We start from the raw sequence: 57,671 nt of genomic DNA on the forward strand, positions 1-57,671 counted from the left end.
CGACCGACTTCATCCTCAAGCCGATCGATCCCGCCGAGTTCAAGGCGCGTGTCCGCAACCTCATGCACCTCGCCGACGCGCAGACCAAGCTGAGGGATCAGGCTGCCTGGTTGTCGCTCGAGGTGGAGAAGGCCCTGGCTATGGCGCGGGGCCGCGAGGCCGAGATCGTCGCGCGCCTCGCCCGCGCCGCCGAATTGCGCGACCCCGAGACCGGGGAGCATCTCGAGCGCATGTCGCGCTATTCCGAGAAGATCGCACGGGCCATGGGGCTGGACGACGAATTCTGCCAGCGGTTGCGCATCGCCGCGCCCATGCACGACATCGGCAAGATCGGCGTCCCCGATTCCATTCTCCTGAAACCGGGGCCGCTCACCCCGGATGAGCGGAGTGAGATGGAGAAGCATGCCCAGCAGGGCGGTGAAATCCTCGAGCGCTCGTCGTCGGAGCTCATCCGGCTCGCTGGCGAGATCGCCATCTCGCATCACGAGCGCTATGATGGCTCCGGCTATCCCTTCCGCCTATCCGGAGAAGCCATTCCGATATCGGGTCGGATCACTGCGCTCGCCGACGTTTTCGATGCGCTCACCTCGGTGCGGCCCTACAAGGCGGCATGGCCGACCGAACAGGCACGCGCCTATATTCTCGCCGAGCGCGGCCGCCATTTCGATCCTCGATGCGTCGATGCCATGATCGCAGTCTGGCCGGACATCCTCGCCATTCACTCCGATCGTTGCGACATCGTGGCGGCAACGCGAGTCTGAGCGACACGTCGCGGCCGAGCGGCACATCACCCCTGCGGCGCGACGGTCGAACGCCAAGTCTCCTTGGCCGGGTGAGGCCACTGATGACCGTCATCGAGGTCGATGATCAGCCTGTCACGGCGTCTGCAAAAGGCTTGGCCTGAATAGCCCCTAGTTTTCTAGACGCCCTCGGTTAGCGTCTTGTGCTGCCGTTCGAACTCGACGGGCGACAGCATCCCGTTGCGAGCGTGTTTGCGCGTGGGGTTGTAGAACATCTCGATGTAGTCGAACACGTCCTGCCGTGCCTCGGCTCTTGTCTGATAGACCTTTTTGCGGATCCGTTCACGCTTGAGCAGATTGAAGAAGCTCTCCGCCACTGCGTTGTCATGGCATTTGCCGCGGCGGCTCATCGCCGCCGCGCGCTCGGTGTCTCGCCATAGGCCCTCTCGATGCCGGCCTCGGAATCCTTGTTTCGCGTCATCCGGCCAAAGGTCCCATTCTGTTGCCTTTTCGGAACGCATGTGGTCGCCCCCTGTTCAATAGCGACCAACGCCGATAAGGCTGTGTGTCAGCCGACGGGCCTTCCGGCATCGCCATCAGCCTCAGAAGTTTCCAGCATGAGCAACGCCGATCATGATGTCGTCGTCATCGGCGGGGGGCAGGCGGGCCTTGCGGTCGCCTATTACCTGCGGCGGGCCGCGATCGACTTCCTCGTCCTCGACGCAGCCGAGCACGCTGGCGGCGCCTGGCTTCATGCGTGGGATTCGCTGCGCCTGTTTTCGCCTGCCGGCTATAGCGGGCTTCCCGGTTGGCCTATGCCTCCGAGCGAGACGGAGGGGTTTCCCACCCGCAACGAGGTGGTCGACTATCTGACGCGCTACGAGCAGCGCTACCAGTTTCCGATCGAGCGGCCCTGCCTCGTCGAAGCGGTGGAGCGCGACGGTGACAGGCTCGTGGTCCGTCTGAAAGATCACCGGACCATCACGGCCCGCGCCGTGGTCAGTGCCACCGGCACCTGGGGCGTGCCGTTCATCCCCGCCTACCCGGGCGGCGACCTGTTCGGCGGTGTTCAAGTCCACTCCGCTGACTACCGCAATCCGGACCCTTTCGAAGGCAAACGCGTTCTGATCGTCGGCGGCGGCAATTCCGGGGCTCAGATCCTCGCAGAGGTCAGCAGGGTCGCGGAGACCATCTGGGTCACAATCAGTGATCCTGTCCTTCTGCCCGACGAGGTCGACGGGCGCGTCCTCTTCGCGCGCGCGAGCGCGCGTGTGCGAGGGGACTTCGACGGGGCCGCGACGACGACGCTCGGCGACATCGTGGTGGTGCCACCCGTGAAGGAGGCCAGAGACCGCGGCGTGCTCACGTCCGTTCGCCCCTTCGCCCGCTTTACGAACGTCGGCGTTGTCTGGCAGGACGGATCGGAGACCGAAGTTGATGCAGTTCTATGGTGCACCGGCTTCCGGCCTGCGACGGCGCATCTCCGGTCGCTCGACATCGTCGAACCCGACGGCCGCGTCGAGGTCGTTGATCAGCGGGCTGTCAAAGAGCCGCTGCTATGGCTGGCGGGCTATGGAAACTGGACCGGTGCGGCTTCGGCTACGCTGATCGGTGCAGGTCGCACGGCGCGGGAACTGGTTCCAAGGATGCTTGAGGCGCTGGGGCTGGCGACGCCGAACCAATGAAGCCTATGTCGGGTTCCGTCGCGCCTACGACGTCGTCCGGTGCGCCGCCGGCTCCGCGTCATCCCGCCGTGCCACGGAGTGGCGAGGAGACGCGTAACCCTAGCAGCGCCTAGAACGACAAAATTTCAGCACGGGTTTGCAGGTGATCGCCTCGCCCCGGTCCAGACAGCACATTGAAACCGGACAGCCTGCCGAAGGTGACCGGGCCTTCCTCGCCTTCGACCACGATGTTGCGTCCGATCGCCATGGCGTAGCGGACGCCCGGTTTCGGGTTGAGCACGGGACGGGTGGGTCCAAGCCCGTACTTGAGGAAATGCGAAACGTCCCAATGATGGGGGGCACCATCCGCCTGCACCGCCATCCAGCAGTGACCCGGCATCGAGATCCGCGCCCCTTCTTCGAAAAAAAGGCCGCTGACGTAGGCCGCTGATATCCCCGCAGCGCGGAAGGCCGCCACGCCGTAGCTGTGCGTGTCGATGCAGGTTCCCAGGTGCACGCCGCAGGTGAGGGGCGGCATGGCCTCCAGATCGTCCGCAAGCCCGATGTCGCGGACGCCATAGGTGAACCGCTCCTCGATGTGGCGGATGATGTGCTCGACCCGCTCCGGCGGGGGCAGGGTTGACGGCGCCACGTCTTCGATCAGCGTCGTGAGTTCGGCGGAGGGCGTTTCGTGCGGCCCTCCGTTCGGGGCGAAGGTCCAGTCCGGAAAGGCAGTGCCAGGCTCCTCGAAGACCAGCCTGACTTCGCCCGGTTCGCCGGCGCGCGGGCGCAGGCGCACCACCTCTTGGCCGCTGTTCAGGGCCCGGGCGTGCTGGACATCGAAGCCTGTGATGTCGATGTCGCGCAGAACTTGCTCGGGTGTACCGATCGGGATCGCCAGCACGATTTCTGCGCCCTCGTCGACGGGCTGTCCGAGTGTGAGCCTGATCACGGCCATTGTGTCTTCCCGGGCGGATGCGCAGTCAATTCACAGGAGGTCCCAGCGCGCCTCGAGGGTCCCGATCGAGGCCGGTGACAGCCTGACGTGACATGCCGATGACGGAAGCAGGGCGCAGCTGGCGGCATCAGACATGCATCATCGGTCCTTTGCCGAGGAGCGCTGGCTGACGCCTGCGTCCTGCAACGCCAACGTCACCGCAAGCCACGTTCGGTGCGCAACCCGACCTTCTCTTCGGACGACCCGTGGCTCCGCCACGCCATCCAGCGTAACGCGCGCCTCCAGTCGCCGTGGGAGCGATGCAGAAAGCCGGATTTTGCTCGTCGCCAAACCTGCTGAAACCGAATGTTTATTCTCCGCGCGATAGCATCTGCCATCATCTGGAGCGTGATTCGATGGGGCAGTTCAGGACGGGTGCTGCCCGACTTTCGGCCGGGCATCATTGCCTTGCTGCCGTGTTCATCACTCTCTACGGCTATCATGTCTGCAGCATCATCAGCGCCCTGGACCTGATCACCTGGGCGGTGACGCTGGTGCCGGTGCTCCTGATGCAATGGACAATGCGCTGGCTTGCGGTTTCCGTCGCGCCCTCGACAAGATCCGCTAGTTCACCGAATTGGGCATTCTCGCTCGAATTGCTGGCTTTTGCTCTTGGCGGCATCCTGATTGGGGTGATCAACACCAAAGTTCACGGTGTGCCGGTAACGAACGGTGTCAAGGTGGCTTTATCGTTCCTGGCGCTCGGCCTGTTCGCGGCATTGGACCAAGCCATTCTCGGCACGCGCGAGCGCCTGAAGCAAGGCGGTCTCTCAGAGCCGGTCGAAACCGTACGCCTGTCTTTGGCCACCCAATTGGCATGGCTGCTCGGGTCGATGATTGCCCTTGTTGTTGCCATCGCGGGCGCCTTGATGCTCCGCCTGCTCGACGAACCCGGGCCAGACACCGGACAGACGCTGGCGATCGAGCTTGCCGTGCTGTTCGCCAGCTTTAGTGCCTATTCGGCTTACGTGTTGTCGCGTGCGCATCAGGTATTTTCTCTTGCATTGGCTGAACAGCTTTCCGCGCTCGGTGGCATGACGTCCGGAGGCGCCAGTCGCCGCGCGCGCATCGCGATGCGCGACGAGATCGGGATGATTTCGACGCGCGTCAATTGGATGCTCGACGCGCTTCAAACGGCGGAGCAGCAACGGATCATCGCCCACGCCGCGATGTTGCGCGGCCTGATTGGTCTCGCCGGGACACGAGACAACGAAACGGGCCAACATCTGGCGAGGACGCAGAAATATGTGGAGACGATTGCCGCCGAACTGGCGAAGCAGCCACATTATCTGGCGGTCCTGACGCCTGAGGTAATCAAGCTCTGTGTCGCGGCAGCGCCACTCCATGACATCGGAAAGGTGGCAATTCCCGACGCCATCCTGCTGAAGTCGGGTAAACTGACGCACGAAGAGTTCGCCATGATGCAAACGCATGTCGGCGAGGGCGTGCGTGTGATCGACGCGATCATCGCCGAGGCCGGGGAATCGCCGTTTCTTCTGACGGCTCGAGAGATGGTCGGAGGCCACCATGAAAAATTCGATGGCTCGGGCTATCCTCTTGGTTTGAAGGCAGAAAGCATTCCGCTATCTGCGCGTCTAATGGCCGTTGCCGACGTCTATGACGCACTGCGTACGCAGCGCGTCTATAAGCCCGCTGTCGATCGAAACACCGCGCGGCAGATCATCATCGACGGTGCAGGCAAGCATTTCGATCCGGACATCGTCAGTGCGTTTCTGGTTGTTGAGCCTGTGATCGCCCGACTGTCCGAGACGATGGCTGATGCAGCTCAAATCCGCGCACCGGAGAAGGCAAATTTTTCGATCATTCATTGAGCTTGGTTGAGGCCGACAGAGGGCACCAAGCTCGTTGTCGAAATGCGCGATCAGCCGGTGTTTTTCACAGGCGGGCTCTTGCTGCGCGAGAGGTAGTTCGCCGTTGCGTAAGTCTCGATCCCCGAAACCACGCTGACCGCGATTACAGCGCGCCGGTCTTGCGGGACCCCTCATAGCCGGCCTCACACCCTGTGACGCCCGCTCGGCAAGCGTTCGACGGCTTCTGACGCTGAAGGGCAAGCCTCGTGGGCTCAGCATGACCCCGCCCGAACGGGCAGCACCAACGAAGCCGACGCAAAATTCTGGCGTGGCGATCGCAGCGGCTGAACCGGTCCGATGCGCCAAATCAATGTGGTGGCGTCGCTTCTCTGTAGGGTTCGCAGATCGCCTGCCGAGGTCGGTCCATGCCCGTCGCATCGTCTTCACGCCGCACGTTTCTGATAGCCTTCGCGTCGAGTGCCGTCATGACGGCTGCTGCCGCCGCCGGTGAACGCGTAGCCGATTCAACCGCGGTCGCGGAGCGGGTGCGGCGCCTCCTGAACACGGCCAGCAAGGGCCGCGAATGGACGACCGGCCGCGGCGTCAGGCGCTGGCCGATCATCATCGCCGGGGAACAGCAGGGTACGCTCTGGGAGGACGTGGACCCGCGGACGCTCGGGATCGGCGATCACTGGGAAGCCGGGTCAGGACTGCGCGTCGAACTCGTCCATAACAGCCGCGTCGTCGGCATGCTGCGGCTCAACCATGAGTGAGCGCCAACAAAGGCGGATCCCGCGATGAAGGGCTGGCGCACCACCCTCGGCATCGCGATCATTCTCGCCGCCCTGGTCGGCGCGGTCGGCGTTTATTGGTACGTCTATCTGTCTCCGATCGTCCTTCGCATGGCGGTGGCGCCGGCTGGCAGCGAAGCGGCGCATTTTTTCGCGACCTTCGCCAAGGTGAGCGAGGCGGAGAAGCAGCGCGTTCGGCTCGTCCTCGCGCCACTGACCAATCTTGCCGAATCCTCGGCAGCCATCGATGCCGGCGACGTCGACCTCGCCATCGCCCGGGCCGACTACCGGCTGCCGTCCACCGGCCTTGCCGTCGCCAACCTTCACCAGAACATCGCTGTGCTTGCCGTCTGCAATCCGGTGGCGGCGCAACCCGCCCTTCCGCGCCGCGGCGCCCCACAAGCTGCGGCGCAGGCAACTTCGATCCGGGGCTTCGCCGATCTGAAGGGCCGCCGCATCGGCATCCTCGGCAGGGGGCCGGCCAACCGGGCTCTCTTCGCGACACTCGCCGCCTATCACGGACTGCCCACGAGCAGCGTCACCATCGTCCCGTTCACCGATGTGGGCGATATCGCGGCGCAGACCAAGGTTCAGCCGGTCGACGGGCTCTTCATGGCGCCGCCGCGGGGGGACCAGCTCGTCGGAGCGGCCCTTGCTTCGATGACCTGCCCACCGGACCGCAGCATCGACGTCGTTCCTCTGGCGGAAGGCAGCGTCTTCCAGGCCCGCAACAGGATCTTCTCCTCGGTCGATCTCGTCGCGGGAGAATTCGGGGCCAATCCGGCACTGCCCGCCGAGGCCATGGCGACGCTCGCCTTTCCCTCCCTCATTGTCGCGCGGCGCGGCCTTCCCAACGACGTTGTGGAGGAGTTCGTCAAACAGCTCTTCAACACTCGCCATGGGCTCATGTCGCAGTTTCCGGCCGCGGCACGGATCGAGGCCTTGCCGACGGACCGCGGCTCGCCCTTCACCCTCCATCCCGGCGCTGCCGTCTATTACGACGGGGAGACCAAAAGCTTCTTCGAGCGCTACGAAACGCTGATCTACATCCTGCTTTTCGGCTTCAGCGGTATCCTCTCCGGCCTCATCTGGCTCTGGCGCTCCCTGTTTCCCACCCGCCGCCTCCTCGTTCACGAGGAGCACCACGCCTTCGAGAGCCTGATCGAGCGGGCCCGCCACGCCGCGACCGCCGGAGAGCTCGACGGCCTCGTCATCGAGATGGACGGACTGCTCGCGATCCTGTCGCGCAACATGCTCGAGGGCCGCATCGATATCGAACTGAAGCCGGCGTTCGACATCCTCAGCGAAAGGCTCGAAACAGCGATCGGCCAGCGGCGCACCGTGCTGACGCAGTCTGTGCCGGTGGAGACAATCCCTGCCGCCAGCCCGCCGTGTCCCGGGCCGACACCGGTCCGCGAAGGCTCTTGACCTTCCCACCGTTGGAAGGATCACATTCCGATCGATGAATACATGTTGGGGCGTCCCGTGTCGAACAAAACGAAATGGCTGGCAGCCTTGTTGGTGGCGGCCTGTGGCCTCGGGGGCTGGGTCTGGACCATGCGGCTCCAGCCCCTGGAACTCGCGGTTGCCAGAGAAGTGCAGAGTGTGCCGGTCGAGCTTTTCGGGTTGGGAACAGTCGAGGCGCATGTCGTCGCGCGCTTCGGGTTCAAGCAGGCCGGAACCCTCGTCGATCTCGCTGCCGATCATGGTGATGTCGTCGCCACAGGGGCCGTTCTCGCCCGCATCGACAGCCGCGAACAGCGGGCGCGGACGATGAAGTCCAGCTCAGGCGTCGCCAGCGCCGAGGCGGCGGTTCTGGTGGCACAGGCGGCGGCCAGCCGCAGCGGCGTCGTCCATGCCCAACGCCAGCAAACCAACCAGCGGCGCCAGGCGTTGCTTGCCCGCGGCACCATCTCCGTCGAACAGGCTGAAGAGGCGCAACTCACGGAAGCCACCGCGAAGGCGGATCTGACGGTCGGCGAGGCGGAAGTCGTCGCAGCGCGTGCGAGGCTCGAGGATGCCAAGGCCCAGCATGCCCTGGAAGACGCGGTCCTCAGCCAGCATGAGCTGCGGGCGCCCTTTGCCGGTGTGGTCATTGCGCGGGCCAAGGAACTCGGCGCTGTAGCCGGCGCGGGCGAAACCATCTTCACGCTCGTCGATCCCGCGACCTACTGGATCCTCGCCTATCTCGACGAGGCCCGGACCGGGGCCATCGCACTCGGGCAGTCCGCCAAGGTGCGCCTGCGATCGCAGCCCGGGCGGGAATTTTCGGGACGTGTCGTGCGGATCGGCCTCGAGGCCGATCGGGTCAACGAGGAGCGGCGCGTCTATGTGACCTGCGAGAACTGTCCGGCCAACGGTTACGTTCTCGGTGAGCAGGCGGAAGTCGTCATCCGCACCGGCGAGATGGAGCGGGTGACCCTCGTGCCTGAAGTCGCGATCGACGGACTGACGCATGGCCGTGGCTCCGTCTGGATCATCGCCGACGGAAAACTCGTCCGCCGCGAACTCGGCTTCGGACGCAGAACGCTCGATGGTCGCCACGAGGTGCTGGATCTCCCGACGGGGGAACGCATCGTCGTCGAGCGACACCCGCGCATGGTTGAAGGCCGGGCTGCGACCGCGGGCGTGCGGCGATGAATCTGGCTCTTCGCGACATCCGGCACAATGCCGGCCGCTTCCTCCTGACCTGCCTGGGGCTCAGCCTGCTCCTCGGCGTGGTCCTGTCGATGATCGGCATCTATCGTGGTCTCGTGGCCGACGCGCTCGGCATTGCCCGGGCGCCGGCGGCGGCGCTCTGGGTCGTCGAAGCGAAGAGCCGCGGCCCCTTCGCCGAGGCCTCCCGCATTCCCGGCGATACCCGCGAGGCCGTCGCGCGCATTGCCGGTGTCGAGGCCGCAGGCTCGGTCACCTACCAGTCGGTGGAGGCGCGACACCGGGCAAATCCGTTGCGGCTTTACGTGATCGGTTTCGAGCCCGGTCGCCCGGGCGGCCCGCGGGTGCTGGCGGAGGGACGCCAGATCACCCGGCCGCGCTTCGAGATGATCGCCGACAAGCGCAGCGGCCTCACCCTCGGCGATGTCGTGAGCATGGGGCGAAGCCAGTTCCGCATCGTCGGACTGACCACCGGCCAGGTGGCGTCCGGCGGCGATCCGGTGGTCTATGTGACGCTGCGGGACGCCCAGAGGCTGCAGTTCGACCTGGCGCCTGCCGCACAGAGGCGCGAGCAGGCGCGTGGCGCCACACCGGGATCCTCCGACATCGTCAATGCCGTCGTCGCCACGCTGATCCCCAATGCCTCCGGCACGATCGTCGCCGAGACCATGCGTCGGTGGAAACATCTGAACGCGCTCGATCAGGTGGAACAGGAGGCCATCCTCACCCGATCGGTGGTGGAGATGGCGCGGCGGCAGATCGGGCTCTTCACCTCGATCCTGCTGGTCGTTTCAGCCGTCATCATTGCGCTGATCATCTACACGCTGACGATCGACAAGCTGCGCGAGATCGCGACCCTCAAGCTCATCGGCGCACCCGACCGGGTCATCGTCGGCCTCATCGTCCAGCAGGCCATCGCCATGGGCGTCATCGGCTTCGCCTTTGGCGTCTTGCTTATCCTTGCCATCAAGGACCATTTTCCGCGCCGCGTGGTGATCGAACCGACCGATGTCGGCATTCTCGCCCTGATCGTCCTCACCGTTTGCCTCGTCGCGAGCAGCCTCGGTGTCCGCCTCGCCTTGAAAGTCGATGCGGCCAAGGCTCTGGGAGGGTGACATGAACCAGCCTCTGGTGTCGGTTCGTGCCGTATCCAAACATTTCGGCGAGGGTCCGGCTCGCGTCGATGCCCTGCGCGACGTGTCGCTCGACGTCATGGCGGGGGAGGTGGTCGGCCTCAAGGGGCCGAGCGGGTCGGGCAAAACCACGCTTCTCAACGTCATCGGCTGTATCCAGGAGCCGTCATCGGGCCAGGTCGTGCTCGGCGGCGAGACGATCTACGACGGCGGTTGGAAGACGCGTGACCTCAGGCGGATGCGTCTTGAGCGCATCGGCTTCATCTTTCAGTCCCACAACCTGTTGCCGTTCCTGTCCGTGGTCGAGAACGTGGCGCTGGTTCTCCTCCTGGCCGACCGGAGCCGGGCGGCAGCCACGGCGCGTGCCGATGAACTGCTCGACTATCTGGAGGTCGCCCAACGGCGCAACGCCATGCCATCCGTTCTGTCGGGTGGCGAGGCCCAAAGGGTGGCCATCGCGCGAGCACTCGCAAACCACCCGCGGATCATCCTCGCGGACGAACCGACGGCAGCCCTGGATTCCGACCGGGCGCGGATCGTCATGGACCTCCTCCGCCGGGTCGCCGTGGAGAACGAGGCGGCGATCGTCACGGTGACCCATGACGAGAAGATCTTCTCCCGGTTCGATCGGCTCATCTCGCTGCGGGACGGACGGCTCGACGACAGTCCGCACCAGGTCGCGCTCGCCGAACAGTCGCGCTGACCAGTGGCTGACGGGCTGCCGACCCTTCGGTGATCTTCTGTTACAGTGTTGAGACGCCCGCGATATGTTGCGCCGGTATTTTGCCGTGAGCGATCACAGGATTTGCCTTTCGTGGATGCGCCCGCCGGCTCGGTCATGGACTGCCCGTCTATCCTCGTCGTCGATGACGACGGCGAGATCCTCGTGCTCGTCGCCAAGTTTCTGCGGGGCCATGGCTTTCGCGTTCACACCGCGCGCAACGGCGTCGAAATGACCGAGGCCCTCGGCCGGACGCCGGTCGACCTCGTCGTCCTCGACCTGATGCTTCCGGGCACCAACGGTCTCGACCTGTGCCGCGATCTGCGCCGTACCTCCTCCGTCCCGGTGGTGATGCTGACCGCCAAGGGCGACGATATCGACCGCATCATCGGGCTGGAGGTGGGCGCCGACGACTACCTGCCGAAGCCTTTCAATCCCAGGGAACTGCTCGCGCGCGTCAATGCCGTGCTGCGCCGCTCGCGCGGGCAGGCGGCACCTGCGGGCCGTGCGGGACGTGGCTTCATCTTCGACGGATGGCGCGTCGACACCCTGAAGCGGGAGCTGAGCAATCCCTCCGGCGTCGTCGTCGACCTCTCGACCGGCGAGTACGATCTCCTCGTCGCCTTCCTCGAAGCGCCGCAGCGTGTCCTGTCCCGCGATTTCCTGCTGGACGCCGCGCGCAACCGCATCGCCGAGGCCTTCGATCGCACCATCGACGTCCAGGTCAGTCGCCTCCGCCGCAAGATCGGCGGTCCGCTCGACCTCATCAAGACTGTCCGCGGTGCCGGCTACATGTTCACGTCCGATGTCGCCCGTTTCTGATCCCCCGCCGCCATCCCTGCTTGGCCGCCTGCTGGCGCGCTTCGACAGCCTGACGGCCAGGACCGTGTTCGTCGTGCTCCTGGGCATTGGCATCGTGCATGTCGTCAGCCTCTGGACCTACCAAATCAGCCTCGACCGCGAGGTCGCCCTGTCCAGCGATGCGCGTCTGGCCGACCGCCTCCTCGCCATCAAGCGGGCGGTGATGCGCGTCCCGCCGGAGGAGCGCGAGGCGGTCGCGCACGACATGTCGGGGGGAACCGTCGACGCCCACTGGAGCCGGGCGGAACATGCCGTGGCCGGGGGCCCCGACGCCGCGCGGTGGGAGAGCCTCGGCCAGAGGCTGCGCGAGGTTCTGCCCGAGCTTGCCGAGGAAGGTCTCGTCATCGGCGCCAACCGCCGCGGCGCCGATGATCCGCACCTGGCTTTGATCTCGATACGCCTGCCGGACCAGAGCTGGGTGAACATCGGTCTCGTCGCACCACCGATCCGGTCCACGCATGCGCATGGAGCCCTGCTCTCCACTTCGCTCATGGCATTCGGCGCGCTCGTCGTGTCGATCTTGCTCGTCGGCTGGCTGACCCGGCCGATGTCCGCCTTCGCCGAGGCCGCCAAGGGCTTTTACCGCACGAAATCGGTGACGCCTCTGCCCGAGACGGGTCCCCGCGAGGTGCGTGACCTCGCCGCCGCCTTCAACGACATGCAGCGGCGGATCGCCTCGTTGATCGATGACCGGACCCAGGCCCTCGCTGCCGTTTCCCATGACCTCAAGACGCCGATCACCCGGTTGCGCTTCAGGGTCGAGGACATCGCCGATTCCGGTACGCGGGCGGCCATCGCCGCCGATCTCGACGACATGGAGAGGATGATCGACCAGACGCTCGCCTATCTTCGCGGCGACCGCGCCGAAGAGGAGATGCGCAGCGTCGATGTCGTCGCGATCCTCCAGACCATCACCGACGACTTCGCGGATCGCGGTCGCCCCATCGGCCTCGGCGGCTTGCCTTCCGCCGTCATGGCCGGGAGGCACCTCGCACTGAAACGCGCCCTCGGAAATCTGGTCGAAAATGCCGTCAAATATGCCGGGACCGTCGACGTCGCGGTGCACCGGGACGGCGACCGCTTCGTCGTGTCGATCCTCGACGATGGACCCGGCATTGCGCCGGCCGATGTCGACAGGGCCATGTCGCCCTTCGTGCGTCTCGAGCCCTCGCGCAACCAGAGCACTGGCGGGTTCGGCCTCGGCCTTCCCATCGCCAAGGCGATCATCGAGGGCCACGGTGGCACGTTGAGCCTTCTGCAGAGGTCGGAAGGCGGCCTCGCCGTCACCATCGTCCTGCCCGAGGGTGGCCCGGTCTCCTGATACAATCTGTAACTGTCGCGTCATGCGAGGTGGTGGCTCCGCGCGTAGGGGGGTCGTCATGAAAGCTTCCGTGACGCCCCGCACCATCCTCCTGGCCCTGATCCTGGCCGTCGCATCCCTTGTCGTCATGCTCCTTGCCGCGCCTTCGATCGCCCACGAGGGCCACGACCACGGCGCACCGCCGCCGCCCGTCTCCACCACCATCGCGCCGCGCGCCGATGCCTCGTCCGAGGATTTCGAGATCGTCCTGGTCGCCCGCGACGGCCGGCTGCAGATCTTTCTCGATACGTTCCGCGGCAACGAGCCCGTGCACGACGCCACCATCGAGATCGACGGGCCGCAGGGCACGGTCAAGGCCGAGCCGGACGGTGCGGGGGGTTATGGCGTTGCGGCGCCCTGGCTAGAGCAGCCCGGCGACTACGCGCTCGCGATCACCGTCCAGGCGCGGGGAATGGTCGACATCCTCACCGCGTCGCTCGTCATCCCCGCGCCGATCGCCGCGCCGCCGGTGGCGGCGGGGCGCTGGGGCGCCATCATCGACAGTGCGCTCGCGGCGGACCTGCGCACCCGCATCGCGGACGGAGGCATGACGATCTACGGCGCCCTGGCCGCCGCTTTCGCTGCCGGCTTCCTCGTGGCGCTTCTGCTGCGCCGCCGCCCCGCGACTGCCGCTGCCGCCCTGGCCCTTGCTCTGGCGGCCTCGGACAGCGGCCTGGCCGCCCCTCTGCCTGTCGCCGCGCCGGGATCTGCGGCCGCCGTGGCGGCGCGCGACATCGCCCAGCGCTTCCCTGACGGCGCGCTCTTTGTACCGAAGTCGACGCAGAGGATTCTCGGCATCCGCACGCTCTTCACCGAAGTGCGCACCTATGCGCGCAGTGTCGAACTGCCCGGTCGCGTCATTCCCGACCCGAACCGCGCCGGCTATGTCCAGGCCTCCGTCGCCGGTCGCCTCGTTCCGCCTCCCGGCGGCTTCCCGCGCCTTGGAGCACGCGTCGCCGCCGGCGATCTCCTGGCGCTGGTCCAGCCGGCGATCAACTCCGCCGACTCCACGGCGCAGCAACTGCAGGCACGCGAACTCGAACAGCAGATGGCCCTCGGCGAGCGTCGCCTGGAACGGCTCAGGCAGATCCAGTCCGTGGTGGCGCGGGCGCAGATCGAGGATGCGGAACTGGAACTGGCGGGACTTCGCCTGCGCCGCGCCAATCTCGACCGGGCGCCGCGTGAACCGGAGCGCCTCGTCGCCCCCGTCAGCGGCGTCGTCGCCTCGGTTCAGGCGATCGCCGGGCAGATCGCCGATCCCGTCACGGCGATCTATCTCATCATCGATCCCGACTCCCTCTGGGTGGAGGCGCTGTCCTTCGAAGTGCGCGCGCTCGCCGCCGAGGCCTCCGGCCGACTGGCGGATGGTGGTGCGCTCAGTCTCGTCTACCGCGGCAGTGGCCTCGCCGACCGCAACCAGGCCGTCCCCATTCAGTTCAGCATCGAGGGGAAGGCGGGCGCCCTGCGCCCCGGCCAGTTGCTCACCGTTCTCGCGCGCTCCACCGCGGAACGTCGTGGCATCGCTCTTCCACGCACCGCCGTCGTGCGCGGCGCCAACGGCCAGTCCATCGTCTATGCCCATGCGAACGCCGAACGCTTCGTGCCGATGGAGATCCGTGTCGAGCCACTCGACGGCAACCATGTTCTCGCGATCTCCGGGATCGAACCGGGCCGGCGCATCGTTGTGCAGGGCGCCGAACTCCTGAACCAGGTCCGGTAGGGCGCACCATGTTCAACGCCCTCGTCACCCAGTCCCTGAAGAACCGGCTCTTCGTCCTCGCCGTCGCGGCCATGCTGGTGATCTACGGCGCGATCACCGCGTCACGTCTCCCCGTTGACGTCTTCCCGGACCTCAACCGCCCGACGGTCACGATCATGACGGAGGCGGACGGTCTCGCGCCCCCCGAAGTCGAGCAGCTCGTCACCTATCCGATCGAGACGCAGATGAACGGCTTGCCGGGTGTGTCGCGCGTGCGCTCCACCTCCGGGATCGGCCTGTCCATCATCTATGTCGAATTCGACTGGGGCACGGATATCTTCCGCAACCGCCAGCAGATCGCCGAGAGGCTGTCACTGATCCAGCCGCAATTGCCTGCGGGCGTCGTGCCCCAGATGGGCCCGATCAACTCGATCATGGGCCAGATCATGCTGGTGGCGGTGACCGGGCCCGACACCGTCGCGCCGATGGACCTCCGGGAGCTCGCCGACTTCACCATCCGGCCACGGCTCCTCGCCATTCCCGGCATCGCTCAGGTGATCCCCATCGGCGGAGAGGTGCGGCAGTTCCGTGTGTCGCCGAATTCCGCCGCCATGCGCGCTTTCGGCGTCGGCCTCGAACAGGTCGAGCGCGCTCTCGCCCAGTTCGGGACCAATACGGGCGGGGGCTTCGCCGATCAGTATGGCCGCGAGTTCCTCATCCGCAACATCGGGCGCAGCCGCAGCCTCGAGGACCTGCGCGGCGTCGTGGTGGCGAGCGTCTCCGGCCAGCCAGTGCTCCTCGGCCAGGTCGCCGAGGTCGGCTATGCCGCGAGGATGAAACGGGGCGAGGGCGGCTATCAGGGGCGGCCCGCCGTCATCGTGTCGATCGAGAAGCAGCCGGGCATCGACACCATCCGCCTCACCGCGACCATCGAGCAGGCGCTGCGCGAGATCACCGCGACCCTGCCGAGCGGCATCCGGGCCGACCAGGTCCTGTTCCGCCAGGCCACCTTCATCCAGACCTCCATCGACAACGTCATGAAGGTGCTCGTCGAGGCCATCGTCGTCGTCGCCATCGTCCTTTTCGTCTTCCTCCTCAACGTGCGGACGACCATCATCTCGCTCACTGCCATCCCCGTCTCCATCCTGATGACGGCCATCGTGTTCCAGGTGATGGGTCTGTCGATCAACACCATGACGCTCGGGGGCCTCGCCATCGCCATCGGCGAACTCGTGGATGACGCGGTCGTCGACGTCGAGAACATCCTGCGGCGGCTTCGCGAGAACCGCGAGGCCGGAGATCCCCGCTCCGCCTTCACCGTGGTCGTTGCGGCGAGCCAGGAGGTCCGCTCGGGCATCGTCTACGCGACCATGGTCATCGTTCTGGTCTTCGTGCCGCTTTTCGCCCTGACCGGCATCGAGGGGCGGCTCTTCGCACCACTCGGTCTGGCCTACATCATCTCGATCCTCTCGAGCCTGATCGTCGCGGTCACGCTGACGCCGGTCATGGCCTACTATCTTCTGCCGGGCATGCGCCGGCTCGACGCACGCGAGAGCTGGCTGATCCGCCGGTTGAAGGCCGGCAACGAGGCGCTGCTCACGCTGGCCTTCGGCCGACCACGCCTGCTGATGGCGACCGTCCTCGTGGGGGTCGTCGGCGCCGGCGCACTGGCGGCCCAGTTGCCGCGCGCGTTCCTGCCGCCCTTCAACGAGGGCACGCTGACCATCAACATGCTGTTCAACCCCGGCATATCGCTGGCCGAAAGCCACCGTGTCGGTCTCATCGCCGAGCGCCTGATCCTGGAGGTTCCGGAGGTCGAACGGGTGGGGCGGCGCACCGGCCGCGCCGAACTCGACGAGCATGCCGAGGGCGTTCATGCGTCGGAGGTCGAGGTCGCCCTGAAACCTGGCCGGCCGAAGGACGTGATCATCGCGGACATACGCTCCCGGCTCGCCGTCTTGCCGGTGGCGACCAATATCGGGCAGCCGATCTCCCATCGGCTCGATCACATGCTCTCAGGCGTGCGCGCGCAGATCGCCCTGAAGATCTTTGGGGAGGACCTCGACACCCTGCGCGCGCTGGCCGAGGCGATGAGGCAGAAACTGGCAGCGATCCCCGGCATCGTCGATCTCCAGGTCGAGCGGCAGGTGCGCGTGCCCCAGCTCGAGGTCATCGTCGACTACCGCCGTGCGGCGCTCTACGGAATCCAGCCGGCCGCCGTTACGGAACAGCTCGAGCGCCTCTCCAACGGCCGCGTCGTGTCGCGCATCGTCGACGGCAACCGCCGCTTCGACGTGGTGCTTCGGCTCGACGACGTCCAGCGCACCACGCAAGGCATCGCCGACCTGCTGATCCAGACGCCCGCGGGCTGGGTCCCGGTCCGCCAGTTCGCCGATGTCGTGGAGACCGACGGTCCGAACCAGATCCTGCGTGAGAACGGCCGTCGCCGGGTGGTGGTCCTCGCCAATGCCGACGGCGGTGCCGACATGGCCGCAGTGATCGCGAAGGTGCGCGAGGTCATCGCCGCGACGACCCTGCCCCCCGGCTTCTTCGCCAGTCTGGAAGGAACGTTCCAGGCGCAGGAAGACTCGATGAGGACCATCGGCCTGCTCTCGCTGGTCTCCTTCGCGATGATCTTCGCCATTCTCTTCGCGCGCTACCGCTCGGTGGTTTTCGTTGCCATCATCATGACCAGCGTGCCGCTGGCCCTGATCGGTTCGGTGGTGGCCCTGTGGATCGCCGGCCAGCCGCTGTCTGTGGCCTCGATGATCGGCTTCATCACCCTGACCGGCATCGCGACGCGGAACGGCATCCTGAAGATCAGCCACACGATCAACCTGGCGATCCATGAGGGCATGCCCTTCGGCCGCGACCTGATCGTCCGCGGCAGCCTCGAACGGCTCACGCCCGTGTTGATGACGGCGCTCTCCGCCGGTGTCGCGCTGATCCCGCTGATGATCGACCCGACCGCGCCGGGCAAGGAGATCCTGCATCCCGTGGCCGTCACCATCTTCGGCGGTCTCGTCAGCGCCACCCTGCTCGACACGGTCCTGACGCCGACCCTGTTCCTGCGCTACGGCCGCGCGTCCTTGGAGCGTCTCGTCGCTGACGCGCGCACCGGTCGCGACGAGGCTGGCACTGCAACGAAGCCCGCTGAGGCCTACTAGACCCTCGAGGAGACAATCCGATGCCCAACTGGACCGCCCTCTTCCTTGCCCTGTCCTTGACCGCCAGTGCCGCTGTTGCCCATGAGGCCCGCCAGGGCCCCAACGGCGGCAAGCTGGTGGATGCAGGAAGCCAGTACCATGCCGAACTGGTGGCGAAGGGCACGACCGAAGTGGTCGTTCACATGAGCGACGCCACCGACAAGCCCATCCCGGCGGAAGGGTTCCGTGCCAACGCCATTCTCGTCGTGAACGGGCAGACCATACGCTTTGCACTTCAGCCGGCCGGCGGATCACGCTTGGTCGGAACGGCGCCGGTTCCCGTACCCGCCGGCGTTCGCGGCGCGGTGCAGATCACCTCGCCGCAGGGCGCGACGGCTCAGGCGCGCTTCTAGGCCATCAGGCATCATCTCCCGAAAGGATAGCGACATGTCATCCCGTATCTCTGCTGTGGGTCTTGCCGGCACCCTGCTCCTCGCCACCATCGTCATCGCTCCTGCCCAGCAACACGGTCATGGTCATCATGGCCACGGCCATCATGGCCAGGGATCGTCAGGTCAGGGCCATCAGAGCAGTGGCGCCGCTCCGTCGGCCCCTCACCAGCACGGCGGCGCCACGACCGGGCCCACTGCCGGCGAGCACCCGTCCGTCGCCGCTTTCAGGGCCGCCAACGACCGGATGCACCGCGATATGGACATCCGCTTCACCGGCAATGCCGACGCGGATTTCGTCCGCGGCATGATTCCCCATCACCAGGGGGCCATCGACATGGCGAAGGTCGTGCTTGAGCACGGCAAGGACGAACAGGTCCGCAAATGGGCGGCCGACATCATCCGCGAGCAGGAGCGTGAGATCGCCGAGATGCGGGGATGGCTGACGAGGCATGGCCACAATTGACGCGGTGGATGGCCAAGGGGCACGACCCTGCCGCCGTAAGCCCGTCGCCGACGACCTGTCGGCGGCAGCCGAGGGGTCTGACAGCCGTTTCTGGTCAAGGCTGCAACTGGCGCATCGCTGCAGCCAACCTGCCTCCGGCATACCCCCGGTGGTTCATTCAAGAGATACGGTCGTTGAATTGAAGGAAGCCCGCGGACCGCGCCTGCAGACTATGCCTTCATGAAAAGGTGCTTGTAGCCGAAGAGTGCTGTCGAGCCGCCTGTATGCAGAAAGACGACGTCCTCGTTGTCGCCAAACTTGCCCTTGCGGATCGCATCGATCATTCCGGCCATCGCCTTGCCGCTGTAGACCGGATCCAGCAGGATTCCTTCCGTTCGCGCCACCAAAGTCAGCGCGTCCACCATGCCTGGGGTCGGCAGGCCATAGCCGGGGCCAACATGGCCATCATCCGCGAAGACATGCTCGCGTTTGACCACGCCACTTTGCCCGAGATGATCGGCCGTGCGGCAGGCGAGATCAAAGACGATCTCTTCCTGCTTCTGGCGCGGGTGGCGAACCGAAACGCCGTAAACCGCAATGGGACTTCTCATGGCCGCAAAGCCGGCAACAAGGCCGGCTTGGGTACCGGAACTGCCCGTCCCGTGGACGAGGCGCGTCACGTTGACTCCGAGGTGGTTCGCCTGGGCCATCAGTTCCATCGCGCAGGCCACATAGCCGAGAGCGCCGATCGGGTTCGAGCCACCACCGGGAATGACATAGGGCTTGGCGCCCTTTGCCCTAAAATCGTCCGCCGCCGCCGCGCAAGCGGCGGCAACATCGCTGCCGCCGGCCACATAACTGCGAGAGCAACCGAACAGTTCATCGAGCAGGATATTGCCGTTCTCTTCGTAGTCCGTGTCGGTGTCTGTCACGCGCCGTTCGAGGACGGCATGGCACTGCAAGCCGAACCGCGCGGCTGCGGCCGCGGTCATGCGCACATGGTTCGATTGCACCGCGCCTGGCGTGATCAGCAGGTCGCACCCCTTCGCGAGCGCATCGGCCACGAGGAATTCAAGCTTGCGGGCCTTGTTGCCCCCCTGCGCCAGACCCGTGCAATCGTCGCGCTTGATCCAGAGACGAGGACCACCAATCGCCTGCCGCAGCCGGTCGAGCGGCTCCAACGGGGTGGGCGCATGCGACAGGCTGACACGCGGGAAAGGTTGGAGGAGCATCGGGAGCCACCCTGTTGGAAATGCAATTCGCCGAGGCTAGCGCCGCGACCTCCCCATTAGAAATTCCGATTGCACAAGGCTTATGCAGAAAATGCATGATCCTTAGGCAGGTCGGTGATCGCGCGCCAGACATGCTCGACCACCGAGCGTTCTCGCTCTGCCCGCCGGTAGGCCCTGATCTCGACGGGCAGGTCATATTCGCCGTGAGGCGCGCAAAGAGCTATCCGCCCTGATGCCAGTTCCGAGGCGATAGCCGATCGCGGCAGCCACGCGACCCCTTCCCCGGCCAAGGCCATACCCTTGAGCGCCTCGACCAGTGAGCTCTCGAAGGATGGACGCGCCCGTCGGATCAGGTCCCAGGTCTCCAGGGCAGATCCCACGAGGCGACCCAGATAGGAATTGTTGGAATAGGCCAGAAGCGGAAAGGGCTCATCGATCGCCGCATCGATTGTATGGCGCGCCGCTCCGTCGCCGCCGATGGCCGAAACCGGGGTGACAACATCCCCGCCAATGTTTGCCGCCTCGAACCGCGGCATTCCGAACATCGAGGGAACTGTGCTGGTGTTGAAGGCCAGAACCAGATCGCAGGCACCTTCCATCAAGGCCTGGCCGCAATCATGAAGGTCCGCGGTCATCATTTTCACATTGAGTTCGCCCGCGCCTTCAGCCTGGCGCAGGGCCGCGATCCAGGTCGGAGCGAAATGGATTGCGAGGGTATGGGTCGCGCAGATCCGGATCGTTCGGGCATCCCGCTTGACCAGGCCACGGAATTCCGCCCGCTCCCGCTGCAGGACACGAACCACGTCGAGGGCGGTCTGATAGAAGGAATGTCCCGCCGGCGTCAGCGTTGTCGGAAAACGGGAGCGATCGATCAGGTCCGTGCCCAGCCAATGCTCGAGGGCGCGAATGCGCCGGCTGAAGGCAGATTGGCTGATGTTCCGCTCCTCCGCCGACCGCGAGAAATTACCGCTCGAAGCGAGGCTGATGAAATCCTCCAGCCAGCCAATTTCCATGTGGTCCTCGCCATTCTCCGGGTGCGGCGAAGGCTCGCCGCCCGCTTCCCGTCATGCGCATCGTGCATAACGTATCGAAAATGAGCAATGGCAGGATCCAGGAGCCTGCCGCAAGCTTGCAGCCTCAGGATAACTGTCCCGTTGTTTTGGCGGGCGTTCAGGTTCGCTAGGAGGATTGTGATGCGCCTTGTCAGACGTCTTGCTCTCATTGCCGGGATTGGCTTGACCGTGTTCAGCCTGGCCAGTGAGCCGGCTCTCGCCCAGAGGCGAGGCGGCACGCTGGTTCAGATCACGCAGCCCGAGCCACCCTCACTGGGATCCTACATCTCGACCGCCAATCCCGTCGGCCAGGTTGCATCCAAGATCTATGACGGCCTTCTCGAATATGACTTCGACCTGAAGCCGATCCCGAGCCTTGCCGAGTCCTGGACGGTATCGGACGACGGCAAGACGGTGACATTCCGGCTGCGATCGGGCGTGAAATTCCACGATGGTCAACCCATGACCAGCGCCGACGTCCAGTTCACCTTCATGGAGGTGCTGAAGAAGGTCCATCCGCGCGGGATCAACACCTTCGCCGAAGTCACGGCGATCGACACGCCCGACGCCCAGACCGTGGTGTTTCGCCTGAACCGGCCCGCTCCCTACATGATGGCGGCGCTCTCGGGCTATGAATCGCCGATCCTGCCGAAACATGTCTTCAGCCAGGGCGACATCCGCACCCACCAGAACGCCAACAGGCCCATCGGTACGGGTCCGTTCAAGTTCGTCGAATGGCGCCGCGGCGAGTTCGTCCGTCTCGACCGCAATGCGGATTACTGGAAACCGGGTCTGCCCTATCTCGACCGGATCGTGGTGCGTTTCATCGGCGACACGGGCACCCGCGCTGCCGCGCTCGAAAGGGGCGAGGCACATATCGCCGGCTTCGGGGCCGTGCCCTACAACGACGTGAAAAAGCTTGAGGCGCTCCCCAACATCCAGATCGTCACGCGGGGCTACGAAATGCTGTCACCGGTTGTTGAACTGATGTTCAACACCCGCCGAGCGCCTTTCGACAACGTCAAGGTCCGGCAGGCGATCTCCTATGCGATCGACCGCAAATTCGTCATCGACAATATCTGGTTCGGATTCGGCAAGCCGACCAATGGTCCGATCAGCTCGAACTTCGCGCCGACCGGCCTCTACAGCGCCGATGTGACGAATTACAACGTGCCCGACGGCATCGAGCGTGCGAACAGGCTGCTCGATGAGGCGGGCTTCCCGCGCAGGGCCGATGGCTTCCGGTTCGAGATCACCCACGACATCACGCCTTACGGCGAGGAATGGCGGCGGTTCGGCGAGTATACCCAGCAGGCCCTGGCCCGCATCGGGATCAAGGCGAACCTGCGCTACGAAGATGTCGCGACCTGGTTGAAGCGCATCTATACCGATTACGACTACGAGGTTTCCTCCAACCATCTGTTCAATCTGGCTGACCCGGTCCTCGGGGTGCACAGGGCCTTCCATTCGCGCTTCATCCGGCCGGGTACCGTGTTCGTGAATGGTGTGCGCTGGAGCGATCCGCGGGCCGATGAACTCATGGACCGGGCAACGATCGAAACCGATCCGAAGAAGCGGGCCGAACTCTATGCGGAGGTCCAGAGGATCGTCGTCGCCGCCGCCCCGCTCGCCTGGACGCACGAAATCAGCTTCGCCACGGTGCTGGACAGGCGGTTCCGCGACGTGATCGTCAGCCCGCTCGGTCTCTTCTCGTCGTTTGACCGTGCCTGGCGCGAATAGGCACCAGGAAACGCAAGGCGGCGCCTTACGAGGCGCCGCAGGGGCGGGAGAGGCTCACCATGCGGGGAATGCGACTGGTTCGGTTCATCCTGACCCGACTGCTTCAGGCCATCCCCGTCGTGCTTGGCGTTGTGGTGCTGAATTTCCTGCTGCTGCAGCTGGCACCGGGCGATGCCGCCACGGTTCTCGCAGGCGAGGCCGGAGGCGCGCCGCCGGAATATGTCGAGCAGCTGCGCGCCCGTTTTGGCCTCGACAAGCCGGTACTGGTCCAGCTCGGGCTCTACCTCAAGAACATCGTCTTGCTGGATCTGGGGTTCTCGTTTCGCAACAATGCCCCGGTGCTGGAGCTGATCCTTGGCCGTCTCTGGCCAACCCTGCTCCTCATGGGGGCGACGCTCGTCATCTCTGTCGGCGGTGGCGTGATCCTCGGCGTGGTCGCCGCGCTCGGTGTCCGGACCTGGCGCGATCATCTGATCTCCATCGCCGCCGTCATCGCCTATGCCACGCCGCTCTTCTGGATCGGGCTCATGCTGATCCTGGTCTTTTCCATTCGCCTCAACTGGTTCCCGACCTCGGGCATGGAGGATGTGGTTGCGTTCCATGAAGGCTGGGCGCGCGTGGTCGACATTGCGCATCACCTTGTCCTGCCGACCATCACGCTGTCGCTGTTTTACCTCGCGCTCTACACGCGGCTGATGCGGGCGACGGTGCTTGAGCAAAGGGGCGCCGAATATGCCACCACGGCGCGGGCGAAGGGCCTCACTGAACGCGCTATTACCCTGCGCCACGTCTTGCGAAACGCCCTGCTTCCGGTGGTCACGATGGCCGGTGTTCAGGTCGGTGCCCTGCTGGGCGGTTCGGTCGTCGTTGAAACGGTGTTCGCCTGGCCTGGCCTTGGTCAGCTTGCCTACCAGTCGCTGTTCGCCCGCGACTTCAACCTGCTCCTGGGGATCTTCTTCCTCTCCGCCTGCCTCGTTGTGATCGTGAACATCATTGTCGACGTGATCTACGTCCTCCTTGATCCCCGGATCCGGGTCGGAGGACAGTCATGAGTACGTCGTTCTGGACGCGCTTCCTCGGGAATCCACGCGTCCTGCTGGGGTCGATCTGGCTGGTGCTCGTCGTGATCGGCGCCCTTGCGGCGCCGTTGATTGCGCCGCTCGACCCCTTCGCGATTTCCGGCCGTCCCTTCGTGCGTCCGCTCGACGGCTTCGTGTTCGGGACGGATTCGCTCGGCCGAAGTGTCTGGTCTGGTCTCGTTCATGGCGCACGCACGACCCTGCTCATCGCGGTCATCGCGACGCTGGCGGCCGTCGCCTTCGGTGGACTGCTCGGAGCCTTGTCCGGCTTCTATGCCGGGCGCGTCGACAACCTGCTGATGCGCCTCACCGAGTTTTTCCAGACGATCCCCTCCTTCATCTTCGCCATCCTGCTGGTCGCGGTTCTCTCTCCCTCGACCACCAGCGTCGTCGTGGCGATCGCGACTGTCAGTTGGCCGCCGATCGCGCGCATCGTGCGCGCGGAGGTCATGTCGCTGCGTTCACGGGAGTTCATTCAGGCGGCCATCACGCTGGGAGAGCGCGATGGCGTCATCCTGTTCCGGCAGATCCTCCCCAACGCCCTCTCGCCGCTGATCGTCACCGGTTCCCTTCTGGTTGCGACGGCCATCCTGACCGAATCCGCTCTCTCTTTTCTGGGCCTGGGCGCCCCCAATTTCATGAGCTGGGGCTTCATGATCGGGGCAGGGCGGAGCTTCCTGCGCGACTCGTGGTGGCTTGTCGCCATTCCCGGCATTGCGATCCTGCTGACGGTGCTCAGCATCAATCTGGTGGGTGAAGGCCTGAATGACGCCCTCAACCCGAGGCTGCGCACGCTATGACGGGATCCTTCATTGAAGCACCGGTGGCTGGCGCCACCGATCCTGTCCTGGAAATCCGCGATCTGTCCGTTGCTCTGCCGCCCTGGGCGGACCGGCCCCTGGCCGTGAAGTCCTTGTCGTTGACGGTCGGCCGGGGAGAAACGCTCTGCGTCGTCGGCGAATCCGGCTCCGGGAAATCCGTGATGGCGCGGTCGATTCTCCGAATCCTGCCCGAGCCGCAATTGCGGATCGCCAGCGGCCAGATCTTGCTCGATGGCGAGGATCTGGCCCAGGCCGAAGCGCGTCGCATGCGCCAGATCCGTGGCGGACAGATTGCCATGGTTTTCCAGGAACCCATGGTGTCCCTCAATCCGCTGATGACGGTGGGACGTCAGATCGACGAGATCCTCGAAGTTCATACCGATTGGAGGAAGGCCGAGCGTCGCCGGCGCGTCATCGCAACCTTCGACGATGTGCGGCTTCCGGATCCCAAGTCTATTGTCGACGCCTACCCGCATGAACTGTCGGGCGGCCAACGCCAACGCGTGATGATCGCGATGAGCCTCGTGCTCGAGCCCAAACTCATCGTCGCCGACGAACCGACGACCGCGCTGGATGTCACCACCGAAGCCCAGGTCCTGACCCTGCTCAAGGACCTGCAGACGAAGCACGGTACAGCGCTGATGTTCATCACCCACAATTTTGGCGTGGTGGCAGAGATCGCGGACCGCGTGGCCGTCATGCGGTTCGGCGAGCTGGTGGAATACGGGACCGTCGGCGAGGTCCTGAACAGGCCGCAACACCCCTATACGAAGGCCCTGATCGATGCCGTGCCGAGCCTGGTGCCGCGCAAGCGCCCGGTTCCCGCGGCGGATCTGCCTGCGGAGCCAATCCTGACCGTACGCGGGCTCGAGAAGACCTTTGGTCGGCCAAGTGTCGGCCTGCCATGGCTGACACGGCTCCTCCCCCTGATGGGGCAAGGCCGGCGTGCTGCGGTGAAGGCGGTCAACAAGGTCGATCTCGACATCCGTCGCGGCAGTGCGGTGGCTCTTGTCGGGGAATCCGGGTCGGGCAAGTCCACCCTGGCGCGCTGCCTCATCGGCCTCGAACAGGCCGATGCCGGTTCGGCCCTGGTCGGCGGAAACGAGATTGTCGGCATGAGCCGCAGCGCCTGGCGTCCGCTGCGATCGCGGGTCCAGATGGTGTTTCAGGATCCCTTTGCCTCGCTCAACCCACGCACGCGGGTCGGCGACATCATCGCCCGCGGTGCCATTCTCCAGGGCCAAAGCCCGGATGCTGCGATGGCACAGGCACAGCAACTGCTGGAACTGGTGGGGCTCGAGGCCAAGGCCGCCGACCGCTACCCGCATGAGTTCTCGGGCGGCCAGCGGCAGCGCATCGGAATTGCCAGGGCATTGGCGGTCAAGCCGGACATCCTGATTGCCGACGAGCCGGTTTCCGCCCTCGACGTTTCAGTTCAAAAGCAGGTCCTCGACCTGCTCGATGACCTCAGGCGTCAGTTTGGCCTGACGATGCTGTTCATCACCCACGATCTGCGCGTTGCCGCCCATGTGTGTGAGGAGATCGTGGTGCTGAAAAGCGGAGCGATCGTCGAGCGGGGCATGACGGCCGACATCTTCGCCAATCCCCAGCATGAGTACACGCGGACATTGCTCTCTTCCGTACCCGGCCGGAACTGGCAGCTGACGGGGCGGCGCGATCAGCCTCAGACCATCACGTGACCTGTGCACTGGCCGGCTCTCGCGCCTGTGGTGCTTGACGACATGACAGCCGTCATCAGCCTGGATGTCCGCCGCCCACATGTTCGGCAAAGGTGAGAAGCAGAGCGTCGCGTCCTGAGGTCGCGTCACGAAGCGTGGTGTAACCGGCGGCGGTCATTGAGCGGTCTTCGAACGGCGGAGAAGGCGCTGGCCACGGTGAACACGCGTTGCACCACGTCTCGGAAATTGCTCTGCATTGTTGTAGTCCGAGCGGCAAATAGTGCAGTTCCAGTGCCAAATGATGCTGGCCCAAATGACGGGCCCCCACATGAAGGCTGGTTTTGAGGAAAAAAAGAGCCCTTGGCGTTTTGCCGAGGCACCGATGATCGATTAGACAAGTCACTTCAAAAATATAATCTATCATATAGTTAAATTTATTTAGCCTTCCATTTCGCAGTAAAAATTTAGGTGCCGGCGCGCGCTCTAGTCACACGGGCCTCAACCTCCACTTGATATGAGGGCTGAGTAACATCTCTCGCTCAGGATTGTCTCATCGGGGTTTTTTGGCAGATGATGCCGCGGCATCGGCCTCGCACGAGGCGAATGTACCGCGGAGGTTGGCTAGGCTGACGGGTAAGCTGCCGCCAGCACTGATCCGGAGATCATCATGGCCGACACCCCCTCAGTTCTCAGCTTCGATGTCGTGGGGACGTTGATCGACTTCGAGACAGGCATGCTGAACTATCTAAGGCACGCCTGCCGCAACGAACTCGCCGCCATCGACGACGATATGTTTCTTGCCGCCTATCGCACTAGTCGAAAGAACCCCGACGTTATCAAGTATCCCGACGACCTTGTGCGGGTCTATTTCGAGCTGGCGCCGCACTTTGGCCTGCCGCAAGACAGCGCCATCGCCGAAGGCTTCCGTGCGTCGGTCAAGGATTGGCCTGCCTTTGCCGACTCCGTGGTCGCGCTGAAGCGTTTGAAGAGCCGCTGCAAGCTGGTTGCCATGACCAATGCCCAGCGCTGGGCACTCGACCATTTCGCCGCCACTCTGGGCGAGCCCTTCGACGACACCGTCACCGTCGACGAGGCGGGTTGCGAAAAGCCGGATCCGCGCTTCTTCGCCTTCACGTTGGGACGTCTGAGCCGTGATGGCCATGGCCTGCACGACGTGATGCACGTCGCGCAAAGCCAGTATCACGACATCGGCGTGGCCCGGCAACTCGGGTACACCGTCTGCTGGATCGAGCGCCGGGCCGGCAAGGCGGATTCCGGCGGTACGATCGATTCCACGCTCACGCAGCCGGACTACCGGTTCACCAGTTTGGCGGGTCTCGCCGACGCCTTCGAGGCCGGTGAGATCCGGATGAAATGACCGGCCGGTCTCAGGCCGACACCGTGTAGAACTTCACCACGGGGATCGTGTTCTTCCAGGCATAGGGAGCTCCCTGCGGCACGAACAGCGTGTCGCCAGCCCGGAAGCTGACTGTCGTGCCGTCGCGATGGGTGAGGGTCACTTCGCCCTCGATCAGGTGCATCAGCTCATGGATGCGGTGGGGCACGAAGGAGCGCTCGCACGGTGTCATGACGTCCCAGACGCCCGCTCGCATGGCGCCGGGCCCGGTGAACTGGTTGAGGGCATGGCAGGAGGGCTTCGGTCCGATGAGAACCTCCGCCGCCGGCCCGTTGGAGCCGGGGCGCGGCAGCGCCGGATCGAGGCGTACGAGCGCCGTGTCGCCCGCTGCGGGCCGTGCGGGTTCTGCCGTGAAAAACCAGACGGCTTCGTCCTCACCGGTGACCTCGCCCGAGAAGCCCGCCGGCATGACGAAGGCCGATCCGGCCGCGAAGGTCTCGCCACCGACGCTGATACGACCGCGGCCGACGACAGCGGCCTCGGACCGCCCTAGCCGGTCGACGTTCACCCGGCCCGACAGCGATACGGATCCGGCGAGAAATCCGGCGCTGTCCGCGAATGCGGTTCGCCGGGCCCCGGCAAAGGGATCCCCTGCAGCCGGTTCAACGATCGTGGCGGGGGCAAGCGGCACGCCGTCGCGGCCAAGGTGGAGGACATGCAGGGTCACGGGGGGCCTCGTCTCAAGGAGTGGGGGCGTCGCCGGCCGCCCATCGGGCGAGGCTGGCCATGGTCTCCCGGCCCTCGACCATCGCGACGACACGCTCGCCGATCAGGGGGCCGAATTTGAACATCTGACCGTCGCACTGGGTGATGACCAGGGTGCGGCCACGCTTGTCGAACAGGAACCGGCGGGACGGATCGAGCGCATAGTAGCCGACCTGCATGCGCAGCGGCCGATAGGCGTCGGGGTCCTTGAGATAGGGCCTGAACGCGCCGAGGATCACCGCGCTTTCGCTGGCGAGATCCGCCTCGAAACCGTCGATATCGGGCATGGCCTGCCGCCTGTGGGCGGAATAGCCGATCTTCAGCCCGGCCCCGCGCAGGTCGGGGAGCGTATAGCCCGTATGATCCCCGAGAACCGCGATCGCCGGTGCTCTCCGCCAGCTCTCGGCATAGGCCGGGGGCGGTTCGACATAGACCAGCGCCTGCCGGTAGACGGGAAGGCTGCCGAACCTGTCTGGCATCAGCCGCGGCAGCCAGGCGCCTGCCGCCACAAGGACGAAATCGCCGGTCCGCGTCGACCCATCGGCGAGAGTGACCCGTCCCTCTGCCTCGTCGAGACCGACGACGCGGGTGCCCGCCTCGATCCGCGCGCCTGCCGCCGTCAGCCAGCGGACCAGGTCGGTGATGATGTCGGCGGCGAAGAGCGGGCCGCCGGGGAAGGCCGTGACGCCCCAGGCGCCCCGCGGCAGCGTCAGGTGTGGGCAGAGCGCCTCGACCGCGTCCCGGTCGAGCACGTCATGCGGCAGGCCGATGGCGCGGAAGGTCGCGAGGGTCTTCGCGGCATAGTCGCCTGGTTCAAGCGAGATGGCGATGGCGCCGGTGCTCTCGAAATGGGTGGTCCCGAGGTCGGCCCAGAGCCGATCCCACGCGCCGAAGGCCTCCGTTACCATGCGCGTATAACCGGCGGCAGTGCCATAGGGGTAGCGGATCATCCGGTGGCGGTCGAACGAGGCCGATTGCGGATTGGGCACGGGACCCTGTTCCAGGATCGTCGCCTGGTGCCCGGCGAGCATGGCGGAACGGGCGACGGACAGGCCGACGATCCCGGCGCCGATGATGAGAAAATGCGCCATGCGGCGGCTCCGGACGGGGTCAGGCGGGCGCGCTGGCGAAGCGCGCGATGGAGAAGGGCTCGATCGGTGTGGTGGTCTGGCCTGTGCTGATCAGTTCGGCCATCACGTCGCCGACACCAGGGCCGAGCTGGAAGCCGTGCCCGCAGAAGCCGAAGGCGTAGTAGAGATCCGGCACCTTGGCCGAGGGCCCCATGATCGGAATATCATCCGGCAGGTAGCTTTCGACACCGCTCCACACCCGGATGATATTGAGCCGGGCGAGGGCCGGCACGACCCGCGTGATCTGCGTGAACTGCAGCAGCGTGTTCTCCGGCTTCACCGAGGCTCGCTGGGTGTCGGCGCTCGCCGGGCCCCGCGCCGCGCCGCCGATGACGATGTTGCCGCGCTTGACCTGGCGAAAATAGACGGTCTCCTCGAGCTTCGTCGTGGAGACGCCGAGGACCGGTTCCAGCGCATAGGGAATGGGCTCGGTGACCGCCATCTGCGGGCCGTGGGTGACGAGCGGAACCGGTTCCCCGAACTGCTCCGACAGCCGGTTGCCCCAGGCGCCCGCGGCGATCATCAATTGCTCCGCCCGGAACACCCGTCCATCAGCGGCTTCGACGCGAAACATCCCCGCATCGCGTTCGACTGCGACGATCTCCGTCCGCTCGAAGACCGACGCCCCCTCGCGCCGGGCCGCCCGACCGAACGCGGGTGCCGCAAGGCGCGGGTTGGCATGGCCGTCATGGGGTGCGTAGGAGCCGGCACGCACCTCGGGGCCGAGAAAGGGAAAGCGCTCCCTCAGCCGGTTGCCGCCGATGATCTGCAGATCCAGTCCGTAGGGCAGGGCGTCGCGCGCATAGGTCTCGATCCGCGCCGTCATCTCGTCGTCGTAGGTGACCCGCAGATGGCCTGAGGCGAGGAATTCGGCATCCTCGCCGATCAGCTCGTTGAGGCGGCCCCAGATGTCCCTGGAGCGATTGGCCAGCGGAAGCTGTGGCAGGAAGCGGCCCTGCCGCCGCACATTGCCGAAATTCGTGCCGCTCGCCTGTTGTCCGATCAGGGCCCGCTCGATCAGCGCCACCGACTTGCCGCGCCGGCGCAGAAAGAAGGCGGCGGCGGCCCCCATGATGCCGCCACCGACGACGATCACGTCCGTGCGGAACGGCTCGCTCATGGCGCGGCCCTCCGGGTGCGGATGGCGAGCGGCTTGACCGGCGCCTGTCCGCGCAGCCGCCCGACGACCGCCGGGGAGAGCTGTGTGGCGGCGGCGACGACCTCGGCCGCCGCATGGCCGCAATAGCGTCCCTGGCAGCGGCCCATGCCGACCCGGCTCAAAGCCTTGGCCCGGTTCATCTCGTCGGCCCCCTTGTCGTGAACGACGGCGCGCAGCTCTCCGGCGGTGATGCCTTCGCAGCGGCAGACCACCGTCTCCTCTGCGAGGCCCGCTGCCAGATGATGCGGCCACGGGAAGGCTTCGGAAATACCTGCGCGGAAGCGCTCCATGGCCCGGCGCTGCTGCCGCAGCCGCGAAATCTGCTCGGTGGGTGCCGAGCGTCCCCGGTCCGCCAGCACGGCGAGGGCGGCGAGCTGGCCGGCGATTTCGGCACCGTCGGCCCCCTGGATGCGAACGCCGTCTCCGGCGAGATAGATCCCGGGCACCGAACTGCGGCCGTCCTCGTCAATGACCGGCCAGAACTGCCGTGTCGCGGCATCAAAGGTAAAATCACAGCCGGCGAGATCCGCCAGCTGTGTTTCCGGGCGCAGGTGATAGCCCAGCGCCACGGCATCGCAGGCCAGCCGCAGGTCACGCCCTGAGACGAGCCGCACGCCGACGCCGCTGACACCGCCGTCCGCGTCACCGAAGATCTCGACCGGTGTCACGCCGCGACGAACCATGGTGCCGGCCAGGAGATGGCTGGCGGCAAGGCCCACGCCCTTGGCGAGCACGTCGGGACGGCTGACCAGTTTCGGAAGGGCCCTGATCTGGTGCCACAGGCGCGATGTGTCCAGAAGGGCGACGACTTGGGCTCCAGCCTTGCGATACTGCGCCGCCACGAGCTGCATCAGCGGCCCGGTGCCGAGGAAGACGACCCGCCGGCCGATGGCGCAGCCCTGGGATTTGAGGGCAATCTGCGCCGCGCCGAGGCTGTAGACGCCGGCATGTTGCCAGCCCTTGACCGGCATGAGCCGGTCGGTCGCACCGGCGGCGACGATCATGGCATCGAAGGGCAAGGCTTCCGCGCTGCCGTCGTGAACGACATGCAGGTGGCCATCGGCGACGTTCCACGCGAGATGACCCGGTCGGTAGTCGATCTTTGGTCGCAGATCGTCGAAGGTGGCATGCAGGGCTTCGGCGCGCGCGGCCTCGGTCCCGTAGAGCTCAGCGGATGAACGGGCGAAACCCTCCGGCTGGCGACGGTAGATCTGGCCGCCGTCACGGCGCCCCTCGTCGACGACCGTGGGACGGAGCCCGGCGGCGACGAGCGTTTCTGCGGCCCGGACACCGGCCGGGCCGGCGCCAACGATGATCACACGCGGTTCGGCCATGGCATGTCCGGAGGTTGGGTCAGAACGGAGAGGCCGGCCCGGACGGGCGTGTCACAGGCCCGCAGGCGATCGCCGTCATGGGTCCACATCCAGCAATCCTGGCATGCCGCCATGAGACAGAAGCCGGCGCGCGCCTCCGGGCCGAATTCCGAGTGCCGCAGGTGCCCCGCGCGGGTCAGGACGGCGACGAGCAGGCTGTCCCCCTCCAGGGCCTCGACTGAGGCTCCGTCGACGGCGATCGTCACGGTCGGCCTGTCGGTCTCGGCCAGTCGCACGAAGCGCGGCTGCAACGGGCTCATGGGGCGGCTGTTCCTCTCATGGGCGGCTTATGAAGTTGCCACCAGACGACGGTAGGACGAACCGGGTGAGCGATGGTTTCGGCGCACGGCGACGCGGCGGACGACTTTGCCGAATTGGACTTGCTGGCGGCATGTTCTGCGGTTCGTCGCGGACCTATCCTGCATGCGGAAAGAGGCGGTCGATGGGGTAGTGCGCTTTGACGAAGGGCGATTTTATGACGATGTAACTGAAGTATTTTTCGATTCCGACCCCCCGCTCAAGTAGATTCTCCATAATGTCTTGGTAATTGTTGACCCCTTTTGTGACAAACTTGAGAAGATAGTCATAGCCTCCGCTGACCAGATGGCATTCGAGGATCTCCGGGATGTTGCGGATAGCGCCCTCGAAGCGGGCAAAGTCGTCATATCGGTGGTCCGACAATGTCACTTCCGTAAAGACGAAGAGGACGTCACCGAGCTTGCGCAGCTGAATCTGCGCGCCGTAGCCCACGATATAGCCCGACGTCTCCAGCCGCTTGACCCGCGTCAGGCAGGGACTCGGCGACAGCCCGACCGCATCGGCCAGTTCCACATTGGTGATACGTCCATTTTTCTGGAGCTCTGCCAGTATCTTGAGATCAATTCGGTCCAGCTTCGACGATGTCGACATCGTCACCTACCCTTCGAAAGCAGGGTGTTGATTTTGGGTGCAGCATAAAATGCTGCGACCATCCTGCGCCCGGTCGTCGGCCGCGGCAAGAGCAGAGTACCTTTCATCCCCGGATCGCGGCGCGGATGTCCGGCTCGGCCAGGGTGTCGTCAAGAGTCTTGCGCAGGCGCCCCAGCAGCAGGTCCATTTCCTCCGGCGTACAGGACAGGGCCGGCGCGAGACCGATGGTGCCATCCGGGAAGGCACGGAAGATGATGCCGTTTCGATAGCCATGGGACGCGAGCTTTTCGGCGAGCTTCGCATCGGCGGCAAAGGCGGTCTTGCGCTGCTTGTCGCTGACCAGTTCAAGCGCTCCCAGCATTCCGCGGGCGCGGGACTCGCCGACCAGCGGGTGTGCGGCAAGTCGGCTCAAGCCGAACTCGAACTGGCGCCCGACGATCTGGCCGTTGGCGAGGATGCCGCTCTCATAGAGGCGGATGACCTCCAGTCCGACAGCCGCGCTCACCGGATGCCCGGAATAGGTATAGCCGTGGCCGATCGTCGTCTCGGGGGGAGCGCCGTCGGCAATGCCCGCATAAACCTCTTCCGAGAGCAGGACTGCGCCCATCGGCACGTAGCCGGCCGTCAGGCCCTTGGCGATGGTCATCACATCAGGCGTCACGCCTTCCCCGTCGCAGGCGAACATCGGCCCGGTGCGACCGAAGCCTGTGATCACCTCGTCCGCCAGGAACAGGATGTCGAGTTCGCGCGCCGTCTCGCGCATCGCCCTCAGCCAGCCGACCGGGGGGACGATGACGCCTCCCGACCCCTGGATGGGCTCGCAGAAGAACGCAGCGACATTGTCCGCTCCCAGTTCCTCGACCTTCGTTCTCAGCGCCGCGACGCTCGATGCGATGACGGAGGCGTCATCGGCGCCGGCGGGATTGCGATAGGGGTAGGGGGAGGGGATGTGATGCTGATTGGCTTGTGGCAGGTCGAAATTGCGGTGGAAGACCGCCAGGGCCGTCATGCCGGCGCCGGTCGACGAGGATCCGTGATAACCCTTCTCAAGCGCGATGAACTGCTTCTTGGAAGGGCGGCCGGTTGCGTTGTGGTAGTGGGTGATCAGACGAATGGCGCTGTCGACCGCGTCAGATCCGCCCTGGCTGAAGAACACCCGCGACAGTCCCGGCGGTGATATTTCGGCGAGCTTGGCCGCCAGGCGGATCGCCGGTTCTGAGGCGAAGCCGAAATAGCCGGTCGCATAGGGGAGCTTGCGCATCTGGGCGGCCGCAGCCTCGACGACGCTCTCGTGGCCGTAGCCGATATTGACACACCAGAGCCCGGCGAAGGCGTCGATCAGTTCGTGTCCGGTCGAATCGCGCAGGAACATGCCCCGTGCGCTTTCGAGAACGGTGGCGCCCTTCGCCTCATGCGCCCGATAGGCACTGACGGGATGGACATAGTGCTCGCGGTCGAGCGCGATGAGAGAATTGGCGAGCATCGGCATCCTCCTCGGAAACTGTTCCGATGATGGTCGCGGGTCGGCGGTCATTTGCTGTCGAACCGAAGGGCGCGCCCGGCGGCGCATATCGTTGTTCGGCATGGCGCGGCAGAAAGTACCGTCGCCGCTCAGCCGAGCGCCTGACTGACCAGTCCGAAGGTCCGGTACGGTCCGGGCGTCGGTAGCGCCGCGCCGCGCACCATGGTCAGCACCGGACTGACGCGTGCCAGTCCCAGGCCGTCGAGCCAGTCGGACAGACCGGATTCGCCGGGGACGTCGACCCTCAGGAACATCCCGGCATTGAGGCCGACCCAATGGGCGATGAGCGCCCTTGCCGCTGCTGTGTCACGGGCGGCGACCGGCCCGATGACGTGGCCGCGGCCGAAACGGCGGAAAAAGGCGAAGCCGACGGTCTCGCCGCCGTCGTCCAGCACGACGGCGTCACCCTGGCTCATCATTTCGGCGATCACCTTCTCGCGCCGCGCGCCAAGAGCCATCGCGTCGAGCGTGATGAGGCGCTCGGCATCGTTGCGACCGAGCGGCCGGATGCGCTCTCCCGCGCGCAACGCGACCAGCGGCGCGCCGAACGCGGCGCCCTGATGCTGGATGATGGTGCTGGCGCCGCTAAAGCCCAGTTGCCGGTAAAGCGTCTCGCCGGCATCGGTCGCGTTCAGGATGATGCAGGGCTCCTCCAGCCGATCAATGACCGCCTTCATCATCCGTCGCCCGATCCCCGCCCGCTGGATGGTCGGGTCGACGATCACCAGCCCGATGCGGGCCTGCCGGCCCTCATAGCGCCACCACATGGCGGTGCCCACCATCCGGTCGCCGGAATAGGCGGCGAGACCCTCGCCGACCGTCAGCGCGAATTGCCAGTCCTCCAGCCGATGCGGCCAGCCGACGGTGCGGGACAGCGCGTGGGCGACCGCCAGATCGCTCTCGCTCATCGGGCACAGGTCGAACTGAATAGCGGGTTGGCTGTCGCTCAACGGCTTCGCTCCCTCGTGTGGCATCCCGTCTGCCTCAGCGTGCATCCGGGTCCGGGCCATGGTGCCCCTGTCGGTGTCGGGGCGAGCAGTCTAGGCGCAGCGGGGAAGAATTTTGTCGCGTTTGCCAGCCCGCAAACGGTGCATTCCACGGCGCGGCCGCCCCGCCTCCGTCTGATCCGGCAGGGAGAAGTCTTCTAGCATGGGCGCATCGGCTTCGGGCCGGTCGCCACGTGGAGGGGTGCCATGGCAGGATTCGACCCCGATGCGGTGAATGTGCCCCCGGGCCACTTCATCGATGCCGTGCATCGCGGCGGCCGCACCGGGCTGCCCGTCGTCCGGCCGTCCGACGGCAGGATCTACGCCACGCTGCCGGATGGCGATGCCGCGCTGGTGGACGAGGCGGTGACCAGCGCCCGGCGGGCCTTCACCACCTCGGGGTGGCCGCAACTGGCCCCGCGCGCCCGCGCGCGAATCCTGAACCTTTGGGCCGACGCCATCGCGGCGGACGCTTCCGCCCTCGCCCGGCTTGAGGCCGTCGGCTCGACCCGCCCGATCCGCGATGTTCTGGCCTGGGACATTCCCTACACTGTCGACGTCATCCGCTTCTTCGCCGAACTCTGCGACAAGGATGGTGGTGCGGTCGCGGCGACGGCGTCCGACCATCTCGGCCTGATGATCCACGAGCCCTTCGGCGTCGTCGGGGCCATCGCCCCGTGGAACTTCCCGCTCGTCATGGCGATATGGAAACTGGCGCCGGCTCTCGCCGCGGGCAATGCCGTCGTGCTGAAGCCTTCGGAGATGACGCCCTTCAGCGTGGTCCGGCTCGCCGAACTTGCCGTGGGGGCGGGCCTGCCGCCTGGCCTGTTCAACGTGGTCCAGGGGCGCGGTGCGACAGTCGGCGAGGCCATCTGCCAGCATCCCCTCGTCGGCAAGGTCAGCTTTACCGGCTCCACGCGCACGGGCGCGCGCATCATGGCCAATTGCGCCCTCCATGGCACCAAGCCGGTCACCCTGGAGCTGGGCGGCAAGAGCCCGCAGGTCGTCTTCGCCGATGTCGCTGATCCCGCAGTGACGGCCGTCACGGTGGCGCGGGCGATCGCCGGCAATGCCGGGCAGGTCTGCGTCGCTGGATCCCGGCTCATCGTCGAGGAGCGTTTGGCGGCCGAGATGACGGAACGGATCGCCGCCCATTTCGCGACCCTTGTCGCCGGCCCGACCTGGGACGCGGACACGACCCTGCCGCCGATCATCTCCGAAGGCCAGTGTGGTCGCATCGAGTCCCTGGTCGGCGAGGCCTTGACGGCGGGCGGCCGGCTGCTGGCGGGCGGCCATCGCCTGCGCCAGCCGCAGGACGGCGCCTTCTTCGCGCCGACGATGATCGATCGATTACCTGCTGACGCCGACATCCTGCGCGAGGAGGTTTTCGGGCCGGTCCTCACCGTCCAGACCTTCCGCGACGAGGCCGAGGCGTTCGCGCTCGCCGGGCACCCTACCTATGGCCTGGCGGCAGGCATCCACACCGCCAATCTCGACCGCGCCATGCGGGCGATCCGCGCCATAGAGGCCGGTACAATCTGGGTCAACCGCTACGGGCGCTCCTCCGACCACATCATTCCCACCGGTGGCTTCGGGCAGTCGGGAATTGGCAAGGATCTCGGCCGACAGGCCTTCGATGCCAACCGCCGGACCAAGTCCGTCCTTATGGCCTTCTCGGCCTGAGCACCTACAGAAAACTGCCGGGCGGCGCCCGTACAACAGCAGAATCTGCCATGTGGCCCATGCAAAGCTTCCGTGAAATCCAGCCGGGTCATGCCAGCCTTGATGACACGGCACGAGCTCGGAATGCAGGGGATCAAGACGCGCCATGACCGCCTTCCGGCCCAAATTCATCACCTTCGACTGCTACGGGACGCTGACCCGGTTTCGCATGAGCGAGATGGCCCGCGAAATGTTCGCCGACCGGGTTCCTGCCGATCGGATTGATGATTTCATTCGCGATTTTTCGACCTATCGCCTCGACGAAATTCTCGGCCCCTGGAAGCCCTACCGGGATGTCCTGGTGAATGCCATCCAGCGCACGGGCAAGCTTTGGGGGTTCCCGGTGTCCGAGGCAGAGGGCGAGAAATTCTATCTCGCGGTGCCGACCTGGGGACCGCATGCCGATGTCCCGGCCGGGCTCTCCAAGGTTGCCGCCAAGATTCCCCTGGTCATTCTGTCCAACGCCTCGAATGACCAGATCCAGCACAATGTCGACAAGCTCGGCGCGCCCTTTCATGCCGTCTACACGGCGCAGATGGCGCAGGCCTACAAGCCGCGCATGCAGGCCTTCGAGTTCATGCTCGACCAGCTCGGCTGCTCGCCCGAGCACATTCTCCATGTCTCATCGTCCTATCGCTACGACCTGATGACGGCCCATGACATGCGCTTCGGCATGCGCGCCTTCGTCAACCGCCAGCACGAGCCGCTGACGCCCTATTACGGTGCGCACGAGATCGCCGATATCGGCGGGCTCGCCGGTCTGGTCGGACTGTGAGGTTGGCGATGACCGGACGCCTACCGACACGGACCAGGTCATCATGAACCCCGCCTCCTATTGGCTCGACACGGCACTGCCCTTCAACGGTTCCTCGCCAGAGCCCGTCTCCGGTCGCTTTGACGTGGTCGTCATCGGCGGGGGCTTCACCGGTCTTTCCGCCGCCAGGACCCTGGCGCGGCTCGGCGTCTCGGTCGCGCTGCTCGAGGCCGGAAGGGTCGCCTCGGAGGCCTCGGGGCGCAATGGCGGGCACTGCAACAACGGCCTTGCCCACGATTTCTCGGCAACGGCCGCGGCGCATGGCATCGATCGGGCGCGGGAAATGTACCGCGCCTTCGATGCCGGTGTGGACCTTGTGGAGGAGATCGTCCGCAGTGAGGAGATCGACTGCCATTTCGTCCGCTCGGGCAAGCTCAAGCTGGCGGCGAAACCGGCGCATTTCGATTCCATGCGCCGGGCGCGCGACGTCCTGGCGCGCGAGGTCGACGACGACACTGCGATCATCGAGCGTGGTGACCTGAGAACCGAGATCGGCAGTGACGGTTATCATGGCGGACTTCTCTACCGCCGGTCGGCCATGCTGCATGTCGGCAAGTTCGGCCAGGGGCTGGCAGGTGTGGCGGCGCGCGCCGGTGCGACCATCTTCGAGGATGCGGCCGTGACCGCGATCGAGGAACTGGCCGGGCAGTACCGTATCGGCACGATCCGCGGCACCGTTGTCGCCGACAAGGTGATCCTCGCCACCGGCGCGAGCCAGCACGGTCCTTTCAGCTGGTTCCGCCGCCGCCTCGTCCCCATCGGCAGCTTCATCATCGTCACCGAGCCCCTCGGCGAGAACCTTGCCCGCGACATCATGCCGGGCGGGCGCACCTGCACCACCACGCAGAACATCGGCAACTACTTCCGTCTCACACCCGACAATCGCCTCGTCTGGGGTGGTCGGGCACGGTTCGCCATGTCCAGCCCGAGGTCTGACCTCAAGAGCGGCGAGATCCTGCAAAGGCAGTTGCGGGCTGTCTTCCCGCAGATTGCAGATTGCCGCATCGACTATTGCTGGGGCGGCCTCGTCGACATGACGCAGGATCGACTGCCGCGCTCCGGCACCCATCGCGGCATGCATTTCGCCATGGGCTTCTCGGGTCACGGCGTCCAGATGTCGACCTATATGGGCGACCTCATGGCCCGCGAAGCCATCGGGCAGGATGTGGCCAACCCTTGGCGCGACCTCGATTGGTCCGCCGTTCCGTTCCACTTCGGCAAGCCGTGGTTCCTGCCCTTCGTGGGGCTGTACTACCGCGCCAAGGATCGCTGGTCCTGAGCCAGGGAGGGAGGTGGCAACGACGGCCTGAGACGGCAAAACGGCAAGATCCCCATCGGCGAGAGAGGGCAAAGGCTCCGCGCCGCCGGGGGACGATCCAGAGATCTGCAGAGTGACGACCACCAAGACCAGGGGAACTCAACAATGACCGGACAGTCCTTCGATCCGCTTTCGCTCCTGTCGCTGACGGAGCGCCAACGCCTCATGCAGGCCGTGCGCACCGGCGCCTCTCGCCGCGACGTCCTCGCCCTTCTCGGTGCGATCGGCATCGGTGCCGGCTTCGGCGGGAGCCTGATCGGCGCCGCCACGACGGCCCATGCCCAGACCCCGAAAAAGGGCGGCAAGATCCGTGTTGCCGGTTTTGGTACATCGACCGCGGATACGCTCGATCCCGCAAAGCAGTCCTATTCGACGGACTATTGCCGTTGTTCGATGTTCTACAACGGCCTCGTCGACCTCGATGCCACGCTGACGCCGCAGATGTCGCTGGCGGAATCCATGACCAGCGACAAGGCGACGGTCTGGACCATCAAGCTGCGCAAGGGGGTGCAGTTCCACGACGGCAAGGAGTTCAAGGCCGAAGACGTCGTCTTCTCCCTGCAGCGCCATCTCGATCCGGCAACGGGGTCGCGGGCCCGCGCCCTCGCCGCCCAGATGAAGGAGATCGTCGCCTCCGGCACCCATGAGGTGACGATCACACTGACCGGTCCCAATGCTGATTTCCCCGTCGTGCTCGGTACGCATCACTTCCTGATCGCTGCGGCCGGTACGACCGACTTTACCAAGGGAATCGGCACCGGCCCCTACAAGTGCAAGGAGTTCACGCCCGGCGTGCGGTCCATCGCCGTGCGCAACGAGAACTACTGGAAGCAGGGCGGCGGACCCTATGTCGATGAGATCGAGTTCTTCGGCATTCCCGACGTCGGAGCCCGCGTCAACGCGCTGATGGCCGGCGATGTCCATCTGATCGGCAACGTAAACCCGGCCTCGGCCCGTCTGGTTCTCGCGCGCAATGATCTGGCGATCATGGAGACCAAGTCAGGCAATTATACCAATCTGGTCATGCGCCTTGACCAGTCGCCTGGCAACAACGCCGATTTCGTCCTCGGCATGAAGCTGCTGATGAACCGCAACGTCATTCGTCGCAACGTCTTCCAGAACTATGCGGAGGTGGCGAACGACCAGCCGATCCCGCCGATGAACCGCTACCATGCGAAAGACATTCCGCAGCGTCCCTTTGATCCGGAAAAGGCCAAGTTCCATCTGAACAAGGCCGGGGCGATCGGCTCGACCATTCCCGTGGTTACCTCCGTCGCCGCGACCGGTTCGGTCGAGATGGGCTTGCTGCTGCAGCAGGCGGCCCAGGCCATCGGTGTCAAGATCGACCTGAAGCAGGTGCCGGCCGACGGCTACTGGTCAAATTTCTGGATGAAGGTTCCGGTTGGCTATGGAAACATCAACCCGCGCCCCTCGGCCGATGTGCTATTCAGCCTGTTCTTCGCCTCCACGGCGGCCTGGAACGAGAGCGGCTGGAAGAACGAGAAGTTCGACCAGTTGCTGCTGGCCGCACGCGCCGAGACGGACGGGGCCAAGCGCAAGCAGATGTACACCGACATGCAGGTGATGGTGCACGAGAGCTCCGGCATCGGCATTCCAGTCTTCATCAGCGGTCTCGACGCCCATTCGGCCAAGCTGAAAGGCTTGACGCCGATGGGAACGGGCTCGCTCATGGGCTTCGCCTTCGCCGAGCATGTCTGGCTCGACGCCTGATCCAGTCATGGCGCCTCCGCTTCGCGGGGGCGCCTCTCGAGAGGATGAAAGGAGCAGGCGATGAGGGCGACGATAGGCTGGCTTCTGCTGAGCCGCTTCCTGCTGTCGCTGGCAACGCTCCTCTTCGTCGCCACGGCGGTCTTCGTCATCACCAATCTACTGCCGGGTGACGTTGCGCAGGAACTGCTTGGCTAGGCCGCGACGCCCGAGGCGGTCGCCGGCCTGCGCAAGGCGCTAGGCCTCGATGTGCCGCCCTTCCAGCGCTATCTCGCCTGGCTCGGAAAGCTGATGACCGGCGATGCCGGCCTGTCTCTGGTCAACGGCCAGCCGGTCGCTGCGCTCATCGGGTCGCGTCTGGGCAACTCCCTCATTCTCGCCGGTGTGACTGCGCTCGTCGCTGTTCCGCTCGCATTGACGCTCGGGATCACCTCAGCGGTCTGGCGGGGGTCCCTCTACGACCGGGTGGTAGGGGCTTCGACGGTGATGGTCGTCTCGGTACCGGAGTTCCTGGTGGCATCGGCGGCGGTTCTGATCTTCGCGGTTCACCTGCAATGGGTGCCGGCGCTGTCCCAGCTCGGCCGGATCAATGGCCTCTTCGATGCCATCCGCGTTTTCGCGCTGCCGGTCATGACGCTGACCTTTGTCGTCGTCGCCCAGATGGCGCGCATGACCCGCGCCGCTCTCGTCGACGTACTGTCGTCGTCCTATGTTGAGATGGCGCGTCTGAAGGGCGCCAGCCAAATGCGCATCGTCTTGTGGCATGCCTTGCCCAATGCCATCGGGCCCATCGCCAATGCGATCGCCTTCTCGCTGTCCTTCCTGCTCGGCGGGGTCATCATCGTAGAGACCATCTTCAACTATCCGGGCATCGCCAAGCTGATGGTCGACGGCGTGTCGACGCGCGACCTGCCGCTGGTCCAGGCCTGCGCCATGCTGTTCTGTGCCGCCTATCTCGTCCTCGTCACCGCAGCCGACGTGGCCGCCATCCTCGCCAATCCACGTCTGAGGCAGGGCTGAGCATGGCCGCCATCGCCGACAGTCGCCCCCGCCGACGACGTAACCTCACCCGCATCATCGCTCCGCTGGTCGTCCTCGTCTGGCTGCTCGTCGCGGTCTTCGGCCCGGCGATTTCCCCATATGATCCCGCTGGCATCCAAGACGCCGACTTGTTCGAGGGCTTCAGCGCCAAGTTTCTCCTGGGGACAGATTTTTTTGGCCGCGACATGCTCTCCCGCATCATTGCCGGCACTCGCCTGACTCTCGGGATAGCGATTGTCGCGACGAGTCTGGCGGTCACGACCGGCCTGATGCTCGGCCTTGCTGCCTCGGCGATCGGCGGCTTCTTCGACTCCGCCCTCAGCCGCTTTCTCGATGCGCTGATTTCCATTCCCTCGAAGATGTTCGGTCTCGTCGTCGTCACAGCCGTCGGCTCGTCGGTGCCGGTGCTGATCTTGACGCTCGCGATCATCTATGTGCCGGGCTGCTACCGCATTGTCCGGTCCGTGGCGGTGAATGTCGCGGCCCTCGATTTTGTCGTGGCTGCGCGCGCACGCGGGGAGGGCACGTTCTACATCATGACCAGGGAGATCCTGCCCAACATGGTGAGCCCGGTCCTCGCCGATTTCGGCCTGCGCTTCATCTATGTCGTGCTGCTGCTGTCGAGCCTCAGCTTCCTCGGCCTCGGGGTGCAGCCCCCGCAGGCCGACTGGGGCTCGCTGGTGCGCGAGAACATCAGTGGCCTTGCCTACGGCGCTCCCGCCGTCGTCTTGCCGGCGCTCGCCATTGCCTCCCTGACCATCGCCGTGAACCTGTCGATCGATTCCTTCTTCAGCGGCCGCGTGCGCGAGGGAGTGCATTGAGGTGACAGCCCTCGTCAGCATTCAGGACCTGTGGGTGACGGCGCGCGGCGCCAACGGGACGGAGACCGAGATCGTCAAGGGCGTCAGCCTCGAGGTCGCGCGTGGCGAGGTGCTCGGGCTCATCGGCGAGTCGGGCTCTGGCAAGACGACGATCGCGCTCGCCACCATGGGATACGCCCGCTACGGCTGCCGCATATCAGGCGGCACGATCCGGGTCGGCGAGGCAGAGATCACGGCGCTGGGCGAGAAGGCCTTGCGGGCGATCCGCGGCCGGCGCATCGCCTATATTGCCCAGAGCGCGGCGGCCTCCTTCAATCCCTCCCGCACGATCATGGCGCAGGTCATCGAAAGCGCGCTGATCCACGGCACCGCCAGCGAAGCCGAGGCGCGCGCCAAGGCCGTCGACCTGTTCCGCGCCCTCGCCATTCCCGCGCCGGACACCATCGGCAACCGCTATCCGCATCAGGTCTCCGGTGGCCAGTTGCAGCGCCTCATGGCGGCCATGGCACTGATCACGGACCCCGATGTCGTCATCTTCGACGAGCCGACGACGGCGCTGGACGTGACGACGCAGATCGAGGTGCTCAAGGCCTTCAAGGCGGCGATCCGCGACCGGACGACCACCGGCATCTATGTCACCCACGATCTCGCGGTCATCGCCCAGATTGCCGATCGCATCGTCGTGCTCCGCAACGGCGAGGTCCGCGAGACCGGGCCGATCGATGACCTGCTGAAGCAGCCGAAGAACGACTACACCAGAAGCCTTCTCGCCGCCGCCGAGCCGGCGCCGCGGCTGCGGGACGAGGATGCCAAGTCCAAGGAGCCGCCACTTCTCACCGTAGCTGGGCTGACGGCCGGCTATGGCGGCCTGACAGACACAGGGGAGCCGCGCATCCCGATCCTCAAGGACGTCGCTCTGACGATCGCGCGCGGTGCCTCGCTCGGCATCATCGGCGAGTCCGGTTGCGGCAAGTCGACCCTTGCCCGTGTCATCGCCGGCCTCGCCCCGCAAACTCGCGGCACCGTGGTGCTGGCGGGCGAAACCCTGCCGCCGGCCCTCGCCCAGCGCAGCAAGGATCAACTCCGGCGCATTCAGCTGGTCTTCCAGTCGGCGGACACAGCCCTCAATCCGACCATGTCGATCGAGGAGATCATCGGGCGTCCGCTGACCTTCTATTTCGGGCTACGCGGCGAGGAGCGCCGCGCCCAGGTCCGCCGGATGCTGGATCTCACACACCTGCCCTCCGATGTTCTGGGCCGACGTCCAGGTGACCTGTCCGGCGGCCAGAAGCAGCGCGTCAACCTCGCCCGGGCGCTGGCAGCCAAACCCGACGTGCTGCTCTGCGATGAGGTTACCTCTGCGCTCGACACGGTGGTGGCGGCCGCCATCCTCGACCTCATCGTGGAACTGCGACGCGAACTCGGCCTGACGACCATGTTCATCAGCCATGACCTCAAGACGGTCCGAGCCATCTGCGACGACGTCCTCGTGCTCTATGCCGGCCGGCAGGTCGAGACCATGGGCGCCGCAGCGATCCCCGAGACGGATCATCACCCCTATACCCGGCTACTGCTGGCGTCGGTTCCTGCCCTGCGGCGGGGATGGCTGGAGGAAGAGGCCCTGGCCGCGCGCGAAGGCAAGGTCGACCTCTCCCTGGCCGAGGGCTGCGTCTTCCATCCCCGCTGCCCCGACCGGATCGCGGGCACCTGCGAGATCGGCCAGCCGCCGATCCGCACAACGGCGGCGGGCGGGGTGATCGCCTGCCACCTTCCGGCAGGTTGAGGGTCAGGCCGACAGGCCGTAGCGTTGCGTCAGGTCGGCGAAGATCGCCCGCATCTGGTCCGACACGGGTGAAGCCTGTGATGACGCTGCCACCGCCGCGAAGACGCGGTGTTTCAGGAAGAAGCGCCAGGTCACGGGCTGCCGGGCCAGGAAAGCGGTCAGCAGATCGTAGCGCTCGCGTGTCCAGATCGTTTCGAAAGCGATGCGCTCGGGGCTGAACACGACGGCCTCTTCCGGTGGCGCGACCCGGGAACTGCGGATCGCCGTCGTGGCTGCGACATCGACCGCCCGGTCCGCGATGACCACGCCATAATCGCTACGGGCACTCTCCCGGGAGACAGCGCCGCGGACGACGTCGGTCAGCACCTCTTCAGGGGGGCGTCGGAAGGGGGCGCCCCATCCACCGGCCCCCGGTCCGACGACCCGGATGACGTCGCCCGGTGCGCAGGCGACGAGATCAGTGTTGCCGAGCGAAACCGCGTCCGCGCGGCCCGGATTGCGCAGGAACAGCGAGATCCGGCCCGGCGATCCGCCGCGCAGGCCCCAGCTCCCCATCACCGAGCGGTTGCGGTTTCGGGCCGTGACGACCGTCTCGGGGGCGGCCACCTCGAATTCCATGACCGCGGAGAGGCCACCGCGATAGCGCCCCGGGGCACCGGTATCGGGCTCGAGGCCGTAGCGCAGGAAGCGGATTGGCACCTCCGCCTCGCTGATCTCGATCGGCGTGTTGCGGAGAAAGCCGGTCGCTCCGCCAGCGCCGTCCGAGCCGTCGGCGAAGGGCGTCGCCCCGCCGCCGCCGCCGACCGGACCGATCGAGGCCATGACCGGGCGTCCGGCACGTCCCTGCGTCTTGATGTTCATGATGGCATTGCCGCCCGGAGAGGCGGTCGGAATGAGATCGGGCAGCGCCTGGGCGAAGGCGCCGACGGTGACGATCTGCGTCATGGCGCAGGTCAGGGAGCGCATGCCGACAGCGGCCGGCTTCTGGCAGTTGACGACGCTGCCCTCGGGAAGGATCGCGCGTGCCGGGCGCAGCGTCCCGGCATTCAGCAGGAGGCTGTTGTCCAGCGTCCACAGCACATAGGTCAGCCCCACCATCACGAGCGGGTGTCGCTCGCGGTCGCCGGTCGGCATGTTGAGGGATGAACCGAGCTGGGGGTCGGAGCCGGTGTAGTCGAGCACGACCTCGTCGCCGCGCACCGACAGCGTCAGCGCCACCCGGCACGGTTGGCCGCCGACCGAATCCTCGTCCGCATAATCGGCGAAGAAATAGTCGCCGTCCGGGATCCGCCGGATGATGGCGCGGGCCTGGCGATCGGCATAGTCCAGGATGGCGTCGACACCCGCCATGAACCCCTCGAATCCGAAGCGGCCAACAATCTCGGCCATCTTCCGTTCGCCGACATTGACCGAGGCGATCTGGGCCTGGATGTCACCGATGTTCTGGTCGGGTGCGCGCACGTTGGAGCGGATCGCAGCGAGGACGAAGGTGTTCAGCTGGCCGTTCTCGACCAGCTTGACCGGGGGGATGCGCAGGCCCTCCTGCTCGATCTCGGTCAGCGAGCGCGACAGCGAGGCCGGGACGGCGCCGCCGACATCCGTGTTGTGGATATGGCCGACGACGAAACAGGCGAGGCGCCCCGCGTGGAAGACCGGCTTCCAGATGTGGATGTCCGGCGTATGGGTGGCGACATGGCCCTCGTAGACATCGTTGGTGATGCAGATGTCGCCGTCGCGATAGGTCTCGAAACAGGCGAGGAGCGGGCCGTAGTCGATCCCTGAATACCAGGGGGCGCCGAAGCTGCGGGGGTTGGCAAAGGCGAGGCCCTCGCGGCTGACGACCTGACAGGAGAAATCCTCGGTCTCCTTCACGAAGGCAGAATGGGCTGTACGCATCAGCGTAAAGGCCATGGCATCGGCAGCCGCGGCGCAGAAATTGGCGAAGACCTTCAGATGGCGAGGATCGAAGGCCATCAGCGCCGGTCCCTGGTGATGACGAGATTGCCGAAGCGGTCGACCTCTGTGGCGAAACCGGGAGGTATCACGGTCGTCGTGTCGTCCTGCGCGATGATGGCAGGGCTCGGCAGGCGATGTCCGGGCCTGATGTCGCCCCGGACGAAGACCGGAACCTGGTGGGGTCGGCCGTCAAAATGCGCGGCGACCGTCAGGGTCGGCTGGAGCGGACCGGTCGCGCCATCCGGCTTGACCAGGGAAGGCTTGGGAGTCGCTGCCATGATGACGACCCGCAGATTGACGACCTGCACGGCGCCTTCTGTGTCGGCATGCCCATAGATCCGCGCATGTTCGCCATGGAAGGCAGAGCGCAACGTGTCGAGGTCAGGAAAATCCACCCAAGTGGATTCAATGGGCGTCTCGATCTCGAAGCTTTGACCGGCGTAGCGCATGTCAGCCGACAGGCGAAGTGCACCTGGTCCCTGGTGGCCCTGCTGTTCCAGCCAGGCCCTGGCCCGCCCGACCAGAGTGCCGAAGACCCCGGCAACCTCCTCCATCGCCTCCGCCGTCGCCTCGCGGTAGAGCGTGGCGATGAAGTCGTTCTTCAGGTCGGCGATGAGCCCGCCAAAGGCCGAGACCACGCCGGGCGCCGGTGGCACGACAATGCCCTTGAGATCCAGTTCGCGGGCCAGGAAACAGGCAAGCACGGGACCGGCGCCGCCGAAGGCGAAGAGATGAAACTCGCGCGGATCGATGGCAAAGCGCGAGATCAAACCCGAGACCTCGGCGAACATACCGGACACGGCGATGGCAAGGACATCCGCAGCGACCAATTCGACCGGAGAGTCCAGCCGCTCCGCCAGTGGCGCGAAGGCGGCGCGGGCTGCCGCATGGTCGACGCTGACCGCCCCATAGCCGAGCGGGAGATGACCGATCAGGTTCTGCACGGCCATGGCATCCGTGATGGTGGGGGCCACCCCGCCGCGGCCATAGCAGGCCGGGCCCGGTGTCGAGCCGGCGCTCTTCGGCCCGACCTGGAGCACGCCGTGGCCGTCGAGGCGCTGAACCGCATGCGTGAACGCGGTCAGGCCATCACCGTCCGGATGGCAGGTAAACCTTGCGCAAGGGGCTCTTTACTCAACATTTGATCCGGGCGACAAAGCCGAGCGGGTGCATCATGAAGGCCATGCCGGTTATGTTTCGGCTCTTCGTGGCGATGGCGGCCTGCGGGCTTCTGGTCCCCGTGGCGCGATCCCAGGGCCAGGACGCGCTTCTCGCGCCCTGCATCGACCCGCACCGTCAGGCGTCCGAGCGAGCGAGGTTGTGTCGGGCGCTTGGCGAAGCGGTCGGATCAGGCCCGGCGCTTAGGCACAGTGCCCAGGAGGCGCAGGCCAGGGCTCTGATGGAGATGGCCGACTGGAGCGGCCTTTGGCGCTCGCCGCCCAACTGCTAGATGTGGATTCTGAGGAGGTTGTTCATCGCCCGTGAGGGCCTGAATTGGTCGTTGCGATACGAAGCACCGCAGGGCACGAGGATGAACAATCCCGACAAGAATGCGCGAGCGACACCGCTTGGTCGAGCCGAGATGATCATGGCGCGTTGAGGGGTTCAGGGACGGCAGAGCAGATGGGGAAGGGCGTCCCTGACCTGCGCCTCGATATCCTTGAGGCTCTTGGCTGTTTCATAGGAGAGGCCCGACAGCGGAAATGATTTCGCTGTGTAGGCGTCAGCCATATCGCGATAGGCCACCGAGGCCGCCTTGAACGCGTCCGTCATGCGTTTGACTTCGAGGCATGCGGCAGTCGCCGGCAATCTTGTCCGATAGGCCAGCATCTCGAAGTAGGTGACGAAATCGACCGATGAAGTGAGGGCTCCCTGTTCGATCCGAACCGGCAGGGCAAAGATGTCCTGGTCGATCATCATGCCGGTCTCGGCCAGCAGCAACGTGCGGACCGGCGGGATCAACGCGTGGCGGGCCGGGTCTTCGGCACGCGTCTCGACCATGTGGGCCGTCAGCTTGGCGTCTCCCAGCATCAGCTCCTGGCTGGCCAGCAGGGTGAGCTTCAACGTCATGCTCCCCTCGTGCGTCTCGGGAACAGCGGCTGGCTCGGGTCTTGCAGCCATTGCATCGATCGCGGTCAAGATCGGCGTGAAATCCCGCCGGACAATGGCGATGGGCACCCCGAGCTTCAGCGCGTCAATCGTCGGCGATGGGGAATAATCAAGGCGGAGGGTATGAAGCCACACTGGCGCTGACAGCCGATTCGGCAGAAATTCCCGATCCATCAGGATTGGCGTCAGCGTTGGCAGTGCGGGTCTGCCGGAGCCCGGACGGCCATGACCCCGCATGACGACGCGCACGTTAGGCGCGATCCAGTAGGTTCCTGCAATGGGCTCGCCCGCTGCGTCGAAGACGATGGCATAGGAGCCAGCCGAGCCCGTCGCCCATGCGGGCTGCGGATCGCTGAAGAGAATGTGGCAAAGCGCAAGCGCAAGCTTGATCGCCACCTGCCACAAAGAGCATGTCCAGTCGTCCCGCGTATTCTGCTTCTTCCGGGTTGCCGGCGGCGGACAAGCCCTCCACGCATCGTTCGGTCGCTGCTGTCCCTGTCGCAAGCTGCTCATCTCGCGTTCACCCCATCGCGGACCCTGATGAAGCGGGCAATGAATTCCTGCCGGTCGGTCTGAAACTGGGCGACCATGAACACGGCGGCGTTTCCCATAAAATGCGGGAAAGCCGCACCAGCCACAGCCACGCTCTGGCCGGGCGGCGTGCGGAGAAAAACGACGGTGGCGACCGGGCCTGCCAGCCTCGGCTCCACTTTCTGTGACTGGATCGTTGCGCCTTGATAGCGCTCGCGCAACAGCGCCGCCATTTGCGGCAGGTGGCGCTGGGGATCGGATCGGTCGCGCGGACCCATCGGGAACGGCGAGACCATGGCGAAGGGCGGGTCGGTCGCCACGTCCATCAGGTCGCCCAGCCTCCGCCTGACGCCGCAACAAACCACGTCCAGCCGCGATGGCGGATTTGGGATGCCCCGCCCCAACATCTTCTTCCATTACCGTCACTCCTTTCTGTGCAGACAGACGGATCGGGCCGAGCCCGCTCATGCATGCGTCCCGTGCGGTCAGGGAAGCCTGGTTGCACTCGCACCACGCAGCCCTGTCGACACGGATGGCGGTCGCCCGGCTGGTCTTCGCACGCGCGGCACGAACCGGCGGGGACCGGGTTGTCAGTGCGTCTGCGATCAGCGCGCGGTCGCGGCTGATATCACGTCACCACTGGCAGGCGCTCCGCAAGACCTCGAAGGCCGCGCGCAGGCGTGGCACATCGTCGGGTTGGATGGCGTCGTCGATCGTGTCGAGACAACTTTCACTGTAGGTCAGCTTAGGGGTCTGCTCGAGAATGATGCTGCGCGAGCAGAACATCTCTTTCGCCGCCAGGACAAGCTGCGCTCCTCCCGCAGCTTGCGGTGTCGGAGTGAAGGTCGCCCGCGCAAGTCTGCGAAGGTCGATCGTCGCATGGTAAGCGGTTGTCACGGCGATCTTCGGGTCCATCACCGGCGTCGGGGCCTCGATGAAGAAGGCATCGAACAGGCAGGGGGCCGCCCTGCTCGCCGAAATGCTGAGGATCGTCCGCTCCGGATCTCCGGGGATCATGTTGCCGCGATAGGTCACGCGACCCGGGCTCACGCTTTTGGGCATTGCCGTGGTGACACCGGAAAACAGCAGGTGCGCGACGGCCTCGGGCGGGGTGAGCGGCTCGGCGCTCACGGTCCGTGCGGGCGGCAGTCCCATCAGGATCGCGATGCCGAGGGCGGCCGCTGTCGGGTCAGGGCTCATGATGGTCATTCCTCGCGGATGGCCTGCCGGAGATCGTCGCAGGCCGAGGCCGGCATGGAGCTGAGCCGGAACGTCCGATCCGATGGCCCGAGCCTGAATTCGCTGCCCTTGTCGACGCTGACCCTGTCGCCCGTACGCAGCCGCAGCCTCGACGACAAACGTGCGAGAACTCCGCCTTCGGCGGCCCTGATGTCGACGCTCCCGCCATCATTGCCTTCCTCCGCGTTCATGTGGTCCTCGCCTGTCACGCGGCAGCGCGCGCCCGGCTGGCCACTATTGGTGACCTCCCCTCGCGAATTCAGCCTCTCGCCGCCGAACGGATGCTCGCACCATGCAATGGCGCGTCTGGTCTGCGCGTCGCCCCGGCGGGTTAATTCGACACGCAAGACATCTGCCGGCGGCGAGCCGACGCTGCCGGGGATGGTCTCCCGGCTCACCGAAATCCGAATGCGACTGACGGTCTGGGAAGGGTTGCGAGCCAGATGCGCGGCGTCATAGGTCCGCTCGAAGCAGGCCCTGGCGTTTGATCCGTGACCGAGCACGCCGGAAACGGCCGAAGCAGGTGACGCGCCGATGATGGTCGCCATGGCGGCAAGGACTGCAGCACGCACGAGCTACGTCTCCACGCGGTTGGCACAACTTTGTGTCACATGCGGAATGATGTCAATTTACTGTCGCAGCACGGTCCGAGCTGGGGCGCTCTTCGGTCGTGTTCCATGGGATGATGGAGCCGGGAATGGCCCTCGATCGGACTGCGAATGGCGACGAAGGTGCTGCTGCGGTGATCAGGAGTGACTCTTGGTGGGGGTATCGGTCGACATTGCTGAAATCCGGGACTTGAATGGCGCCGCACAAAGGCCGCTCCAGCGCGCAATGAAACTGTGCCAGATGGGCGGGAACCCGCATGACGGTCGATGTAGAGGCCCAAACCATCCCCTGGCGCTTCGCCGAGGCACCGATGAGGAATCGGGTGGCCGATAAAAAACATATAAATATCAATTACTTAAGATCAATTCAACCGCTTGCTTTGCAGGAATGCTGTAGATGTCGCCGCGCGACCTCCCGCGCTCCGGCATCTTGATACTACCGCGCCCGCTCGGTGAGTCTGTCGCCTGCTCAAACCCAACACAATGTCCTGGACGCGGCAGCCGGAGAGTTTGCTGTGCGTCGCGGGCCGAGCCGAGGATTGGGTTATCTATCTCGCCACCCTGCGTCCAGCAAACCCAAGGTGGTTCACTTGCGTGGACGAGTAGCTGAAGGCGATTCTGTTGTGCGACGCTCATCAGCTTCCGACAAGGAGGCGATTTGCGCCACGGTCACCGGCTTGACCGGCGCGCGAAGGCGCATGTGTCCGATGTCGCCGGGCGACAGTCCCGTTTCCTCGGCAATGATCGCGACGGTGGTCAGTCCGCACATCCGCGACTGGCATGGCCCCATACCCGCCCGCGTGAAGGCCTTGACCTGGTTCGGCCCCATTGCCCCGCGGCGAACAGCCTTGCGGATGTCCCCCGCCGTCACCTCCTCGCACCGACAGACGATCACGTCGTCGGGCGGACTGAGATGCGATTGTCGCGGTGCATAGAGCGCGTCGAGGAAGGCGCGGCCGCGCAAGCTGACGGCGAGACGGTGTCGCCATCGCCCTTCTATCGGATCGTCATCTCCCGCTGTTCCCCGCAGCATGCGCAAGACGCCGAACGCCGCGAGCGCCCCTTCGGCCTCGGCGGCCTGGGCGCCGCCGATCCCGCCGGAATCGCCGGCAATGAACAGACCGGGCACATCGGTCTTGCCGCTCGCGTCACGGACGGGCTCGAAAGCCAGCCGCGCCGCGTTCCAGCGGTGCTGGGCGCCAGTGGACCATGTCAGATTGATCTGCGGGACCACGCCATGGTGCAGAAGCAGAACATGCGCGGGAATCGTTCTTTCCGTGGCGCCCTTGCGGTAGGTGACAGCCGACAAGCGCGTGTCCCCGATGGCGGAGACTGCCTCCACGCCGCGAATGATGCGCGTCGCCGCAAGCGCCTTGCCGAGGAGGCCGAGCCCCTTGAAGGCGTAGCGGCTGGTCAGGAAGCCGGGGACATGGGGCAAGGCCCGTCGCCAGTTCCCGGGGGCTGCAGTATCCAGGAGCGTGTCGATGGCAACGCCCAGTGCGCCATATTGCGCTGCCAGCAGGTAGAGCAGGGGACCGGTGCCGGCGAGTACCACCGGCCCGTCCGGCACAACCCCGTCGGCCTTCAGCATGGTCTGGGCGGCTCCTGCGGTCATGACGCCCGGCAGTGTCCAGCCGTCGATGGGGAACGGTCGCTCCTGGGCTCCCGTTGCCGCGATGACCGCCCTGGCCCTGACGACGACCGCCTTGTCATGGCCGGTTGCGACACTGACGCAGAACGAGCCATCCGCCTCCCGCTCGATCTGGATGACGGTCGCGCCGAAGAGCGCCTCCACCCCGGAAGCGCGGAACGCTGCCGCGAGGACTGCACCCGCGGCATAGTCTGAGCCGAGCTTGGCCGTTCCTGCGAAGGCGCCGCTCTCGGATCCGCGATAGACTTGGCCGCCCGGTTCCCGGCCCTCGTCCACCAGCATCACCGACAGCCCGACGGCCGCCGCCTCCACGGATGCGCGCAGCCCGGCGGGCCCGGCGCCGACGATCACGAGGTCAAGACGAGTCATGCTCATTCCGGGACCGTGTCTGCGAGAGCCGGCAGGCGTGTGCCGGTCTGGACCGCCATGCCGTCCCTGACACGGACCAGGCAGGCCTGGCGGTTCGCTGCGCCATCGATGGTGACCAGACAATCGAAGCAGACGCCCATGCCGCAGAACGGGCCGCGCTCCCGACCGAGGCGCGCCGAGCGACGCAATCCCGCAAAGCCGGCGAGAAGCAGCGCTGTCGACAGCGTTTCACCGGCCGCGACGCTGAATGGTCGGCCGTCGATCGTCACCGTGACATGGCCAGCAGGCTCAACCAGGCGACGGAACATCGGCGAACCTCCCCGCAGCGAAGGGTGTGAGGTCAGGCAACCAGTCACCCGAGCCGATCATGCCGGCGACATGCGAGGCATGGACGGCTGCCAGCGTAACGCCGCTGTGGCAGGTGACGAGATAGGCGCCAGGATGGGTGACCGAACGCTCATAGATGGGATAGCCGTCCGGGGTCATGACCCGCAGCGCCCCCCAGCTCCGCACCACCTGGGCCTGAGCCAGAAGCGGAAAAATGCGGATCGCATTGGCGGCGATGCCGGCCAGAACGTCATGCCGGGTGCCGTTGTCGAAGCCGACCTCCTCCTTGCTGTCGCCGATCATGACGCCCCCCTCATCGGTCTGCCGGATGGTGCCGAGCGGGTAGTCCAGAAAGTGCGCGAGCTTTTCGGTGACGAGGATTTGCCCACGCTGCGGCCGGACAGGGGCATGGATCCCCACCATCGGGCCGAGGCGGGCATTGCCCAGTCCGGCGGCCAGCACGACCTTCCCGGCCCGTATCTCGCCGGTTGCGCCGGTGATGCTGAACCCGTCCGGGAGACGATCGATCGCCTCGACGGTCGCGTTCGGGCGGTAGATCGCGCCAAGGCTCGCAGCGGCGGCATGGAGCGCGTTGAAGAGCCGGAGGGCATTGACGTGGCCGTCATGCGGACAAAAGGTGCCTCCGACGACATCAGGGCCGATGGCCGGCAAGAGGCGCTTCATCCCGCCTGCATCAAGGCGCTCGAAATCCGCGCAATCCTGCCCGCGATTGTGCAGGCGCCGCAGGTCATTGCAGCGCGTGTCGAGATCGTCCTCGGTCAGCGAGGCCATGAGCCCGCCCCGTTGCTCGTACGACAGCGCCGTATCGGTGGCGGCCTCGATCTCGGCAGCGAAGAATGGCCATGCTCGGGCGGAAGCAAGGCTCCAGCGGGCGTAGTCCGGATTGTCGAGGCCCTTTCCCTGGACCCAGACGAGACCGAAATTGCCACGGGACGCCCGGTGCGCGATGTCGCCCTCGTCGAGGATCGTGACGGCCAGGCCGGTCTTCGCCAGCCCATAGGCGAGCGACAGGCCGACGACGCCCCCACCGATCACCGCGACGTCGCAATCGTTGCCCGATCGCTCAGGCGCCAGGCTCATGACTTGTCCTCGCCGATGAACAGCCGCTGGAGTCCGTAGAACCGGTCGATCACCAGCATGGCAAGCACTGTGAAGAGGATCAGCAGAGCCGACACGGCGCAGATCAGCGGGTCGATGGAGTCCTGGATATAGGTAAACATGCGAACGGGTAGCGTGGTGGTGGTGGCGGAGGCGATGAAGACGGTCATCGTGACCTCGTCGAAACTCTGGATGAAGGCGAGGGCAAAGCCGCTGGCCATACCCGGAATGATCAGCGGGATGACGATCCGCCGGTAGGTGGTGATCCTGTCCGCGCCAAGGGCGGTTGCGGCGTCCTCGATGCGCTTGTCCATGCCCGTCGCGGCAGCGAGCACCATGCGCATCGCGAAGGGAAACACCACCACGACATGGCCGATGATCAGTCCCGCCATCGTGCCGGAAATCCCGAGCAGCGAATAGAACCTGAGAAAGGCGATGCCGAGCACCAGGTGCGGGATCATCAGCGGCGCCATGAAGAAGGCGTTCAGCGCCTCGCGCCCGGTGAACCGGTAACGGGCGATCGCCAGCGCGGCCGGCACGGCGAACAGGACAGCGATCAGGGAGGCGGCCGTTGCCACGAACAGGCTGGTGCGGAAGGCTGCGATGAAGTCCGGATACTGCGCGATGCGTTCGAACCAGCGCAGGGAAAAGCGGGTGGTCGGGATCGAGAGAAAGCCCTCCGGCGTGAAAGCCACCAGGCAGACCAGAACCATCGGCGCCAGGAGAAAGACGACGAAGGCAGCATGGAAAACGAGGGCGAGGGGACCGTTCCTCATGACGCGAAGACCTGGGAGTAACGCCGTTCGATGAACCGGTTCCACCCCACGACGATGGCGACGATTCCCACCAGAAGGAGAACGGCGATGGCCGCTCCGAGGGGCCAGTTCAGCGTATTGAGAAATTCGTCATAGGCGAGGGTCGAGGCCACCTTCAGCCGCCTTCCCCCGATGATCGCCGGGGTCGCGAAGGCGCTCGCCGCGAGCGAGAAGACGATGATGCCGCCTGACAGGATGCCAGGCATGGCCTGCGGCAGCACGATGCGCAGGAAAATCGTGATCTGCGAGGCACCCAGCGACTGCGCGGCACGTTCGGTTGCCGGATCCATCCGAGCGAGGGAGGCCCAGACGGAGAGAACCATGAAGGGCACGAGAACATGGACCAGCGCGATGACGACGCCGGTCTCGGTGAACATCAGCGAGACCGGACTGGACGTCAGGCCCAGCCGGTGAAGCGCCAGCGGAATGAGCCCGTTGCCGCCCAGGAGCAGCGCCCAGCCGAGCGTCCTGGCGACCACCGAGACCAGCAGGGGGCCGATGACGACGAGGATGAAGGACGAGCGCCACGGCTCCCGCATCCGGCGCAGGATGTAGGCCTCGGGCGCACCGATGAGCACGCAGATGAGCGTCACCCAGAGGGCGATGCGCAGCGTCCTGAGAAAGATCTCCGCGAAGAAGCTGTCGGACAGGATCTCGGCATAGTTCTGGACCGTCAGGGTCGGGACGATGCCTTGGGTGCTGCTCCAGCCGTTGAAGGACAGCAGCAGCGTCATGGCGAGGGGCGTCGCCACGATACCAACAAAGAGCAGGGTGGCGGGTGCGACCAGGAGCCAGCCTTGGCGTGCTTGGGCGTTCATGGGGTGGATCCTGCCAAGGACAGCGAGGCGTCGCGGGCGCGGAACGCGAGGACGACCGTCTCGCCTTCGCCCGGTAAGGGACGTCCGTCGTTCGGCCGGATGACCAGGCACAGGCCGCCCGGCGTCTCCACATGGAGGAGCCAATGGTTGCCCTGGAAGACCCGGGTCAGCACCCGCCCGGGCAAACCGTCGCCATCGGTCGTGAAATCGACCTTTTCCGGCCGGATGGAGATGGTCGCCGGCCGCTCACCCGGCATCATGACATGGCCTGCCACCGCAAGCCCCCGCGGGGTCGGCTCGGCGCTGAACGTGTTGGTCCTGCCGAGGAAGGTCGCGACGAAGGCCGAGCCTGGGCGTTCGTAGACGTCGAATGGCGAGCCGATCTGCTCGACCCTGCCCTGGTTCATCACCACGATCCGGTCGGACAGGGCGAGGGCCTCCTGCTGGTCATGGGTGACGAGAACCGTCGTGGTGCCGGACTGTCGCTGGATCTGCCGCAGTTCCAGCTGCATTTCCTCACGCTGCTTGGCATCGAGGTTGGAGAGCGGCTCGTCGAGCAAGAGGATCGCGGGCCGGATGACCAGTGCTCGTGCCAGTGCGACACGCTGCTGCTGGCCGCCCGACATCTGACGGGGATAGCGGCCACCCTTGTCGGCCAGGCCGACCATCGCCAGGGCCTGTTCCACCCGCTGCCGGATCTCGGCTTTGCCGACCCTGCGCATTTCCAAGCCGAAAGCGACATTGGCAGCCACCGTCATGTGCGGGAACAGCGCATAGCTCTGGAAGACGATGCCGAGGCCGCGCTTCTCAGGCGCAAGCCGCGACAGATCGATCCCGTCGAGGGCGATCGCGCCTTGGGTCGGCTCGACGAAGCCCGCGATCATCTGCAGCGTCGTGGTCTTGCCGCAGCCGGAAGGGCCGAGCAGCGAAATGAATTCGCCCTTCTCGACACCGAGGTCGAGACGATCGACCGCGACAGCGGGACCATAGGCTTTCCGGATGTTTTCGAGCGCGAGATAGGGCATCACGCCCTCCAGGTCAGTGGGGCGCGCCGATGCGCGCCCTGCCTTTGCGAGTGGGGCTCCCGGCCAAGGCCGGGCCCCGGATGAAGCTCAGCGTTCGATCTCGCGAACCCAGCGGCGATTCCAGTCGTCACGCACGGGGTTGATGATGTTCCAGTCTGCCGCAACCAGCCGGGCCGCCAGTTCTCCCACCGGCATGATTCCCGGGCGGGCGACAGTCGCCTCCTTGTTGACCGGCGCAAGGCCTGCCTCATTGGCGAGGAGCGATTGCGTTTCCGCCGACAAGATCGTCTGCACGAAGGCATGGGCCTTGGCGGATATCTGCCGCTTGGCCACCGGACAGATCGCCATCATGACCACCGGCGAGCCCTCCTTCGGATAGACGAATTCGACGGGAACGCCGGCATCGATCAAGGGCTGGACCCGCGCCGTGCCCCAGACGCCGAAGATCGCCTGGCCCGTCTGGAACAGTTCGGCATGTTTGGCCGGTGAGGGCTCAAAGGCGAGGATGTTGGGGCCGACATGCCGGCGCATGACATCGAAGCCAGGGTTGATGTTGCTCTCGCCCCCGCCGTGCAGCCGCGCCAGCATGACCACGGTGAGC

At 65.8% G+C, this 57,671-nt stretch carries 49 protein-coding genes and 2 pseudogenes (1 of these 51 running past the window's edge); 26 read left to right on the forward strand and 25 right to left on the reverse strand.

Annotated elements, in window-relative coordinates; all coding sequences use genetic code 11:
• Window positions 1-761: HD-GYP domain-containing protein (locus Q8O26_RS14210; RefSeq protein ID WP_305576692.1), on the forward strand; the 761-nt coding region annotated here is incomplete at its 5' end.
• 158 nt (window positions 762-919) lie between these two features.
• Here Q8O26_RS14210 and Q8O26_RS14215 read toward each other — a convergent pair.
• Window positions 920-1,156: pseudogene (locus tag Q8O26_RS14215) on the reverse strand (IS3 family transposase); the annotation flags it as partial.
• Between the two features lie 201 nt (window positions 1,157-1,357).
• Between Q8O26_RS14215 and Q8O26_RS14220 the strand changes: the two are divergent.
• Window positions 1,358-2,425 carry an ArsO family NAD(P)H-dependent flavin-containing monooxygenase gene (locus tag Q8O26_RS14220; RefSeq protein WP_305576694.1) on the forward strand — a complete coding sequence of 356 codons (1,068 nt, stop codon included), beginning with the start codon at window positions 1,358-1,360 and terminating at the stop codon, window positions 2,423-2,425.
• 109 nt (window positions 2,426-2,534) lie between these two features.
• Here Q8O26_RS14220 and Q8O26_RS14225 read toward each other — a convergent pair whose 3' ends face one another.
• Window positions 2,535-3,362 carry a transglutaminase-like domain-containing protein gene (locus Q8O26_RS14225; RefSeq protein ID WP_305576696.1) on the reverse strand — a complete coding sequence of 276 codons (828 nt, stop codon included), beginning with the start codon at window positions 3,360-3,362 and terminating at the stop codon, window positions 2,535-2,537.
• Between the two features lie 299 nt (window positions 3,363-3,661).
• Here Q8O26_RS14225 and Q8O26_RS14230 point away from each other — a divergent pair, with 299 nt between their 5' ends.
• The 12 genes from Q8O26_RS14230 (at window position 3,662) to Q8O26_RS14285 (ending at window position 18,493) form a co-directional block, all read left to right on the forward strand.
• Window positions 3,662-5,233 carry an HD-GYP domain-containing protein gene (locus tag Q8O26_RS14230; protein ID WP_305576698.1) on the forward strand — a complete coding sequence of 524 codons (1,572 nt, stop codon included), beginning with the start codon at window positions 3,662-3,664 and terminating at the stop codon, window positions 5,231-5,233.
• A 404-nt stretch (window positions 5,234-5,637) separates the two neighbouring features.
• Complete coding sequence (locus tag Q8O26_RS14235) at window positions 5,638-5,985, forward strand: hypothetical protein (protein WP_305576700.1); 348 nt, start codon at window positions 5,638-5,640, stop codon at window positions 5,983-5,985.
• Between the two features lie 24 nt (window positions 5,986-6,009).
• A complete protein-coding gene (locus tag Q8O26_RS14240; protein WP_305576702.1) occupies window positions 6,010-7,431 on the forward strand; it encodes a TAXI family TRAP transporter solute-binding subunit in 1,422 nt (473 codons plus the stop codon).
• Window positions 7,432-7,560: 129 nt separating this feature from the next.
• A complete protein-coding gene (locus tag Q8O26_RS14245) occupies window positions 7,561-8,643 on the forward strand; it encodes an efflux RND transporter periplasmic adaptor subunit (protein ID WP_305576704.1) in 1,083 nt (360 codons plus the stop codon).
• On the forward strand, window positions 8,640-9,773 hold the full coding sequence (locus Q8O26_RS14250) for an ABC transporter permease (RefSeq protein WP_305576706.1): 1,134 nt from the start codon (window positions 8,640-8,642) through the stop codon (window positions 9,771-9,773). Before Q8O26_RS14245 ends, Q8O26_RS14250 begins: the two co-directional genes overlap by 4 nt.
• Window position 9,774: 1 nt before the next feature.
• A complete protein-coding gene (locus Q8O26_RS14255) occupies window positions 9,775-10,494 on the forward strand; it encodes an ABC transporter ATP-binding protein (RefSeq protein ID WP_305576707.1) in 720 nt (239 codons plus the stop codon).
• Window positions 10,495-10,629: 135 nt separating this feature from the next.
• Entirely contained in the window at window positions 10,630-11,334 is a 705-nt protein-coding gene (locus Q8O26_RS14260; RefSeq protein WP_305576775.1) for a response regulator, read from the forward strand.
• Window positions 11,318-12,694, forward strand: coding sequence for an ATP-binding protein (locus Q8O26_RS14265; protein ID WP_305576709.1), 1,377 nt, complete (start codon window positions 11,318-11,320; stop codon window positions 12,692-12,694). The genes Q8O26_RS14260 and Q8O26_RS14265 overlap by 17 nt, the downstream gene beginning before the upstream one ends.
• Before the next feature lie 58 nt (window positions 12,695-12,752).
• Window positions 12,753-14,453 carry an efflux RND transporter periplasmic adaptor subunit gene (locus tag Q8O26_RS14270; RefSeq protein WP_305576711.1) on the forward strand — a complete coding sequence of 567 codons (1,701 nt, stop codon included), beginning with the start codon at window positions 12,753-12,755 and terminating at the stop codon, window positions 14,451-14,453.
• A gap of 8 nt (window positions 14,454-14,461) precedes the next feature.
• Window positions 14,462-17,599: an efflux RND transporter permease subunit gene (locus Q8O26_RS14275; protein WP_305576713.1), complete on the forward strand. Its 3,138-nt coding sequence runs from the start codon at window positions 14,462-14,464 to the stop codon at window positions 17,597-17,599.
• Window positions 17,600-17,619: 20 nt separating this feature from the next.
• Window positions 17,620-17,991, forward strand: coding sequence for a hypothetical protein (locus tag Q8O26_RS14280; protein ID WP_305576716.1), 372 nt, complete (start codon window positions 17,620-17,622; stop codon window positions 17,989-17,991).
• Between the two features lie 34 nt (window positions 17,992-18,025).
• Complete coding sequence (locus Q8O26_RS14285; protein ID WP_305576718.1) at window positions 18,026-18,493, forward strand: DUF305 domain-containing protein; 468 nt, start codon at window positions 18,026-18,028, stop codon at window positions 18,491-18,493.
• A 209-nt stretch (window positions 18,494-18,702) separates the two neighbouring features.
• Here Q8O26_RS14285 and Q8O26_RS14290 read toward each other — a convergent pair whose 3' ends face one another.
• Together Q8O26_RS14290 and Q8O26_RS14295 are read right to left on the reverse strand one after the other, a co-directional pair.
• Complete coding sequence (locus Q8O26_RS14290; RefSeq protein WP_305576720.1) at window positions 18,703-19,704, reverse strand: D-cysteine desulfhydrase; 1,002 nt, start codon at window positions 19,702-19,704, stop codon at window positions 18,703-18,705.
• Between the two features lie 80 nt (window positions 19,705-19,784).
• On the reverse strand, window positions 19,785-20,717 hold the full coding sequence (locus Q8O26_RS14295; protein WP_305576721.1) for a LysR substrate-binding domain-containing protein: 933 nt from the start codon (window positions 20,715-20,717) through the stop codon (window positions 19,785-19,787).
• A gap of 228 nt (window positions 20,718-20,945) precedes the next feature.
• Between Q8O26_RS14295 and Q8O26_RS14300 the strand changes: the two genes are divergently transcribed.
• From Q8O26_RS14300 to Q8O26_RS14320, 5 genes are all read left to right on the forward strand, one after another.
• Complete coding sequence (locus tag Q8O26_RS14300) at window positions 20,946-22,496, forward strand: ABC transporter substrate-binding protein (protein ID WP_305576777.1); 1,551 nt, start codon at window positions 20,946-20,948, stop codon at window positions 22,494-22,496.
• A 59-nt stretch (window positions 22,497-22,555) separates the two neighbouring features.
• Window positions 22,556-23,548, forward strand: coding sequence for an ABC transporter permease (locus tag Q8O26_RS14305; RefSeq protein ID WP_305576723.1), 993 nt, complete (start codon window positions 22,556-22,558; stop codon window positions 23,546-23,548).
• Window positions 23,545-24,375, forward strand: coding sequence for an ABC transporter permease (locus Q8O26_RS14310; RefSeq protein ID WP_305576725.1), 831 nt, complete (start codon window positions 23,545-23,547; stop codon window positions 24,373-24,375). Before Q8O26_RS14305 ends, Q8O26_RS14310 begins: the two co-directional genes overlap by 4 nt.
• Complete coding sequence (locus tag Q8O26_RS14315; RefSeq protein ID WP_305576727.1) at window positions 24,372-26,096, forward strand: ABC transporter ATP-binding protein; 1,725 nt, start codon at window positions 24,372-24,374, stop codon at window positions 26,094-26,096. Before Q8O26_RS14310 ends, Q8O26_RS14315 begins: the two co-directional genes overlap by 4 nt.
• Window positions 26,097-26,742: 646 nt before the next feature.
• Window positions 26,743-27,453 (forward strand): HAD-IA family hydrolase, encoded by a 711-nt coding sequence (locus Q8O26_RS14320; RefSeq protein ID WP_305576729.1) that lies wholly within the window; start codon window positions 26,743-26,745, stop codon window positions 27,451-27,453.
• 10 nt (window positions 27,454-27,463) lie between these two features.
• Here Q8O26_RS14320 and Q8O26_RS14325 read toward each other — a convergent pair whose 3' ends face one another.
• The 8 genes from Q8O26_RS14325 to Q8O26_RS14360 form a co-directional block, all read right to left on the reverse strand.
• Entirely contained in the window at window positions 27,464-28,159 is a 696-nt protein-coding gene (locus tag Q8O26_RS14325) for a cupin domain-containing protein (protein WP_305576731.1), read from the reverse strand.
• Window positions 28,160-28,172: 13 nt separating this feature from the next.
• Window positions 28,173-29,288: an FAD-binding oxidoreductase gene (locus Q8O26_RS14330; protein WP_305576733.1), complete on the reverse strand. Its 1,116-nt coding sequence runs from the start codon at window positions 29,286-29,288 to the stop codon at window positions 28,173-28,175.
• A gap of 19 nt (window positions 29,289-29,307) precedes the next feature.
• Entirely contained in the window at window positions 29,308-30,447 is a 1,140-nt protein-coding gene (locus tag Q8O26_RS14335) for an FAD-binding oxidoreductase (RefSeq protein ID WP_305576735.1), read from the reverse strand.
• Complete coding sequence (locus Q8O26_RS14340) at window positions 30,444-31,820, reverse strand: NAD(P)/FAD-dependent oxidoreductase (RefSeq protein WP_305576737.1); 1,377 nt, start codon at window positions 31,818-31,820, stop codon at window positions 30,444-30,446. The genes Q8O26_RS14335 and Q8O26_RS14340 overlap by 4 nt, the downstream gene beginning before the upstream one ends.
• On the reverse strand, window positions 31,802-32,119 hold the full coding sequence (locus Q8O26_RS14345) for a (2Fe-2S)-binding protein (protein WP_305576739.1): 318 nt from the start codon (window positions 32,117-32,119) through the stop codon (window positions 31,802-31,804). Before Q8O26_RS14345 ends, Q8O26_RS14340 begins: the two co-directional genes overlap by 19 nt.
• A gap of 154 nt (window positions 32,120-32,273) precedes the next feature.
• Window positions 32,274-32,768: an Lrp/AsnC family transcriptional regulator gene (locus tag Q8O26_RS14350; protein ID WP_305576741.1), complete on the reverse strand. Its 495-nt coding sequence runs from the start codon at window positions 32,766-32,768 to the stop codon at window positions 32,274-32,276.
• A gap of 103 nt (window positions 32,769-32,871) precedes the next feature.
• Window positions 32,872-34,251 (reverse strand): aminotransferase class III-fold pyridoxal phosphate-dependent enzyme, encoded by a 1,380-nt coding sequence (locus Q8O26_RS14355; protein WP_305576742.1) that lies wholly within the window; start codon window positions 34,249-34,251, stop codon window positions 32,872-32,874.
• A 128-nt stretch (window positions 34,252-34,379) separates the two neighbouring features.
• Window positions 34,380-35,240, reverse strand: a complete 861-nt coding sequence (locus tag Q8O26_RS14360) for a GNAT family N-acetyltransferase (RefSeq protein WP_305576743.1) — start codon at window positions 35,238-35,240, stop codon at window positions 34,380-34,382.
• A gap of 243 nt (window positions 35,241-35,483) precedes the next feature.
• On the opposite strand from Q8O26_RS14360, the gene Q8O26_RS14365 reads away from it, so the two are divergent.
• The 7 genes and pseudogenes from Q8O26_RS14365 to Q8O26_RS14395 all read left to right on the forward strand — a co-directional run bounded on the left by Q8O26_RS14365 (window position 35,484) and on the right by Q8O26_RS14395 (window position 44,503).
• The gene (locus tag Q8O26_RS14365) at window positions 35,484-36,959 is read left to right on the forward strand and encodes an aldehyde dehydrogenase (RefSeq protein WP_305576744.1); all 1,476 of its coding nucleotides are present in this window, start codon (window positions 35,484-35,486) and stop codon (window positions 36,957-36,959) included.
• Window positions 36,960-37,104: 145 nt separating this feature from the next.
• Entirely contained in the window at window positions 37,105-37,773 is a 669-nt protein-coding gene (locus Q8O26_RS14370; RefSeq protein WP_305576745.1) for a haloacid dehalogenase type II, read from the forward strand.
• 43 nt (window positions 37,774-37,816) lie between these two features.
• Window positions 37,817-39,091 carry an FAD-binding oxidoreductase gene (locus Q8O26_RS14375; RefSeq protein WP_305576746.1) on the forward strand — a complete coding sequence of 425 codons (1,275 nt, stop codon included), beginning with the start codon at window positions 37,817-37,819 and terminating at the stop codon, window positions 39,089-39,091.
• A gap of 144 nt (window positions 39,092-39,235) precedes the next feature.
• On the forward strand, window positions 39,236-40,861 hold the full coding sequence (locus Q8O26_RS14380) for an ABC transporter substrate-binding protein (protein WP_371134571.1): 1,626 nt from the start codon (window positions 39,236-39,238) through the stop codon (window positions 40,859-40,861).
• Between the two features lie 60 nt (window positions 40,862-40,921).
• Window positions 40,922-41,878 (forward strand): annotated as a pseudogene (locus tag Q8O26_RS14385) (ABC transporter permease).
• Between the two features lie 2 nt (window positions 41,879-41,880).
• Window positions 41,881-42,720, forward strand: coding sequence for an ABC transporter permease (locus tag Q8O26_RS14390; protein ID WP_305576747.1), 840 nt, complete (start codon window positions 41,881-41,883; stop codon window positions 42,718-42,720).
• Window position 42,721: 1 nt separating this feature from the next.
• On the forward strand, window positions 42,722-44,503 hold the full coding sequence (locus Q8O26_RS14395; protein ID WP_305576749.1) for an ABC transporter ATP-binding protein: 1,782 nt from the start codon (window positions 42,722-42,724) through the stop codon (window positions 44,501-44,503).
• A 3-nt stretch (window positions 44,504-44,506) separates the two neighbouring features.
• On the opposite strand, the gene Q8O26_RS14400 is transcribed toward Q8O26_RS14395, so the two are convergent.
• The 13 genes from Q8O26_RS14400 to Q8O26_RS14460 all read right to left on the reverse strand — a co-directional run.
• Window positions 44,507-46,477 (reverse strand): hydantoinase B/oxoprolinase family protein, encoded by a 1,971-nt coding sequence (locus Q8O26_RS14400; RefSeq protein WP_305576751.1) that lies wholly within the window; start codon window positions 46,475-46,477, stop codon window positions 44,507-44,509.
• Window positions 46,477-47,544 carry a hydantoinase/oxoprolinase family protein gene (locus Q8O26_RS14405; protein WP_305576781.1) on the reverse strand — a complete coding sequence of 356 codons (1,068 nt, stop codon included), beginning with the start codon at window positions 47,542-47,544 and terminating at the stop codon, window positions 46,477-46,479. The genes Q8O26_RS14400 and Q8O26_RS14405 overlap by 1 nt, the downstream gene beginning before the upstream one ends.
• Before the next feature lie 520 nt (window positions 47,545-48,064).
• The gene (locus tag Q8O26_RS14410) at window positions 48,065-48,973 is read right to left on the reverse strand and encodes a hypothetical protein (protein ID WP_305576753.1); all 909 of its coding nucleotides are present in this window, start codon (window positions 48,971-48,973) and stop codon (window positions 48,065-48,067) included.
• Between the two features lie 104 nt (window positions 48,974-49,077).
• Window positions 49,078-49,425, reverse strand: coding sequence for a hypothetical protein (locus Q8O26_RS14415; RefSeq protein ID WP_305576755.1), 348 nt, complete (start codon window positions 49,423-49,425; stop codon window positions 49,078-49,080).
• 307 nt (window positions 49,426-49,732) lie between these two features.
• Window positions 49,733-50,308 carry a hypothetical protein gene (locus tag Q8O26_RS14420; RefSeq protein WP_305576757.1) on the reverse strand — a complete coding sequence of 192 codons (576 nt, stop codon included), beginning with the start codon at window positions 50,306-50,308 and terminating at the stop codon, window positions 49,733-49,735.
• On the reverse strand, window positions 50,305-50,886 hold the full coding sequence (locus Q8O26_RS14425; protein ID WP_305576759.1) for a hypothetical protein: 582 nt from the start codon (window positions 50,884-50,886) through the stop codon (window positions 50,305-50,307). The genes Q8O26_RS14420 and Q8O26_RS14425 overlap by 4 nt, the downstream gene beginning before the upstream one ends.
• A gap of 646 nt (window positions 50,887-51,532) precedes the next feature.
• Window positions 51,533-52,966, reverse strand: coding sequence for an NAD(P)/FAD-dependent oxidoreductase (locus Q8O26_RS14430; RefSeq protein ID WP_305576761.1), 1,434 nt, complete (start codon window positions 52,964-52,966; stop codon window positions 51,533-51,535).
• Between the two features lie 2 nt (window positions 52,967-52,968).
• A complete protein-coding gene (locus Q8O26_RS14435) occupies window positions 52,969-53,274 on the reverse strand; it encodes a (2Fe-2S)-binding protein (RefSeq protein ID WP_305576763.1) in 306 nt (101 codons plus the stop codon).
• The gene (locus Q8O26_RS14440; RefSeq protein WP_305576765.1) at window positions 53,255-54,394 is read right to left on the reverse strand and encodes an FAD-binding oxidoreductase; all 1,140 of its coding nucleotides are present in this window, start codon (window positions 54,392-54,394) and stop codon (window positions 53,255-53,257) included. The genes Q8O26_RS14435 and Q8O26_RS14440 overlap by 20 nt, the downstream gene beginning before the upstream one ends.
• On the reverse strand, window positions 54,391-55,188 hold the full coding sequence (locus tag Q8O26_RS14445; protein WP_305576766.1) for an ABC transporter permease: 798 nt from the start codon (window positions 55,186-55,188) through the stop codon (window positions 54,391-54,393). Before Q8O26_RS14445 ends, Q8O26_RS14440 begins: the two co-directional genes overlap by 4 nt.
• Window positions 55,185-56,045 (reverse strand): ABC transporter permease, encoded by an 861-nt coding sequence (locus Q8O26_RS14450; protein WP_305576768.1) that lies wholly within the window; start codon window positions 56,043-56,045, stop codon window positions 55,185-55,187. The genes Q8O26_RS14445 and Q8O26_RS14450 overlap by 4 nt, the downstream gene beginning before the upstream one ends.
• Window positions 56,042-57,070: an ABC transporter ATP-binding protein gene (locus tag Q8O26_RS14455; protein WP_305576770.1), complete on the reverse strand. Its 1,029-nt coding sequence runs from the start codon at window positions 57,068-57,070 to the stop codon at window positions 56,042-56,044. The genes Q8O26_RS14450 and Q8O26_RS14455 overlap by 4 nt, the downstream gene beginning before the upstream one ends.
• 87 nt (window positions 57,071-57,157) lie before the next feature.
• Window positions 57,158-57,671, reverse strand: the 3' end of a protein-coding gene (locus tag Q8O26_RS14460; RefSeq protein ID WP_305576772.1) for an ABC transporter substrate-binding protein. It continues 515 nt past the right edge of the window; the window shows 514 of its 1,029 coding nt (coding positions 516-1,029); its start codon lies off the right edge, out of view; its stop codon occupies window positions 57,158-57,160.

This window comes from Phreatobacter sp., assembly GCF_030691135.1.
In the GTDB taxonomy this organism is placed as follows: domain Bacteria; phylum Pseudomonadota; class Alphaproteobacteria; order Rhizobiales; family Phreatobacteraceae; genus Phreatobacter.

Coding starts and splice junctions, on each gene's coding strand:
- Q8O26_RS14220 (WP_305576694.1), top strand. CDS start 1,358: ATGAGCAACGCCGATCATGATGTCGTCGTCATCGGCGGGGGGCAGGCG.
- Q8O26_RS14225 (WP_305576696.1), bottom strand. CDS start 3,362: ATGGCCGTGATCAGGCTCACACTCGGACAGCCCGTCGACGAGGGCGCA.
- Q8O26_RS14230 (WP_305576698.1), top strand. CDS start 3,662: ATGCAGAAAGCCGGATTTTGCTCGTCGCCAAACCTGCTGAAACCGAAT.
- Q8O26_RS14235 (WP_305576700.1), top strand. CDS start 5,638: ATGCCCGTCGCATCGTCTTCACGCCGCACGTTTCTGATAGCCTTCGCG.
- Q8O26_RS14240 (WP_305576702.1), top strand. CDS start 6,010: ATGAAGGGCTGGCGCACCACCCTCGGCATCGCGATCATTCTCGCCGCC.
- Q8O26_RS14245 (WP_305576704.1), top strand. CDS start 7,561: ATGCGGCTCCAGCCCCTGGAACTCGCGGTTGCCAGAGAAGTGCAGAGT.
- Q8O26_RS14250 (WP_305576706.1), top strand. CDS start 8,640: ATGAATCTGGCTCTTCGCGACATCCGGCACAATGCCGGCCGCTTCCTC.
- Q8O26_RS14255 (WP_305576707.1), top strand. CDS start 9,775: ATGAACCAGCCTCTGGTGTCGGTTCGTGCCGTATCCAAACATTTCGGC.
- Q8O26_RS14260 (WP_305576775.1), top strand. CDS start 10,630: ATGGACTGCCCGTCTATCCTCGTCGTCGATGACGACGGCGAGATCCTC.
- Q8O26_RS14265 (WP_305576709.1), top strand. CDS start 11,318: ATGTCGCCCGTTTCTGATCCCCCGCCGCCATCCCTGCTTGGCCGCCTG.
- Q8O26_RS14270 (WP_305576711.1), top strand. CDS start 12,753: ATGAAAGCTTCCGTGACGCCCCGCACCATCCTCCTGGCCCTGATCCTG.
- Q8O26_RS14275 (WP_305576713.1), top strand. CDS start 14,462: ATGTTCAACGCCCTCGTCACCCAGTCCCTGAAGAACCGGCTCTTCGTC.
- Q8O26_RS14280 (WP_305576716.1), top strand. CDS start 17,620: ATGCCCAACTGGACCGCCCTCTTCCTTGCCCTGTCCTTGACCGCCAGT.
- Q8O26_RS14285 (WP_305576718.1), top strand. CDS start 18,026: ATGTCATCCCGTATCTCTGCTGTGGGTCTTGCCGGCACCCTGCTCCTC.
- Q8O26_RS14290 (WP_305576720.1), bottom strand. CDS start 19,704: ATGCTCCTCCAACCTTTCCCGCGTGTCAGCCTGTCGCATGCGCCCACC.
- Q8O26_RS14295 (WP_305576721.1), bottom strand. CDS start 20,717: ATGGAAATTGGCTGGCTGGAGGATTTCATCAGCCTCGCTTCGAGCGGT.
- Q8O26_RS14305 (WP_305576723.1), top strand. CDS start 22,556: ATGCGGGGAATGCGACTGGTTCGGTTCATCCTGACCCGACTGCTTCAG.
- Q8O26_RS14310 (WP_305576725.1), top strand. CDS start 23,545: ATGAGTACGTCGTTCTGGACGCGCTTCCTCGGGAATCCACGCGTCCTG.
- Q8O26_RS14315 (WP_305576727.1), top strand. CDS start 24,372: ATGACGGGATCCTTCATTGAAGCACCGGTGGCTGGCGCCACCGATCCT.
- Q8O26_RS14320 (WP_305576729.1), top strand. CDS start 26,743: ATGGCCGACACCCCCTCAGTTCTCAGCTTCGATGTCGTGGGGACGTTG.
- Q8O26_RS14330 (WP_305576733.1), bottom strand. CDS start 29,288: ATGGCGCATTTTCTCATCATCGGCGCCGGGATCGTCGGCCTGTCCGTC.
- Q8O26_RS14335 (WP_305576735.1), bottom strand. CDS start 30,447: ATGAGCGAGCCGTTCCGCACGGACGTGATCGTCGTCGGTGGCGGCATC.
- Q8O26_RS14340 (WP_305576737.1), bottom strand. CDS start 31,820: ATGGCCGAACCGCGTGTGATCATCGTTGGCGCCGGCCCGGCCGGTGTC.
- Q8O26_RS14345 (WP_305576739.1), bottom strand. CDS start 32,119: ATGAGCCCGTTGCAGCCGCGCTTCGTGCGACTGGCCGAGACCGACAGG.
- Q8O26_RS14350 (WP_305576741.1), bottom strand. CDS start 32,768: ATGTCGACATCGTCGAAGCTGGACCGAATTGATCTCAAGATACTGGCA.
- Q8O26_RS14355 (WP_305576742.1), bottom strand. CDS start 34,251: ATGCTCGCCAATTCTCTCATCGCGCTCGACCGCGAGCACTATGTCCAT.
- Q8O26_RS14365 (WP_305576744.1), top strand. CDS start 35,484: ATGGCAGGATTCGACCCCGATGCGGTGAATGTGCCCCCGGGCCACTTC.
- Q8O26_RS14370 (WP_305576745.1), top strand. CDS start 37,105: ATGACCGCCTTCCGGCCCAAATTCATCACCTTCGACTGCTACGGGACG.
- Q8O26_RS14375 (WP_305576746.1), top strand. CDS start 37,817: ATGAACCCCGCCTCCTATTGGCTCGACACGGCACTGCCCTTCAACGGT.
- Q8O26_RS14380 (WP_371134571.1), top strand. CDS start 39,236: ATGACCGGACAGTCCTTCGATCCGCTTTCGCTCCTGTCGCTGACGGAG.
- Q8O26_RS14390 (WP_305576747.1), top strand. CDS start 41,881: ATGGCCGCCATCGCCGACAGTCGCCCCCGCCGACGACGTAACCTCACC.
- Q8O26_RS14400 (WP_305576751.1), bottom strand. CDS start 46,477: ATGGCCTTCGATCCTCGCCATCTGAAGGTCTTCGCCAATTTCTGCGCC.
- Q8O26_RS14415 (WP_305576755.1), bottom strand. CDS start 49,425: ATGGACGTGGCGACCGACCCGCCCTTCGCCATGGTCTCGCCGTTCCCG.
- Q8O26_RS14420 (WP_305576757.1), bottom strand. CDS start 50,308: ATGACCATCATGAGCCCTGACCCGACAGCGGCCGCCCTCGGCATCGCG.
- Q8O26_RS14425 (WP_305576759.1), bottom strand. CDS start 50,886: ATGGCGACCATCATCGGCGCGTCACCTGCTTCGGCCGTTTCCGGCGTG.
- Q8O26_RS14430 (WP_305576761.1), bottom strand. CDS start 52,966: ATGACTCGTCTTGACCTCGTGATCGTCGGCGCCGGGCCCGCCGGGCTG.
- Q8O26_RS14435 (WP_305576763.1), bottom strand. CDS start 53,274: ATGTTCCGTCGCCTGGTTGAGCCTGCTGGCCATGTCACGGTGACGATC.
- Q8O26_RS14440 (WP_305576765.1), bottom strand. CDS start 54,394: ATGAGCCTGGCGCCTGAGCGATCGGGCAACGATTGCGACGTCGCGGTG.
- Q8O26_RS14445 (WP_305576766.1), bottom strand. CDS start 55,188: ATGAGGAACGGTCCCCTCGCCCTCGTTTTCCATGCTGCCTTCGTCGTC.
- Q8O26_RS14450 (WP_305576768.1), bottom strand. CDS start 56,045: ATGAACGCCCAAGCACGCCAAGGCTGGCTCCTGGTCGCACCCGCCACC.
- Q8O26_RS14455 (WP_305576770.1), bottom strand. CDS start 57,070: ATGCCCTATCTCGCGCTCGAAAACATCCGGAAAGCCTATGGTCCCGCT.